This is a genomic window from Streptomyces toyocaensis (assembly GCF_000725125.1).
Lineage (GTDB): Bacteria > Actinomycetota > Actinomycetes > Streptomycetales > Streptomycetaceae > Streptomyces > Streptomyces toyocaensis.
The window spans coordinates 1-57,523 of the sequence record NZ_JFCB01000016.1; the positions used below are offsets into that span (position 1 = coordinate 1).

General features: G+C 74.1%; 45 protein-coding genes, 3 tRNA genes and 1 pseudogene. 31 read left to right on the forward strand and 18 right to left on the reverse strand.

The features are described from left to right. Positions 1-116 precede the first annotated feature (116 nt). Genes BU52_RS18130 through BU52_RS18155 form a run of 6 tightly spaced genes read left to right on the forward strand, consistent with a single transcriptional unit; the run spans position 117 to position 4,690 of the window. Entirely contained in the window at positions 117-1,370 is a 1,254-nt protein-coding gene (locus BU52_RS18130) for a condensation protein (protein WP_037935551.1), read from the forward strand. Beyond that, a complete protein-coding gene (locus BU52_RS18135) occupies positions 1,371-2,108 on the forward strand; it encodes a class I SAM-dependent methyltransferase (protein ID WP_037935553.1) in 738 nt (245 codons plus the stop codon). A gap of 27 nt (positions 2,109-2,135) precedes the next feature. Further along, on the forward strand, positions 2,136-3,050 hold the full coding sequence (locus tag BU52_RS18140; RefSeq protein WP_037935556.1) for a DMT family transporter: 915 nt from the start codon (positions 2,136-2,138) through the stop codon (positions 3,048-3,050). After that, positions 3,047-3,286: a Trm112 family protein gene (locus BU52_RS18145; RefSeq protein ID WP_037935559.1), complete on the forward strand. Its 240-nt coding sequence runs from the start codon at positions 3,047-3,049 to the stop codon at positions 3,284-3,286. Before BU52_RS18140 ends, BU52_RS18145 begins: the two co-directional genes overlap by 4 nt. Beyond that, complete coding sequence (locus BU52_RS18150; RefSeq protein ID WP_037935562.1) at positions 3,283-4,113, forward strand: FkbM family methyltransferase; 831 nt, start codon at positions 3,283-3,285, stop codon at positions 4,111-4,113. Before BU52_RS18145 ends, BU52_RS18150 begins: the two co-directional genes overlap by 4 nt. Next, the gene (locus tag BU52_RS18155) at positions 4,079-4,690 is read left to right on the forward strand and encodes a hypothetical protein (RefSeq protein WP_037935565.1); all 612 of its coding nucleotides are present in this window, start codon (positions 4,079-4,081) and stop codon (positions 4,688-4,690) included. The genes BU52_RS18150 and BU52_RS18155 overlap by 35 nt, the downstream gene beginning before the upstream one ends. Here BU52_RS18155 and BU52_RS18160 read toward each other — a convergent pair. After that, positions 4,671-5,543: an ATP-grasp domain-containing protein gene (locus BU52_RS18160; protein WP_037935567.1), complete on the reverse strand. Its 873-nt coding sequence runs from the start codon at positions 5,541-5,543 to the stop codon at positions 4,671-4,673. The genes BU52_RS18155 and BU52_RS18160 overlap by 20 nt on opposite strands. A gap of 275 nt (positions 5,544-5,818) precedes the next feature. Between BU52_RS18160 and BU52_RS18165 the strand changes: the two genes are divergently transcribed. The 7 genes from BU52_RS18165 to BU52_RS18195 all read left to right on the forward strand — a co-directional run bounded on the left by BU52_RS18165 (position 5,819) and on the right by BU52_RS18195 (position 17,925). Beyond that, positions 5,819-7,282 (forward strand): acyl-CoA synthetase, encoded by a 1,464-nt coding sequence (locus tag BU52_RS18165; RefSeq protein WP_037935570.1) that lies wholly within the window; start codon positions 5,819-5,821, stop codon positions 7,280-7,282. Continuing rightward, positions 7,275-8,663 (forward strand): carboxyl transferase domain-containing protein, encoded by a 1,389-nt coding sequence (locus BU52_RS18170; RefSeq protein ID WP_037935572.1) that lies wholly within the window; start codon positions 7,275-7,277, stop codon positions 8,661-8,663. Before BU52_RS18165 ends, BU52_RS18170 begins: the two co-directional genes overlap by 8 nt. A 45-nt stretch (positions 8,664-8,708) precedes the next feature. Next, positions 8,709-9,062, forward strand: a complete 354-nt coding sequence (locus BU52_RS18175) for a CU044_2847 family protein (RefSeq protein WP_037935574.1) — start codon at positions 8,709-8,711, stop codon at positions 9,060-9,062. After that, positions 9,059-10,753: a VMAP-C domain-containing protein gene (locus tag BU52_RS18180; protein ID WP_037935576.1), complete on the forward strand. Its 1,695-nt coding sequence runs from the start codon at positions 9,059-9,061 to the stop codon at positions 10,751-10,753. Before BU52_RS18175 ends, BU52_RS18180 begins: the two co-directional genes overlap by 4 nt. 32 nt (positions 10,754-10,785) lie before the next feature. Then, positions 10,786-11,856 carry an AAA family ATPase gene (locus tag BU52_RS18185; RefSeq protein WP_037935578.1) on the forward strand — a complete coding sequence of 357 codons (1,071 nt, stop codon included), beginning with the start codon at positions 10,786-10,788 and terminating at the stop codon, positions 11,854-11,856. Next, positions 11,846-16,744, forward strand: a complete 4,899-nt coding sequence (locus BU52_RS35320; protein ID WP_051858348.1) for an SAV_2336 N-terminal domain-related protein — start codon at positions 11,846-11,848, stop codon at positions 16,742-16,744. The genes BU52_RS18185 and BU52_RS35320 overlap by 11 nt, the downstream gene beginning before the upstream one ends. A 143-nt stretch (positions 16,745-16,887) precedes the next feature. After that, positions 16,888-17,925 carry a rod shape-determining protein gene (locus BU52_RS18195; RefSeq protein ID WP_037935581.1) on the forward strand — a complete coding sequence of 346 codons (1,038 nt, stop codon included), beginning with the start codon at positions 16,888-16,890 and terminating at the stop codon, positions 17,923-17,925. Between the two features lie 16 nt (positions 17,926-17,941). On the opposite strand, the gene BU52_RS18200 is transcribed toward BU52_RS18195, so the two are convergent. Beyond that, complete coding sequence (locus tag BU52_RS18200; protein WP_037935582.1) at positions 17,942-18,895, reverse strand: anti-sigma factor RsbA family regulatory protein; 954 nt, start codon at positions 18,893-18,895, stop codon at positions 17,942-17,944. Further along, a complete protein-coding gene (locus tag BU52_RS18205; RefSeq protein WP_407702047.1) occupies positions 18,892-19,245 on the reverse strand; it encodes an STAS domain-containing protein in 354 nt (117 codons plus the stop codon). Before BU52_RS18205 ends, BU52_RS18200 begins: the two co-directional genes overlap by 4 nt. 245 nt (positions 19,246-19,490) lie before the next feature. Here BU52_RS18205 and BU52_RS18210 point away from each other — a divergent pair, with 245 nt between their 5' ends. Continuing rightward, a complete protein-coding gene (locus tag BU52_RS18210) occupies positions 19,491-20,126 on the forward strand; it encodes an ANTAR domain-containing response regulator (protein WP_037935587.1) in 636 nt (211 codons plus the stop codon). A gap of 57 nt (positions 20,127-20,183) precedes the next feature. After that, positions 20,184-20,339: a hypothetical protein gene (locus tag BU52_RS35690; protein ID WP_167343525.1), complete on the forward strand. Its 156-nt coding sequence runs from the start codon at positions 20,184-20,186 to the stop codon at positions 20,337-20,339. 351 nt (positions 20,340-20,690) lie between these two features. On the opposite strand, the gene BU52_RS18215 is transcribed toward BU52_RS35690, so the two are convergent. Both BU52_RS18215 and BU52_RS18220 read right to left on the reverse strand, forming a co-directional pair. Beyond that, positions 20,691-21,722: a hypothetical protein gene (locus BU52_RS18215; RefSeq protein WP_037935590.1), complete on the reverse strand. Its 1,032-nt coding sequence runs from the start codon at positions 21,720-21,722 to the stop codon at positions 20,691-20,693. A 33-nt stretch (positions 21,723-21,755) separates the two neighbouring features. Further along, entirely contained in the window at positions 21,756-21,956 is a 201-nt protein-coding gene (locus tag BU52_RS18220) for a hypothetical protein (RefSeq protein ID WP_037935592.1), read from the reverse strand. A gap of 205 nt (positions 21,957-22,161) precedes the next feature. Here BU52_RS18220 and BU52_RS18225 point away from each other — a divergent pair, with 205 nt between their 5' ends. Continuing rightward, positions 22,162-24,840: a tetratricopeptide repeat protein gene (locus tag BU52_RS18225; RefSeq protein WP_051858351.1), complete on the forward strand. Its 2,679-nt coding sequence runs from the start codon at positions 22,162-22,164 to the stop codon at positions 24,838-24,840. Between the two features lie 44 nt (positions 24,841-24,884). Here BU52_RS18225 and BU52_RS18230 read toward each other — a convergent pair. From BU52_RS18230 to BU52_RS18240, 3 genes are all read right to left on the reverse strand, one after another. After that, a tRNA-Ile gene (locus BU52_RS18230) sits at positions 24,885-24,961 on the reverse strand. Between the two features lie 177 nt (positions 24,962-25,138). Continuing rightward, positions 25,139-25,211 (reverse strand) — tRNA-Asn (locus BU52_RS18235). Positions 25,212-25,216: 5 nt separating this feature from the next. Continuing rightward, positions 25,217-25,289: transfer RNA gene (locus BU52_RS18240), tRNA-Asn, on the reverse strand. A gap of 169 nt (positions 25,290-25,458) precedes the next feature. Between BU52_RS18240 and BU52_RS18245 the strand changes: the two genes are divergently transcribed. The 4 genes from BU52_RS18245 (at position 25,459) to BU52_RS18260 (ending at position 31,047) form a co-directional block, all read left to right on the forward strand. Then, a complete protein-coding gene (locus BU52_RS18245; RefSeq protein ID WP_037935594.1) occupies positions 25,459-25,764 on the forward strand; it encodes a YtxH domain-containing protein in 306 nt (101 codons plus the stop codon). A 63-nt stretch (positions 25,765-25,827) separates the two neighbouring features. Then, positions 25,828-27,282 (forward strand): FGGY family carbohydrate kinase, encoded by a 1,455-nt coding sequence (locus tag BU52_RS18250; RefSeq protein ID WP_037935597.1) that lies wholly within the window; start codon positions 25,828-25,830, stop codon positions 27,280-27,282. Between the two features lie 103 nt (positions 27,283-27,385). Next, the gene (locus BU52_RS18255) at positions 27,386-29,119 is read left to right on the forward strand and encodes an ABC transporter ATP-binding protein (protein ID WP_037935603.1); all 1,734 of its coding nucleotides are present in this window, start codon (positions 27,386-27,388) and stop codon (positions 29,117-29,119) included. Next, positions 29,119-31,047: an ABC transporter ATP-binding protein gene (locus BU52_RS18260; RefSeq protein ID WP_037935606.1), complete on the forward strand. Its 1,929-nt coding sequence runs from the start codon at positions 29,119-29,121 to the stop codon at positions 31,045-31,047. Before BU52_RS18255 ends, BU52_RS18260 begins: the two co-directional genes overlap by 1 nt. 66 nt (positions 31,048-31,113) lie before the next feature. Here the strand turns inward: BU52_RS18260 and BU52_RS18265 are convergent, their stop codons facing one another. From BU52_RS18265 to BU52_RS18285, 5 genes are all read right to left on the reverse strand, one after another. Further along, entirely contained in the window at positions 31,114-32,397 is a 1,284-nt protein-coding gene (locus tag BU52_RS18265; RefSeq protein WP_037935609.1) for an RNA polymerase sigma factor, read from the reverse strand. Between the two features lie 116 nt (positions 32,398-32,513). Next, on the reverse strand, positions 32,514-34,442 hold the full coding sequence (dnaG, locus tag BU52_RS18270; RefSeq protein ID WP_037935612.1) for a DNA primase: 1,929 nt from the start codon (positions 34,440-34,442) through the stop codon (positions 32,514-32,516). Positions 34,443-34,508: 66 nt separating this feature from the next. After that, a complete protein-coding gene (locus BU52_RS18275) occupies positions 34,509-35,774 on the reverse strand; it encodes an NAD(P)/FAD-dependent oxidoreductase (RefSeq protein WP_037935614.1) in 1,266 nt (421 codons plus the stop codon). A gap of 92 nt (positions 35,775-35,866) precedes the next feature. Next, positions 35,867-37,177, reverse strand: a complete 1,311-nt coding sequence (locus BU52_RS18280) for a deoxyguanosinetriphosphate triphosphohydrolase (protein WP_037935615.1) — start codon at positions 37,175-37,177, stop codon at positions 35,867-35,869. A gap of 49 nt (positions 37,178-37,226) precedes the next feature. After that, positions 37,227-37,997, reverse strand: coding sequence for a sirohydrochlorin chelatase (locus BU52_RS18285; RefSeq protein ID WP_037935617.1), 771 nt, complete (start codon positions 37,995-37,997; stop codon positions 37,227-37,229). Positions 37,998-38,210: 213 nt separating this feature from the next. Between BU52_RS18285 and BU52_RS18290 the strand changes: the two genes are divergently transcribed. The 4 genes and pseudogenes from BU52_RS18290 to BU52_RS18305 all read left to right on the forward strand — a co-directional run bounded on the left by BU52_RS18290 (position 38,211) and on the right by BU52_RS18305 (position 41,788). Beyond that, the gene (locus BU52_RS18290; RefSeq protein ID WP_037935619.1) at positions 38,211-38,915 is read left to right on the forward strand and encodes a SanA/YdcF family protein; all 705 of its coding nucleotides are present in this window, start codon (positions 38,211-38,213) and stop codon (positions 38,913-38,915) included. A gap of 31 nt (positions 38,916-38,946) precedes the next feature. Then, entirely contained in the window at positions 38,947-39,195 is a 249-nt protein-coding gene (locus BU52_RS18295; RefSeq protein ID WP_037935622.1) for a type II toxin-antitoxin system CcdA family antitoxin, read from the forward strand. Further along, positions 39,167-39,434, forward strand: a pseudogene (locus BU52_RS32830) (hypothetical protein). Before BU52_RS18295 ends, BU52_RS32830 begins: the two are co-directional and overlap by 29 nt. A gap of 107 nt (positions 39,435-39,541) precedes the next feature. Then, positions 39,542-41,788 carry a molybdopterin oxidoreductase family protein gene (locus BU52_RS18305; RefSeq protein WP_037935625.1) on the forward strand — a complete coding sequence of 749 codons (2,247 nt, stop codon included), beginning with the start codon at positions 39,542-39,544 and terminating at the stop codon, positions 41,786-41,788. 19 nt (positions 41,789-41,807) lie between these two features. Here BU52_RS18305 and BU52_RS18310 read toward each other — a convergent pair whose 3' ends face one another. Beyond that, the gene (locus BU52_RS18310; RefSeq protein ID WP_037935628.1) at positions 41,808-43,454 is read right to left on the reverse strand and encodes a M4 family metallopeptidase; all 1,647 of its coding nucleotides are present in this window, start codon (positions 43,452-43,454) and stop codon (positions 41,808-41,810) included. A 199-nt stretch (positions 43,455-43,653) separates the two neighbouring features. Between BU52_RS18310 and BU52_RS18315 the strand changes: the two genes are divergently transcribed. The 3 genes from BU52_RS18315 to BU52_RS18325 all read left to right on the forward strand — a co-directional run bounded on the left by BU52_RS18315 (position 43,654) and on the right by BU52_RS18325 (position 45,741). After that, the gene (locus tag BU52_RS18315; protein ID WP_037935631.1) at positions 43,654-44,070 is read left to right on the forward strand and encodes a gamma-glutamylcyclotransferase family protein; all 417 of its coding nucleotides are present in this window, start codon (positions 43,654-43,656) and stop codon (positions 44,068-44,070) included. Positions 44,071-44,406: 336 nt separating this feature from the next. After that, entirely contained in the window at positions 44,407-44,973 is a 567-nt protein-coding gene (locus BU52_RS18320; RefSeq protein ID WP_037935633.1) for a hypothetical protein, read from the forward strand. 201 nt (positions 44,974-45,174) lie between these two features. After that, positions 45,175-45,741 carry a class F sortase gene (locus BU52_RS18325; RefSeq protein ID WP_235216376.1) on the forward strand — a complete coding sequence of 189 codons (567 nt, stop codon included), beginning with the start codon at positions 45,175-45,177 and terminating at the stop codon, positions 45,739-45,741. A 37-nt stretch (positions 45,742-45,778) separates the two neighbouring features. Here BU52_RS18325 and BU52_RS18330 read toward each other — a convergent pair whose 3' ends face one another. Next, a complete protein-coding gene (locus tag BU52_RS18330) occupies positions 45,779-47,335 on the reverse strand; it encodes an outer membrane protein assembly factor BamB family protein (protein WP_235216373.1) in 1,557 nt (518 codons plus the stop codon). 114 nt (positions 47,336-47,449) lie between these two features. Beyond that, positions 47,450-48,232 (reverse strand): sulfite exporter TauE/SafE family protein, encoded by a 783-nt coding sequence (locus BU52_RS18335; protein ID WP_037935637.1) that lies wholly within the window; start codon positions 48,230-48,232, stop codon positions 47,450-47,452. 206 nt (positions 48,233-48,438) lie between these two features. Here BU52_RS18335 and BU52_RS18340 point away from each other — a divergent pair, with 206 nt between their 5' ends. From BU52_RS18340 to nirD, 3 genes are read left to right on the forward strand one after another with little or no spacing between them, the layout of a single operon-like run. Next, positions 48,439-49,656 carry an NAD(P)/FAD-dependent oxidoreductase gene (locus BU52_RS18340; protein WP_037935639.1) on the forward strand — a complete coding sequence of 406 codons (1,218 nt, stop codon included), beginning with the start codon at positions 48,439-48,441 and terminating at the stop codon, positions 49,654-49,656. Further along, entirely contained in the window at positions 49,656-52,253 is a 2,598-nt protein-coding gene (gene nirB / locus BU52_RS18345) for a nitrite reductase large subunit NirB (protein ID WP_167343526.1), read from the forward strand. The genes BU52_RS18340 and nirB overlap by 1 nt, the downstream gene beginning before the upstream one ends. Continuing rightward, positions 52,250-52,600, forward strand: coding sequence for a nitrite reductase small subunit NirD (gene nirD, locus BU52_RS18350; RefSeq protein WP_037935642.1), 351 nt, complete (start codon positions 52,250-52,252; stop codon positions 52,598-52,600). The genes nirB and nirD overlap by 4 nt, the downstream gene beginning before the upstream one ends. A gap of 133 nt (positions 52,601-52,733) precedes the next feature. Here the strand turns inward: nirD and BU52_RS18355 are convergent, their stop codons facing one another. Continuing rightward, the gene (locus BU52_RS18355) at positions 52,734-53,687 is read right to left on the reverse strand and encodes an oxidoreductase (protein ID WP_037935644.1); all 954 of its coding nucleotides are present in this window, start codon (positions 53,685-53,687) and stop codon (positions 52,734-52,736) included. A gap of 169 nt (positions 53,688-53,856) precedes the next feature. On the opposite strand from BU52_RS18355, the gene BU52_RS18360 reads away from it, so the two are divergent. Then, positions 53,857-54,282, forward strand: coding sequence for an excalibur calcium-binding domain-containing protein (locus BU52_RS18360; RefSeq protein WP_037935647.1), 426 nt, complete (start codon positions 53,857-53,859; stop codon positions 54,280-54,282). Between the two features lie 129 nt (positions 54,283-54,411). Here BU52_RS18360 and ppdK read toward each other — a convergent pair whose 3' ends face one another. Then, complete coding sequence (gene ppdK, locus BU52_RS18365; RefSeq protein ID WP_037935650.1) at positions 54,412-57,159, reverse strand: pyruvate, phosphate dikinase; 2,748 nt, start codon at positions 57,157-57,159, stop codon at positions 54,412-54,414. Positions 57,160-57,523: the final 364 nt, after the last annotated feature.

Here is a 57,523-nt window from a genome sequence, read left to right on the forward strand (position 1 = left end):
AACGCCGGGTCGCGCCGGCCGCAGCCGCCCCGCGGCCCGGTGCCGCCGCCGGGCGCGGGACCGCACGCGCCGCACGTGCCACGGCCGCGGCGCGGCCCGGAAGGGGGCGGGGCCGTATGAGCGCACCCCCGCGGATCCCCTTCCCCGTCGTCGACGAGGTGTCCCGGCACTGCCTCCAGGAGGAGGAGCCGGAGACGGTGCACATCGAGGTGCACCTCCCCGGGGTCCTGGACGCCGCCCGCATGCGCAAGGCGTTCACCGAGGCGCTGCGGCGGCACCCGCGGATCCTCGTGCGGGAGGCACCCGGGCCCTGGTACCGGCGCCGCTACGAGTGGGAGCCGACCGACGGTCCGGACGTGGAGGTGGTGAGGTTCCCCGCCCCGGGGAAGGACGCCCTGCGGGACGCCCGCGCCCGCGCGCTGGCCGGGGCGCCCCCGCTCACGGCGTCACCGCCGGTCCGGCTCGAGGTGGTGGGCGGGGAGGGGACCGTGCTCCTCCTCACCGTCAACCACACCGCCCTGGACGGTCCCGCCTGCCTGCGCGTGCTGGCCACCGCCGCCGAGCTGTACGGCGGCCGGGACAACGCCCCGGCCGCCTCGCCCGTACGGCCGCCCGAGGCGCCGCAGGACCCGCCGGACGCCCCGTCCACCTGGTCGCCGCCGGCGAGAGTGGCCCGGGGCACGCCCGAGTCCTCGCCCGGCAACGGCATGCTCGTCACCGAACTGCCGCTGCCGCACCGGCCCAAGGGCGCCCCCTACACCGTCAACGACCAGCTCATGGTCGCCACCGCCCTGACCGTCGTCGACTGGAACCGGGAGCACGGCGCCGCGCGCCGCCCCCTGCGCATCACCATGCCGGTCGACGACCGTCCCCGGGACACCACGATGCCGATCGGCAACGGCACCCGGCTGGTCGAGGTGCCGTTCGCCCCGGAGGAGCTGGACTCCCCCGACCTGCCGGAACTGCTGCGCCGCACCGCCCTGCGCACCCGTGCCCTGAAGTCCCTGCCCCGCCCCCAGCTCGGCCACGGCGCCGCCCTGCTCACCGCCCCCTGGGCCCCGGTCGCCTGCCGCGCCGCGCTGACCAGGGCGCTGCGCAGGGCCGCGGCGCCCTGGACGTCGACCACGCTGCTCAGCAACATCGGCCGGGTCCCGTACCCGCTGGACTTCGGTCAGGAGGCGGGCCGGGCGCACGCCGTCTGGTTCTCGGCGCCGGCCCGGATGCCCCGGGGGCTCACCGTCACCACCGCCTCCACCGCGGGCCGGCTGCATCTCGCGCTGCGCTGGTCGCGCACGCTGCTCGGCCCCGGTGACGGCGCCCGCCTGCGCGATCTCTTCGCGCACCACCTGCACACCACGGAGGCGACCTGAGTGACGACCACCGCACCCCCGCCCCGCGAGCTGCGGGACTTCTACGAGAATCCCGCCGTGCCCGTCGCTTCGGGCCCTTCGCGCAGCCGCCGCCAGGCCCGCATGCTGGCCCGCGCGCTCGGTCCGGCCGGCACCGGCGGCCCGCGGACCGTTCTCGACATCGGCTGCGGTGACGGCGCCGCGGCCGCCACCGCCGCCCCCTTCCTGCGCGGTCACCGCCTGATCGGCGTCGACTGGTCCCAGGACGCCCTCGCCCGCGCCCGCACCCGGCTGCTGTACGCGGTGCGCGGCGAACTCACCGGCGGCGGGCTGCCGTTCGCCGCCGGTTCGGCCGACGCGGTGCTCTTCAGCGAGGTGCTCGAGCACCTCGTCGACCCGGACGCCGCGCTCGACGAGATCCGCCGGGTGCTGCGCCCCGGGGGCCATCTGATGCTGTCCACGCCGAACCTGGCCGCCTGGTACAACCGCGGTCTGCTGCTCGCCGGGGTGCAGCCGGTGTTCTCCGAGGTCAGCCTGCGCGGCATCCACGGGCGGCCGGGCTCGGAGGTGGTCGGACACCTGCGGCTGTACACGGCCCGCGCGCTGCGGGAGTTCGTGGCCGCGTCCGGTTTCACCGTCGTACGCCTCGAAGGTGCCCCCTTCCACGGCGTACCGCGTGTGCTGCGCCCGCTGGACCGGCTGGCGTGCGCCCGGCCGCCGCTCTCGTCGATTTTGCTGCTGCACGCCCGGCGGACGTGAGGGGGGCGGGGGGACATGTGGTGGGGAGTGGCCGCGGCCCTGTTGGCGAACGTCCTGTACAGCGGCGGGTTCGTCCTGGAGAAGCGGGCGCTCGCAGGCCTGCCCGAGGTGACGGTCCGCCGGCCGGCCCGGCTGCTGCGGCTGGTGCTCGGCAGCCCGCTGTGGATCGGGGGCTCGCTGGCCCTGGCGGCCGGTTTCGCCGCCCAGCTCGCGGTGTACCGCACGCTGCCGATCGCCGCCGCGCAGGGCATCTTCGTCTCCGGCCTCGTGCTGCTCGTCCTGCTGTCGTCCCGGCTGCTGGGCGAGGAGACCAGCGGCCGGGAACGGTACGCCCTCGGCGCGATCCTGCTCGCCCTGCTGATGGTGGTGCTGTCGCTGCGGGAGAGCGGCGCGGGCGCCGACACGGTGGGGCAGCAGGCGCCGTATCCGGTGATCCTGCTGGTGTGCGTACCGGCGCTGGCAGCCGGGGTGTGGCTGTACAGCTCAGCCGAGCGCAACGCACGCCACCGGCACCGGCTGCCCACGACGGGCGTCGAGTACGGCGTCGCCGTGGGCCTGCTCTACGGGGTCAGCTCGCTGGCCATCAAGGGGGTGTCGAGCCACCTGACGACCGGCGGAGTGGGCGGCGCGGTGCTCGGACTGCTGGGCTCCCCGTATCCCTATCTGCTGCTGTTCACCGGTGTGTTCGGGCTGGTGATGTCGCAGGCCGCGCTCCAGCGCTGCCGGGCCTCACTGATCGTGCCGGTGTGCACGACCGTGACCTGCCTGTTCACGGCGGTGCTCGGCACGCTGTCGTTCGGTGAGCAACTGCCGGACGAGCCGCTGCGGCTGGCCCTGCGCGTCGCGGGCACGGTGCTCGCGGTCGCCGTACTGCTGGCCATGCCCAAGCACGACACCGCGCCACCGTCCCCCGTCCCGGCCAAGGAGTTGACCCGACCGTGAAGCCCGACGACCCGCTGCTGAGGATCCTCGCCTGTCCGCTCGACAAGGGGCCGCTGCATCTGCTCGCCCCGGACGACGAGGGGGACGAGGCGCTGTACAACCCGCGTCTGCGCCGCCGCTACCCGATCGTCGACGGCATCCCGCAGCTGCTGCCGTCGTCCGGGGAGCAGGTGTCGCAGGAGGAGCACGAGCGGGAGCTGACGCGGATGGCCGGGGCCCCGGGGGCGACGCCGTGACGAGGACCGGACGCACGTTCGCGGCCCGCGCGGCGGCGTTCCTGCCCACGCGTCTGGTGGCCGCGACGGCCCGGGCGGTCTACCCCCGCTTCGAGCCCGAGCTGGCCCGCCTCGCCGACCTGTGCCCGCCGGACTGCGACACGGCGGTGGACGTCGGCGGCTGGTACGGCCCGTGGACCCGCCGGCTGGCCGGGCGCGCGCGCCGGGTGGTCACCCTGGAGCCGGTGCCCCACCTGGCCCGGCTGCTCACCGCGTCGGCCCCGCCGAACGTGCGGGTGATCCGCGCCGCGGCCTCGGACAAGCCCGGCGTCGCCCGCCTGTGGCTCCCCCCGGACGACGGCGGCGACCGGGGCGTGTCGTCGCTGGTCCGCCGGGACATCCACGGCACCTCCCTGGACGTCACCAGCGTCACGCTGGACGAACTCGGCCTGTGCGGCGTCGGTTTCATCAAGATCGACGTGGACGGCAACGAGTCGGCGGTGCTGCGCGGGGCGACCGGGATCCTGGCCCGCGACCGCCCGGCCCTGTTCGTGGAGCTGGAGTCCCGCATCCAGCCGATCGCGCCGGTGGTGACGTACCTGGCGATGCTGGGCTACGACGGCTGGGTGCTGCCCGCGGGCTCCTGGGTCCCGCTGTCCCGCTTCCCGCTGGAGGCCCACCAGGCGCGCACCTCGTACGTCGTCACGCACGGTCTGCTGCGCCGGGTCCTGCCGTTCCGGGGCCCGCGCTACGTCAACTCGGTGCTGTTCCTCCCGGACGGCCGCCGCCCGGGAGCGCCGCCGGTGGGCGACGATGGGTCCCGTGCCCACCGGACGACGCCCCACTAGCCCGTTCACCCCGTTCGACTTCCAGCTCGTCCTGCTGCGCCGCATGGCCGACCACAACCCCGGCCCGGTGGAGGACGCCCGGCGCGCACTGGGCGCCTCCCTCACCGACATGCGCGAGGCCAACAAGCGCTGGCAGGCGATGGTCCGCTCGCCGCGCTCCCGCCCGGCCCTGTCCCGGTACCGTTCCGTGCTCGGCGAGCCGGAGTCCCGGACCGCGCGCCGGATCGGGGACCTGGACTGCGAGGCGTGGCAGTGGCCGCTCCCGCTCTGGCCGGACCTGCGCTTCGAGGTGCTGACGGCGGCGTCCGGCGGCGCGGTGTGGAACGAGTGGCTGGTCCGCGCGCCGGGCGCCCCCGCGCCCGGCCTGCGCACGGTGGAGGACCTCACCCCCTGGTCCTGCACGGTGGACGAGGCCGCCCGCGCCTTCGCGCCCGCCCGCCCCCTTCAAGGCACGGCGCCGACCCGGTGGGGGCTCGCCTTCACGGCCCCGGACGCGTCGGGCGCACGGCGCGAGGTGGTCGCGGAGTTCACCTGGGGGCTGCTGCAGCGTACGGCGGTCAGCGGGCCGCGGCCTTGAGGGTCTCCTCCACCACACGCGGCACCGACTCCGGGTGCAGCCACAGGAACAGGTTCGGCTCGACGAGCTCCAGCTCCATCACCCGGGGCCGGCCGTCCTCGCCGTCCACGAGGTCCACGCGCGCGTACAGCAGGTCCGGCGCTCCGGGCACGGCGGCCAGCGCCCGCTCGGCGACGGCGAGTTCGGCGGGGGTGGGCGTCCAGTCCGTCAGTCCGGGGTGGGCGACCTTGCGCCGGTCGTAGGGCGTGCCGGGCGTGAGGACGGGACCCTTGCGGCTGGCATGGAGCAGGCTCCCGCCGAAGAACTGCAGCGCCCGCTCCCCGGCGGTGTCGACGCTGCGCACATAGGGCTGCACCATCGCGGTGAACCCCTCCGCGTGCAGGCGTCCGACGTGCCGTACGGCGGTGGCGTGCTCGTCGGGCGCGTAGCGGGCGGCGAACCGGGCGCCGGCGCCGGAGGCCGGCTTGACGACGTACTCGTGCGCGTCCGGGAGGCCGAGGGCGTCCCCGGGCGCCAGGTACCGGGTGTCCACCACGGGCACCCCGGCAGCGGCGAGGTCCCCGAGGTACCGCTTGTCGGTGTTCCACCGCACCACGTCCGCCGGATTGGCCAGCCGGGTCGCCGCGGCGCACCGCTCGGCCCACGCGGTGAACTCCGCCGCCCGCCAGCTGTAGTCCCAGGTGGACCGGATCACGGCGAGATCGAAGCCGGACCAGTCCACCTCCCCGTCGTCCCACACCTCGGCGGACGCCACGGCCCCGGCCGCCTCCAGCGCCCGCACCAGCCCCGGCAGGTCGCGGTCCTCGGCGACGTCGGGGCCGGGCGCGCAGGTCACGAGCGCGATGCGGGGCATGGTGGCTCACTCCTCGTTCGAACAGCTGATCGCCGAGCAGGCTAACAACCGCCCGCGGGAACCACGAGGGGCGGCTTGACCTTCACCTTCGGTGAAGCCCCAGCATCGGTGGCGGAACCCCCGCAAGCGCCGGGCCGCGCAACCTGCCCCCGGCCCACACCGACGCACCGGCGGTGGTCGTCCCCGGCCGCGGGTAGGACACCCTGGACCCTGCCCCCGGGCACCCCGTACCGCCCGCCCCGACAGCCAGCCAGCCAGCCAAGGAGATACGCCCCGTGTCCTCTCTCTTCCCGGCCCTGACCGACGGCCACCGGGCCGACCGGCCCGCCCTGCGCTTCGGCGAGCGCGAACTGACGTACGGGCGACTCGCCGCGGCGGCCGGCGCCGTGGCCGGGGACCTGAAGGGGGTGCGCCGCGTCGCCGTATGGGCCACGCCGACGCTGGAGACCGCCGTCGCCGTCACCGCCGCGCTGCTCGCCGGCCCGGCCGTCGTGCCGCTCAACCCGAAGTCGGGCGAGAAGGAACTCGGCCACATCCTCTCCGACAGCACCCCCGACCTGGTGCTCACCGCCCCCGGCACCGAACTCCCCGCCCCCCTGGCAGGCCTGCCCCGGCTCGATGTGGACCCGGCCCCCGAAGCGGCGGCCCCGGGCGGCCTCCCCGACGACCGTGACCGGGACCCCGAGGATCCCGCCCTGATCGTCTACACCTCCGGCACCACCGGCCCGCCCAAGGGCGCGGTCATCCCCCGTCGCGCGATCGCCGCGACCCTGGACGCGCTCGCCGAGGCCTGGCAGTGGACCGCCGACGACGTGCTGGTGCACGGGCTCCCGCTGTTCCACGTGCACGGCCTCGTCCTCGGCACGCTCGGCCCGCTGCGCCGCGGCGGCTCGGTGCGCCACCTGGGCGGGTTCACCACCGGGGGCGTGGCGCGCGAGCTGAACGCCGGTGCCACCATGCTGTTCGGCGTGCCGACGATGTACCACCGCCTCGCCGAGGCGCTGCCCGCCGAGCCGGACCTGGTGACGGCGCTGGCCGGCGCGCGGCTGCTGGTGTCGGGTTCCGCCGCGCTGCCCGTGCACGACCACGAGCGGATCGGCGCGGCCACGGGACGCCGGGTCGTCGAGCGCTACGGCATGACCGAGACGCTGATGAACACCAGCGTCCGCGCGGACGGCGAGGCCCGCCCCGGCACGGTCGGCGTGCCGTTGCCGGGGGTGGAGCTGCGGCTGGTGGAGGAGGACGGCTCGCCGGTGACGTCGTACGACGGTGAGACGGTCGGTGAGATCCAGGTGCGCGGGCCGAACCTGTTCACCGGGTACCTGGGCCGGCCGGACGCCACGGCCGCCGCGTTCACCGCCGACGGCTGGTTCCGCACCGGGGACATGGCGGTGCGCGACCCCGACGGCTACGTCCGCATCGTGGGCCGCAAGGCCACCGACCTGATCAAGAGCGGCGGCTACAAGATCGGCGCGGGTGAGATCGAGAACGCGCTGCTGGAGCACCCCGGGGTGCGGGAGGCCGCGGTCACCGGGGAGCCGGACGCCGATCTGGGCGAGCGGATCGTGGCCTGGGTGGTGCCGGCGGATCCGCAGTCCCCGCCCGGCCTTGAGGAGCTGGCCGGGCATGTCGCCGGGCGGCTCGCCCCCCACAAGCGCCCGCGCGTCCTCCACCACCTCGACGTCCTCCCCCGCAACGACATGGGCAAGGTCATGAAGCGGGCGCTGTCTCATGGCTGACCGTCTCTCCGCCCGCGGGGCCCTCGCCCTCGTCACCGACGACTTCACCGAGCTGCCCTTCCCGGAGCGCCCCGGGCACCCGGACGGTCCGCTCGGCTGGCCCGGCTACGACACCGCCCGCGCCCGCGCCGCCGAGCGCACCGGCGAGCGGGAGTCCGTGGTCTGCGGCACCGGGGACGTCGACGGCACCCGGGCCGTCCTCGTCGCGTTCGAGTTCGGCTTCCTCGGCGGCTCCCTCGGTACACGCACCGGCGACCGCCTGGAGGCGGCGTACGCGCATGCCCGCGCGCACCACCTGCCGGTGGTGCCGCTGGTCGCCACCGGCGGCAGCCGGATGCAGGAGGGCATGCTCGCCCTCACCCAGCTCCAGCGGGTGGCCAGGGCGTCCGCGCTCACCCGGCAGTCCGGGCTGCCGCAGATCGCCGTGGTGCGGGACCCGACGACCGGCGGCGGCTGGGCCACCCTGGGCGCGGGCGCCGACGTCGTGCTGGCGCTGCCCGGCGCGCAGGTCGGCTTCGCCGGCTCGCGGGTCCGCCCGGCGGACGCGGACCCCGCGGCGTACACGGCCGAGGCGCAGGTGGCGGCGGGCGCGGCGGACGCGCTGGTCCGGCCGGAGGCGCTGCGGGACACCCTGGGTCACTGGCTGCGGCTGCTGACCCGCCCCTCCACCGCGCCGGCCCCGCCGCCCCCGGCGCTGGGCGCGGCCGGCCTCCCGGCCACCGGCTGGGAGGCGGTCCGCCGCGCCCGCTCCCCCCGGCGCCCCCGTGCCACCGCCTACCTGGACGCCTACTTCACCTCCCGTGTCGCCATCGGCGGCGACCGCTGCGGGGGCACGGACCCCGACGGCATGCTCTGCGGCTTCGGCGAGCACCGGGGCCGCACGGTCGCCTACGCCGCGCAGACCGGCACGGCGACCCGTCCCGCCGGGTACCGCACGGCCGCCCGGCTGGTCCGGCTCGCGGACCGGCTCGGCATCCCGGTGCTGACGCTGGTGGACACCCCGGGCGCGGCCAATGACGCGGAGGCGGAACGGCAGGGCGCGGGGGCCGCCATCGCCGATCTGTTCGGCGCCGTGGCCTCCGCCCGTACGCCGGTCACCACGCTGGTCGTCGGCGAGGGCGGCTCCGGCGGCGCGCTGGCCCTGGCGGCGCCCGGCAACACCTGGGCCACCCCGGACAGCTACTTCTCGGTGATCGCCCCGGAACTCGCGGCGGCCATCCTCAAGCGCCCCCCGGAGCAGGCACGGACGACGGCCGGCCAACTCCGTATCCGTCCGCAGGACCTGGTGGAGCTGGGCGTGGTGAGGGGGGTCGTGGGAACCGGGGCGGACGGGCGGGCGAAGTCGGCCGGTTGCCCGTCGCCCGGCGAACACCAGCCGTAACATGAGGAGTTCACGCAGTCGTACACAACGGGGGCGCGCCGCGCGATGGACGGATTGATGCAGTTCACCACCGAGAGCGGCGGTGCGGTCGTGGTGGAGGGCGTGGAGGACGAGTCCGGGGCCCGGCTCGTCTCGCGCGGCGGCGCCCCGGCCCGGGCGACGCGTACCTTCGAGGGGTCCCTGGAGGGGGTGCGGGCGGCCGCCGAGTCCGCGCTGCGGGTGTTCCGCGACGTCTCGCTCGCACCGGACGCGGTGGAGCTGGAGTTCGGGGTGAAACTCACCGCGGAGGCCGGTGCCGTCATCGCCAAGGGAGCGGCGGAGGGACATCTGGTCGTCAAGCTCAGCTGGGCGCCCGGGACGACGCCCGGCACGGATGCCGAGGCCGCCGACCGCCGATGAGCGGCGCGGCGGCCTGGCACACCCGCATCCGGTGCGGGAACGACGTGGGCGCGGGCTTCCTCGTCTCGGCGCGCCGGGTGGTCACCTGCGCCCATGTCGTAGCGGCGAGCGGCACCTCGGCGGTGTCGGTGAGCTTCCCGAACTGCTCCGGACTGGGTGAGCTCTCCGCCACGGTGGCCGTCCACGGCGGCTGGCGGGGCGGCACCACCGACCCGGGCGACCTGGCCGTACTCGAACTGGAGCGGGAGGTACCGCTCGCGCCGGCCGTCTTCGCACCGCCCGGCGCGGAGCGCGACGTCCCCTCCCCCGGTCTGACCGCGTACGGCTTTCCCCGCGGTTACGACGAGGGCGCCCTCGCGCACTACCGCGCGGTGCCCGGTCCGCTGATCGCGGGCGAGTGGGTGCAGTTGGAAGCCGTCTCCGGACACGGACAGCCGCTGGCCGACGGTTTCAGCGGGGCGGCGGTGACGCTGGCCGACGGGTCGGTGGTCGGCATGGTCACGGCGGTCGCGGGCGGCCGGGAGGTGCGCGCGGGGCGCATGCTGCCCACCGAGGTCATGGCCCGCTACTGGAGCGGGCTGGGCGAGCTGGTGCCCACTCCGGGCCACACCCGGGACCAGCTCAGAGAGCTGTACGACCTGGTGCGGTGGGCCGAGCGACAGGGGCGGACGTGCGATCACGACCGGCTGTACGTCGACGCCGTCGGCCCGTTCGGTCCCGGCCTGCCCGCGGGCGGGTTCGGCTCCCTGGCGTCCGCGGCGGCGTATGTGCAGTGGGAGGTGCCGGAGGCGGTGCCCCGGTTCGCGCTTCGGCTGCGGGAGCTGCTGGACCACGTCGACGGCGGGTACGGGACAGCCGGTACGGCCCCGGGCGGACGGTCCCGGGGGGTCCCCGCCTGGTCGCCCATCGTCGTGGAGATCGACCACAGCGGTGCCGGCCCCGACCAGGTCACCGTGGAGGTGTCCGCGTACCGCGACGGGCGGCGCCGCCCGGTGGGGGCCCGCCGGCTGCCGCGGTCCGCCGTACGGGCCTACGTCCAGGAGCACATCGACGAGGCGGTCACCCAGCTCGCCCCGGGAGCCGACGAGTTGCTCGCCTTCGTCCTGCCGCGTGGCTGGCTGAACGAGCCGGTGGCGCGCTGGGAGTGCGGCGCCGACGACCCCACTCCGCTCGGCTGCGCCTATCCGCTCGTGGTGGCCGACCGCACCCGCCGTCGCAGCGGGCGGATGCGCCACCAACTCCGCAAGAAGTGGCAGAAGCTGGACGGAGGTCCGGCGGCGGCCGTGCAGCGCATCGAGTGCGGCACGCCGGAGCGGCCGTCCGGTCTGCGCAAGCGGCTGTGGGACGACGCCACGGCCCTGGTCGGCTTCGCCTCTTCCCCCGACGCCGCGCGGGAGCACTTCGAGGTCGGCCTGACCGTCCCCGTTCCGGTGCTGCTGTGGCCCCGTGCGGGCTGTCCGGGCCCCGGTCACGAGGGCCCCTGCGACGGTGACGCCTTCCTCGACGCGCTCACCGCGTCCGTCGCCGGTGTTCCGCCCGCCGACCTCCCGCATCACCTCCTGTCCCTCCGGCTGACCGCGGACGCCCACGACGAGACGGACCGGCACTGGGCGAGGGACGTGCAGTTGCTGTGGGACGACCCGCGCTGCTTCCCCGAGACCGCCGCGCCCCTGCACTCCCCTGTCGCCTGACCGCCCGCCGAGACCCCACGGAGAAGAACCCCATGCCCCTGTGGCCCGTCTACACCGGCACCGAGGAGCCGCACGACGGCATCGACCGCCTGCCGCCGCCCCCGCCCTGGCGCGCCTTCGACGGCGGTCCCGCGCTCGACCCGCCCGACGAGGAGGCCGACACCGCCGCGGTCTCTCCCGACCGCACCCATCGCGCCGCGACCTACCGGGCGACACCGCAGACGGTCCAGCTCGTCAACGCCGCCCTGTACCTGCGCCGTCCGCTGCTGGTCACCGGTCCGCCCGGCACCGGGAAGTCCTCGCTCGTCTACGCGGTCGCCCGCGAGCTGCGTCTCGGCCCGGTGCTGCGCTGGAACATCACCAGCCGCAGCACGCTGAACGACGGCCTCTACCAGTACGATCCGCTCTCCCGTCTGTACGCGGCACGGCGCACGGCCGGGCAGCCCGCCGAGCGGTACGACCGGGCACCGGGCGGGGCCCGCACCGCCGGTGACCCGCCCGGCGACGGGTCGGGCGTGGAGGACCATCTGCGGCTCGGCCCCCTGGGCACCTCGCTCCTCCCCTACGCCCGCCCCCGCGCCCTGCTCATCGACGAGATCGACAAGAGCGACCTCGACCTGCCCAACGACCTGCTGAACGTGCTGGAGGAGGGCCAGTACGAGATTCCCGAACTGGCCCGTACCGCCCGGCACCACCCCGGCGGTAAGGCCGAGGTGATGATCGACGGCACCGGGGAACGGGTGCCGGTCGAGCACGGCCGGGTCCGCTGCCGGGCCTTCCCCTTCGTCGTCCTCACCAGCAACGGGGAGCGCGAGTTCCCTCCCGCCTTCCTTCGCCGCTGCGTCACGCTGCGCCTGCGCCGGCCGGACGACCGCCAGCTCGCCGGCATCGTCCGCGCGCACCTCGGAGAGCCCGACGCCTACGCGCAGGGCCTGATCGAGCGCTTCCTGGCCCGGTCGGGCGCCGGCGACCTCGCCACCGACCAGCTTCTCAACGCGATCTACCTGGCCCACGCCACCGGGCTCGGCGCGGAGTCCCTCGACGACCTGGCCGAGCAGTTGATGCCGTACCTGGGACAGACCCCGCAGGCCGATGCCTTCTGACGGGCCCGCGGAGGACTCCGGCTTCCCGGACCCGCTGGCCCGCCTGGCCGACGTACTGGGCCGGGCGGCCGGCGGCCCGCGCCCGACCCCGCTGGAACTGGCCGAACTGCTGTGGCTGGCGCGGACCATGGACCACCAGCCGGGCACCGGTCCGCGCCCGCCCCGACCGCCCGCCGAACCCGCCGCCCCCCGGCCCGCCGCGCCCGTTCCGCCCTCCGGGCCCCCGCCGCCCGCGCCGCAGCCGCCACCGCCCGCCCCTCCCGCCGAACCCCCGCGCGCGCCGCTCCATCTGCCATCCCCGGACCCGTCCTCCGGACCGCCGGACGAACCCCACACCACCCTCCTGGCCCCGGCGCCCCCGATGCTGCACCGGCCCCTGGCGCTGCAGCGGTCCCTGCGTCCGCTCAAGCGCCGGGTCGACGCGCCGCTGGGCAGTGAACTGGACGAGAGGGCGACCGCCGACCGCATCGCCCGCCTCGGCGCCGCCCCCGACTGGTGGCTGCCGGTCATGCGCCCCGCCCCGGAACGCTGGCTGCGGCTGAACCTCGTGCACGACACCGGTCCCACGATGCCCGTGTGGCGCCCGCTGATCCGCGAACTGCACACGGCACTCGCCCAGTCCGGCGTCTTCCGCACGGTGTCCCTGCTCTCCGTCGGCGCCGACGGCACGGTGCGCGGTCCCGGCGCGCACGCCCCGGCCGACGGCCGCGGCGTCACCCTGGTGATCAGCGACTGCATGGGCCCGCAGTGGCGCGACGGCCGCGCGGGCGACCTGTGGTACGGCACCCTCCGCCGCTGGGCCCACCGCATGTCCCTGGCCGTCGTCCAGCCGCTCCCCGAGTACCTGTGGCGGGACACCGCCCTGCCCACCACGCCGGGCCTGCTCTCCGCCCCGCGCCCCGCCGCACCCGCCGCGACGCTCCGTTTCCGTCCCTACGACACCTCCGGCCCCGCGAACCGGCTCCCCACGGGCGGGATGCTGCCGCTGCCGGTGCTGGAACCGGCCCCCGAATGGCTGTCCAACTGGGCCCGGCTGGTCGCCGCGCCGGGCGGCACGGCGTTCCCGGCGGCCGTGGCCGACCTGCGTCCGTCCCTCCCGGCGGACGTCGACCACCGCGCGGACCTCGGCCGCCTGCCCCCCGAGGACCTGGTCCTGCGCTTCCGTGGGAGCGCCTCCCCCGAGGCCTTCCGGCTGGCCGCTCACCTGGCCCTGGGCCGCCCCGATCTGCCCGTGATGCGCTTGGTACAGGCCGCCGTCGACCCGGCCCCGCGGCCCCGGCATCTCGCCGAGGTGATCCTCAGCGGGCTGCTCACCACCGTCCCGGGCCCACCCGGCTCCTACGCCTTCCGGCCCGGCGTACGGAATCTGCTGCTGCGCGGCCTGCCCCGCTCGGCCCGGTACGACACCGCCGCCCTGCTGCTCCGCCTCGGTGCCCTGATCGACGACCGGGCGGGCCGGGTGCCGGGGGACTTTTGGGCGTCCGTCCCGGCCCCGTCCGGCACGGCGGCCGGTGTGGACGGCGAGGCGTTCGCGTCGGTCAGCACGGACAGCGCACGACGGCTGACGGGTGGGGACGTGACGTCGTCGTCGCCCGGCCCCGGTGAGCCGCCGCGTGTGGTGGGGGGCCGGTACCGGCTGGTGCGGCGGCTCCACTCGACCAGGACCACATGGCTGGCCGAGGACACGGATACGAACACGACGGTGGCGCTGCGGCTGCACGGGAGGATCACCGACCCGACGTGGCGTGAGGCGTTTCTGCGTGACGCGCGACTGCTGGGCCGGTTCACCCACCCGAACGTGGTGCGGGTCCACGCGGCCGACTTCGACGGCGACGTTCCGTATCTCGTCATGGAGCAGTTGGACGGCGTGGGACTGAACCACCTCGCCGCGCCGAACGATCACCGTCTGCCCGCCCCCCTGCTGGTATCGGTCGGCGCGCAGCTCGCGCGGGCCCTCACCGCGTTGCACGCCGCGGGCCTGACCCACGGCGTGCTCGGTCCGTCCCAGGTGGTGCTGCTGCCCGACGGAACGGTGAAGCTCACCCTTGTCGAACCCGCCAGGGCCATGGGCAGGGCGGGGCAGTCGGAGGATCTGCGGGCGCTGCGCGACCTGCTGCTGCAACTGGCCTCGGGCACCTCGCGGCTGACGGTACCCGTCGGCCCGCATCAGCTCGGTCACCTCCCGCACGACCTGCGAGAGACGTACGCGGACGCCTTCAACCTGCTGATGTCGCGGTCCCTGGGGCAACAGAACCAGGGCAGGGACCTGCTCCTCGACCCCGCCCTGCCGCGCCGGGCCGAAGCGGCGTACCAACGGCGCTTCTACCGCGCCCTCGGCCCCTTCGGCGTCGAACATGGCCGCGGATCCCCCGACCTGCGTCCGGACGAGCGCGCCGTGCTGGCCATGCTGCTGCTCAAACGCGGACGCACCGTGACATTCGACGAGCTCGAAGGAGGGCTGTGGGGCACGCGCGCCGAGCCGGACGCCGCGGCGGTGCTGGGCTCCACCGCCACGCGGCTGCGCGATGCCCTCGGGCCGGGCGTGCTGGGGACACCGCCCCAGGGCTTGGTCCTGCACACCAGTGCCGACCACGTGGACCTGGCTCTCTGTGACGAGCTGGTCCGCCGGGCCGACGAGGCACGCCGTCGGGATGCCCTCGCCGAGGCGCGCGTACTGCTCACCGAGGCGCTGGAGCTCTGGGGCGACGGTGATCCCCTCGCCGGCGTGCCGGGCCCGGCCGCCCGGAGCGCGCGGACCCGCCTGGTTCGGCTCCGGCTGAGCCTCCACCGTCAACGCGCGGAAGTCGACCTGGACCTCGGAGAACCGGAGCGCGCGTCGGCCGACCTGGAGGTCCTGGTACGCGCCCACCCCTTCCGCGAGGACTTCCGCCGCCTCTACCTCCTCGCCCTGCGGCGTCAGGGTCGGACCGAGGAGGCCCTGGCGGCGTACGAGGAGTACGAGCTGGCCGGCGGACACGACCCCGAACTGCTCGCCCTCGGGCACGAACTGCGGGAGGAGGCCGCCGACGGCGCACCGGAGATGCCGCCTCTCGCCTCCGACGAGCCGGCCTACGACCCGCTCGCCGCGCCGGACGAGCTGCCCGACGGCACCTACCCCGCCTGGGACCCTCCCGGTGACGGCCCCTCGTCCCCCGCTTCCCCGCCCGAGCCCGTCGGCCCCGGCCCGGCGGACCACGCCGACGCCCGCACCTGCTTCTTCTTCGACTGGGCGGACGGTCCCGAGCGGTCCGACACGCTCACCGCTCTGGGGCGGGCGGTCACCCGGGTGCTGACGGCCTCCGGGCTGCCCGCCGACGATCATCAGTTCCTCCGGCGGGACGGGGGTTACACGGTCCTCACGTCGCCGGGCGGCCCGACGGCGCGGTTGCTGCGTGCCGCCCTGCGGGGGTTCCCGGACATGCTCAGGGAGGTGGGTGGCCCCCGGCTCGTCGTGATCGTCCGGCGCACGCGGGACGAGAGACGGGCCGAGCTGCCCGCCGGGACGGCGCTCCGTGCGGCACTGGACTCGTCCGAGGCGCACGGCGTGTTCGCCCTCGCCCCTTCCCTGCGGGACGAACTGGCGGCCGACCCCGACGTCACCGGGCTGCTCCGGCCCCTCGGCGGCGACCCGACACAGGGCTGGCACGGTCTCTTCACCCGCGCGACCGGCACCGCGCACCCCGTGCTGGGCCCCTTTCCACTGCCCGCCATGCACCTCCCGCCGTCGCAGGGACTGACGAGAACGGTCGTCTACGCCTCGCCCGACGGCCGGCGGCTGAGCACCAGCCGCGTCCCGGGCACCGACCACTACTACGAAGTCGACCTGACCGAGCGCCGTACGGAGCTGGCCGAGCGGGGCCCGGAACTGCCGGACGAGTCCGTCGCCGTGGTCGAGGGCGAGGCGACATGGCAGGTGTCCGACCCGATCGCCCTGGTCGCGGAGGGCCCGCACGACGTGGAGGACCGCATCCGCCGGCACGTCGTCGGACGGCTGCGCGCGGCCGCCGACCGCCTTCCCTTCGCCGCCGCGGGCCGGCTGCGGCAGGCACTCCTGGACCGGCTCGGACCGCACGACGTACCCGGGTGCACCGTGCGCTGGGACGTCCTGGTCGGCGCCGCCTCCGCCGCCTCCCCGCCGCTCGGCGCCCGGCACCCGGCACCCGGCCTCACCGAGACGCTCCTGGCCGCCGACGCCGTGATCCTCGGCTTCGACACCACGCTCACCAGGCTGTTCGACGACGACAGGGCGGCCGAGGTGGTACGGGACCTCGCCCGGCTCGCCGTCGAGACGCGCGATCCGAGGGATGCCCTGTCCGGCAGGCACCCGCTGACGCCGGAGGGCCGGCCGGTGACGCTCACGGGGGACGGCATCCTCCCCGTCGAACTGCTGCGCGCGCTGGCCGCCCATCCCTCGGCGGAGGAACTGCGCGGAGAGCTCGACCGCCGCGAGACACGGGCCGCCCGCACCGCACGGCCGGCGGGCCTGGCCGTCGAACTGGTCCGCGCGCTGTCCCTCCGGTACCCGCGCCTGGCCGTGGTCACCGATCACACGGCCGACGCGGCCGAGCTGTTCCTGGCCCGGCAGGCCCTCGCCCCGCACGTGACGGGCGGCGTGCACGGCCGTTCCGCCGACCTGGCCCGGCTGATGCCGCACCCGGACGTCGTGCACCGCGCCCTCAAGCGGCTCGGCGTCGCACCGGCCCGCTGCGTGATGATCGGGTCGACCGTCGTGGAGAGCAACACCGCTGGGGTCGCGGGCGTGCCGTTCGTCGGCTGCCGACCCACCGATGGCTTCTTCCGCGGGGCCGGTCGGGCGAGTCTCACGGTCGCCGGACTGCGTCCGCTGCTCGACGCGGTCCTCTCCTTGCCACCCCGCGGTGACTCCTGACCCGGAGGGAAGATCCGCACCGCCCGTTCGGCGGCCCCCCACCCGGCCCCCCAGGAAAGGCGCCCGCCCCCGTCCCGCGCGCACGATGCCTGAGAGGTCCGCCGCCCGGCGGCCCCGTGGGCGCGCACTCGGGAGGAACCGCCGTGACAGCAAGTCTGGAGCAGCTGCGCCGCTGCCACTTCGCCGTCGACCTGGGGGCGGCCCGCACCCGGGTGTACGTCAAGGGCGCCGGACTCGTCGTCGACCAGCCGTCCGTCGCCGCCGTGAACACCCGTACCGGCGCGCTGATCGCGGTCGGTGAGTTCGCGGAGAAGATGACGGGCCGTACGCCGGCGTACATCCGCGTCGTGCGGCCGGTGAACGGGGGCACGGTCGTCGACATCGAGATGGCGCAGCGCATGCTGCGGCAGCTGATCGGCGACCGGACCCGCCGCTCGCTGCGCCGCAGGCCCCGGCTGCGGGCCGCGGCGTGCACCCCGCACGACGCCGACCCGCTCGCCCAGCGCGCCGCGATCGAGACGCTGGTCGGTCTCGGCGCCCGCCGGGTCGAGCTGGTCGACACGCTGATCGCCGCCGCCGTCGGCTGCGGTCTGCCGGTGGAGCGGCCCGAGGCGACCATGATCATGGTGTGCGGCGCCGCGGCCACTCAGGTGGCCGTGCTCTCCCTCGGGGCGATCGTGCAGGCGCAGCGCATCCCGGTCGGCGGTGAGGCCGTGGACAACGCGATCGTGCAGCACCTGCGCCACCAGCACGAACTGATGCTGCCGAGCCAGTCGGTACGGCCCCTGCAGCTCGCCCTCTCCGGCAACGGGCTCACCCCCGAGGGCCCGGAGTCGACGGAGATCCACGGCCGGGACGTGGCCACGGGTCTGGCCCGCTCCGTGAAGGTGGACACGGCCGCGGTGCGGCGGGCCATCCAGACGCCGCTGACGGCCGTCCTCGACGGCATCGGCAAGGTGCTGCGGGAGTGCCCGCCCGATCTGGTCGCCGACCTCGCCGACCGCGGGATCATGATGGTCGGCGGCAGCGCCCTGCTGCCGGGTTTCGACCAGATGCTGCGTCAGGCCACGGGCATGCCCGTGCACATCGCGGAGCGGCCCGAGCTGTGCGCCGTGGAGGGACTGGGCGCGATGCTGGAGGGCAGGATCGCGCCGATGGTGCTGGACCCGCTGGGCGCCTGACGGCCGGGGGAGGCCGTCATCGGGGGAACCAGCAGCGGATCGTGGTGCCCCGGTCGCCGGTGTGCACCCGTACCAGGTCGGCGATCAGGTTGACCATCAGCAGGCCGCGGCCGCCGCGCTGGTCGCGGCCGGCGGGGCGGCGCCCCGCGAGGGGGTCGGTCATGCGTCCCCCGTCCCGCACCTCGCACAGCACATGGCCGTCCTCGGCCCAGACCCGCAGCACTCCGCCCCCGCCGCCGTGCAGCACGCTGTTGGTGGTGAGCTCGGCCGTGGCGAGGGCCAGGTCCTGCAGGGTGACGCCGGTGAGGCCGAGCCGCCGTCCCTCGTCGGAGGCGGCGTGCCGGGCATCGGGCAGCGAGTCGGCCGCGAACGGGAAGGTCATGGCGTCCGTCACGAGCGGCAGCGGCTCGTTGTAGCGGGCGACGGCCGCGTCGGGGGCGTACGCCTCGCTGTCCCGCGCGGGGCGGGAGCCGGCCGGGATGACGGTGGGGTGGGTGGCGTGGGCGTCCTCGAGGACGTGCCCCGGCAGGCGTACGGCGTCGTAGGGGCAGAGGATGGTCACCGTACGGCCCCGGAAGGCGGCGTTGATCAGCGCCTCGTGCTGGACGCAGGCCGGGTACTCGGTGGAGGAGCGGCCGGCCCAGACCGGCTCGCCGATGATGCGCACCCGGCGTCCGGCGGGCTGGGCGTCGGCGAAGGCGCGCAGCACGCCGGGGATGATCCGGCCGGGGTTGCGGCCGGCCTCCCGCATGTCCAGGAGCCGGACGCTCTCCGCGTCGGCGCCGAGCGCGTCCCGGAGCATCCGCAGCCGGTCGCCGGGCACGGCGACCGCCACGGGCTCACCGGCCGCGAGTCCCTCGCGCACGAAGGGGACGGTGCCGTCCAGGTACTCCCGCTCGTCACGGTAGAAGAGAGCGGGGTGGAGGAAGGGGTCGGTGGTGGCCCCCACCGTTCCGGCCGCGGTACTCATGACACCGACACCTCGATCGTCGACAGGTCGGGCCAGAACGTCTCCAGTACCCGGCGCAGGGTCGGCGGAGGCCGGCGCACCACCAGCCGGCGGCCGTCGCCGAGCCGGCCGGCGGCGGCAGCGAGCGCTCCGGCGCCCGCGACGTCGACGAACGTCACCTCGGACAACTCCAGGTAGTACACGGCCTCACCTTCGCGCACCGCCTGCTCCAGTGCGCGCTCCCAGATCATGTGCGTGGCCAGCCCGATCTCCCCGGCCGCACGCACCCCCCGGCATCCCTCCAGCGGACGCACCGTCAGGTACGGCACCGCAGGTCCGGGTCCGTACGCCGTCCGATGCCGCTCGTCCAACGCCCGTCTCCCCACGCTCCCGGGACCGCGCCTACCCCGGGCGGTTCCCGGCCATTCCCCGGCGCGGTGTGTAGTGGGCCGCAAGGCGGGCAGGCGCACCCACAGCGCAGCCGGGACCGTGTGCAGCCTACCCCTACGGTGCCGGCGGCGGCCGAACCCACCCGAACGGCCCGGGTTCGCGAGCACCGACGAGGTGGTGCCACGAGCTCAGCGGCACCACTGCCCCTCCGGGAAGGCGGAACACCTTGGTCATCGGCGGTCGTACGGACGCGGACCGGGCGCTCCTCACCCCTCGCGGTGATCTGGTCCGCGGGTCTGCCGAGGCGCTGGCCGAGAAGCTGGCCCAGCTGCCCGCCGGCACGGCCCGGATCGATCTGGACATGAGCGACGTGCACTTCATGGACACGGCGGGACTGGAGTTCCTGGAGGTGCTGCGCGACCACGGCCGGCGTCACTCGCTGCCGGTCACCGCCACCCGCTGGAACGCTCAGCCGCGCCGCATCCTGGAACTCGCCGGCCTCGACACCACGGACCCGTTGCGCTCCCCGGCCCCGGAGAGTGTTCCGTCGCCGCTCTCCGCGACGGTGGCGCGGGAACGGGAGGAGCGGCTGAACCTGCTCCAGGAGGAGGTCGAGCAGCTCCGGCGGGCGATCGCCTCCCGTCCGGTCATCGACCAGGCCCGCGGCGTCCTGATGGCGACGTACGGCTGCACCCCGGACGAGGCGTGGCACATCCTCCGGGAGGCGTCCCAGCTGTCCAACACCAAGCTCCGCGCGGTCGCCGAGTCGCTCACGGCATCCACGGAGGCGGAGGGCGCTCCCCCGCCCGAGGAGGTCCGCGCCGCGCTGTCGCAGGCGCTGGCCCGCCGCTCGTCGCGGTAAGCCCTCCCCCGCGCGGGGTACCCGGCGGGCACGGTCCCGCGATCAGGAGGCAGCACGATGAGCGAGCACACTCCTTCCCAGGCCGAGGGCGACAGGGACGACGCCGAATGGACCACCCCGGACGTCCCGCACACCACCCCGTCGCAGGCGGAGGGCGAACGCGACCCCGCGGACGCCCCCGACGCGTCGGACGACAACGCGGAGGGCGGGTGAGCCGGGGAGTCGTCGCGCCCCGCCGTCGCCACGGTCCTGACCTGTTCCGCGGCGTCCGGCTGCCGCGAGCACGTCAGGGACGGGCGGGCACCCGCCCGGACCGGGACCCCCGCGCGGGCCGAGCGGCAGACCTGACCGAGCGGCCTGCGCCGCCACTTCGGCGGCGCGTCCGGCCGCGGCCTCCTCCCGGCCGTGGAGGAGCAGCCCGGTGCGGGCTCCGCTCCGTCCGGCCGGTCGCACGGCCGCCGGCCTCCTCGACCCGGCCGGCGGCAATCAGGAGAGGAGCGATCCGGCTCCCCTCCCGCCCGCCGGGCGCGCTCGGCAGCCGCTTACGCGGCTGCGGCCGCCCGCTCAGGGCCGCAGCGGCAGGTCCGGCGCGGTGCCGTCGGCCCACGGGGCGAGATCGGCGGGCAGCGCGGCGACGAGGGCGGTGAGCTGTTCGATCGCGTGGACGACCTCGAGGTCGTGGTCGGCCGGCTGCTCCCGGAGCACGGTGAAGACGTCCCGCCCCTGGATCGACCATTCCGTCAGCTCCGCGGCGAGCATCGCCTCGATGGTCTCCTCGGTGACCAGTGCCTCGGCGAAGTCCGGCCGCAGGGTCTCGACCTCGACGGTGTGGCGGGAGTGCGGAACGTCCCTGTCGGGCAGCGCGACCCGGACGAACGGCAAACCGATGGTCAGATGCACGGCGCAGACGGTGACATGGTGCTGCTGCCACGCCCGGAAGGGCGCGAAGGGTTCGGACACGAAGCCGTCCGCGACCGTGAAACTCACGCCTTCGTGGGTGCCGGACATCACGGCGAAGGGGTCGCGGAGCACGGCCCGGGACGGAACGTTCATGAGCGCCGCCTCGTCCATGGCCACCGGTTGCAGGGGGTCGAGCGTCCAGCGCCTGGCGAGAGACGGCAGACGTTCCCGGAAGGCCCAGCCATGAGCACGCGCGTACCGGCCGCGCTCGCCGACGGCGGCCGCCCTGGCCGGGCGCCGCGCGAGTCCGGGCACGCCGTGGTAGAGCACGGTCAGCGCGCCGTACCCGGCCGCGGCGACCGACCAGTGCACCCACTGGAGCGTCCAGCCGGCGCCGAAGAGACCGGCCACCGCCAGGAAGTGCGGCGAGAAACACTGCAGCGGTGTGCCGCCCGTCCGGTGCCGGGGGGTCCACACGGTGGCACCGCGGCCGGGCAGCCGCCCCGGCGTCCGTGCCCGGTTGAGGGAGAGGGCCGCCATCAGATTGACCAGGCCGAACGCCAGGGTGATCGCGACGGCGGCGAGACAGGCGGTCGCCCAGTCGCCGTCCCGCGCGTCGGTGATCGCGAACCAGATGCCCATCAGGGCGCCCAGCAGCACGATGGGCAGACACCCCAGACCCGTGTACGCAACCATCCTCTTCCTCCCCCTCAGGTCCGGATGTGCCGGTCACCGGCGCGGTGACCGACCGGAGCCGCCCTGCGTGCGCCGCGCCGCCATCAGACCGATCGCTCCGGCGATCGCGAGTGGTGCCGCGATCAGAGTGACGAGTGGTGTCCCGCCGATGAGGCCGACGGCGTTGCCGAGCACTCCGACGAGGAGCAGCAGCCTCCATACCGCGAGATTGCCGCCCGTCTGTTCCCGCACCATGTCGCCGCCTCCGCCTCGCCGGGGATCACTGGAGCGGCACCGTACGGCGCCGCCGGGCCTCCCGGTTTCCGCGCCGGGCGTCCCCGGGCGGCATCGGGACAGGTCGGGCCGGGTGGGAGAACGGAACGAGGAGTCCCCGGACCGGGCCGGACCGGAGTGCGGAACCGGATCCCGTAATCCGGGCGTTCCGCCTAGAGTTGCGGAAATGGACGAGCCGAAGCTCCCGGAGTCGGAGGAGTCGCCGAGAGCGGCTTTCGCCACTGCGCTGACGCGGCTCCGGCGCCGGCTGCCGGATCTGTCCGACGAGGCGCTGGCCCGGCGAGCGAGCCGGACGGTGCTGCCGTCCGGGCGCCGCGTCAGTGTCAACGCCCGCCGTCTCGGTGAGTGGTTGAGCGGGCGGTCGGTGCCCCGCGACTTCCACGCCGTGGTCTCCCTCGTGCGCGCCGTCGAGTCGTTGGCGGGCCCCACCGATCCACGGTCCTCGATCGCCGCCTGGGAGCGGCTGTGGCGCGCGGCGTACGAGGACCGCGCCCCTGCGGTGCCCGTGCCGCGTACCGCCACCGGCCCGGCCGGCGGCACCGCCGAGGAGGTGGTCGTCGGCAGGCCGCCGAGCGACGCGGCCTCGTTGCGGAAGCGGGCGGCCCTTTCGGACGCGATCGATGTGGCGTTGCGGGACGACGCGGTCCGGGAGGTCGTCCTCACGGGGCCGGGCGGGGTGGGGAAGTCACAGCTCGCCGCGGCAGCCTTTCACCGGTCCCGGCAGCCCGGCGGGGTCCGGATATGGGTGCCCGCCTCGTCCCGCCAGTCCGTTCTCACGGTGTACGCGCGGGCATGGCGGGTGATCTCGGGCGGGGAGGGCGGAAGCGGGTGGGACGACGAGACCCAGGCCGACCTCTTCCTCTCCTGGCTGCGTACGACGACGCGGCCGTGGCTCGTCGTACTGGACGACGTCGACGAACCGGGGGACCTGCGGGGCCTCAGGCCGGTCGGGGAACACGGCAGGAGCCTGGTGACGACCCGCCGGCGGGAGGCGGCGGTGATCCGTTCTGCCTCCCGCATCGTGCCGGTCGGGGCCTTCGCGCCCCAGGAGGCCGTCGACTACCTCCGCTCACGGCTTCCGGCCGACGGGGACGACGGCGACGACGGGGAGCTGCGCGCGCTGGCGGACGCGCTCGGCCACTTCCCGCTCGCCCTGTCCCAGGCGGCGGCGTTCCTGATCGACACCGGCATGGCCCTCAGGACGTACCGTCAGCTGCTTGAGGACCCCGGACAGAGGCTCTCCGATCTGCTGCCGACGACCTCGCCGGCCGACGAGCACGGTGACACCGTGACCACCGCCTGGCAGCTCGCCCTGGACCGGGCGGAGGCTCTCGCACCCCCCGGAAGTGCCAGGGCCGCACTCCAACTGCTGTCGATGCTCGCACCGGACGGCGTGGCGGAGGCCGTACTGCACACGGCGGCGGCCCGCCGGTGGATCGTGCGGGGAGCGGGCGACGACAGCGGCGCGGGCAGCGTCCCGGCAGGGCCCGGTGAACGGACCGTGCTCCTCTCGCTGCGCGCTCTGCACCGCCTCAGCCTCGTGACGCACACCCCCTCCCGCACGCCTGCCTCGGTCGAGGTGCACGCCCTCGTGCAGCGCGCGACACGCGAGAGCGTGCCGGAGGAGGTGCGGCCGCGGCTCGCCGCGGCCGCCGCCGACGCGGTCGAGGAGCTCTGGTCGTGCGCGGTGGAGCGCGCCTGCGAGCCGGAGACGGAGGCGGCCCTGTACCGCAGCGTCGACGTCCTGCGCCGGACGGCGGACCGTTCGCTGTGGGACGGGCGCATGCACCCCGTCCTGCGCCGGATCGGCCCCTATCTGGCCGGACTCGGCCGCGACACGGCGGCGCGGAACATCTGCCAGGAACTGCTGGAGTCGGCGCGGAGCCACCTCGGGGACGCGCACCGCGACGTCCTGTACCTGCGCAGCCGGATCGCCCTGGCCACCGGCGAGTTGGGGGACGCGGCGTCGGCGCACACCTCGCTGGAACAGATCCGGCGAGAAGCGGAGCGGGCCCTGGGCCCCACGGACCCGGACACCTTGACCATACGGCTGCACGAGGCCCGCTTCCGGATGGAGGAGGGCGCGGCGGCCGCCGCCCTGAACGACTTCACCGAACTCGCCGACGAGGCGGCCGGCATCCTCGGTGCGGACCATGCCGTGGTGATCAGCGCACGGCGCGAGGCCGCTCTCTGCCGCGGCCTGACCGGCGACGCGGGCGGCGCGCGGGACGACAGCGCCGCTCTTGTCGGGATGCTGGAACGGCGGCACGGCCCCGGGCATCCGCTCACGCTGAGCGTCCTCACCGATCTGGGCAGGTGGGCCGGCGAGGCGGGCGACACGCAGGCGGCGGTCGACCTCTACCTGCGAGCGGTACCGCTGCTGGAGTCCGCCGTCGGCCGCCTCCACATCGACACCCTGATCGCCCGGCACAACCTCGCGTACTGGCGGGGACTGGCGGGCGAACGCGAACGCGCGGTCGAGGAGTTCACCGCCGCGGCCGAGGACGCCGAGCGCGCGCTCGGCGCCGACCACCCGACCACCCTCACCTACCGCGTCAACCTGAGCTTCTGGCGCGGCCTCGCGGGTGAACCGGCGCAGGCACTGGCGGAGTTGGCCGCACTCCAGCCCGCCGTCGACAGCGTGCTCGGTGCCGACCACCCGCGTGCGCTGCGGACCCGCCAGCAACGCGCCGAGCTCCTGGAACGCTCGGGCGACAGGGGCGGGGCAGCCACCCTGCTCACCTCGCTGCTGGCCGACATGATCCGCATCCAGGGCAGTGACCACCCGCGTACGCACGAGGTGGCGGAGGCGCTCTCCCGCTGCGCCGGGCGGGAGGGCCGCTGAGACGCGGCTCCGAGGAGACGCTGCCGAGGGCCAGGGCGCGTTACTGGTGGGGCGGGTGGGACTCGAACCCACGGCCGACGGATTATGAGTCCGCTGCTCTAACCGGCTGAGCTACCGCCCCATAGCGGCGTGTCGCGTACATGTGTGCGCGCCGTCTGCCGCAGCATAGCCGCTCATACGATCTCCTGCTTCGGATGGTCGGCTGCGCACGGCCCCGGTGACCATGGAGACCTTCCCGAGCCCCGTGCGGTTCCCCCGGACATGAAAAAGGACCCCTACGGGGTCCTCGTTCAGCATGCTCCCCCGACTGGACTCGAACCAGTAACCTGCCGGTTAACAGCCGGCTGCTCTGCCAATTGAGCTACGGAGGACCGAGCTCCCCCGACTGGACTCGAACCAGTAACCTGCCGGTTAACAGCCGGCTGCTCTGCCAATTGAGCTACGGAGGAATGCCTCGTTGCATCGAACGCACCCACCTGGGTATCCGCCAGGGGGCGCGCGCTCGCTGCGACACATACATTAGCGCAAGCAGGGGGGTGCTCCGCCAATCGGTACTCCCCGGCGTCGTCGCCGCACCGGATACCTACGCAGACTGGAACAACGGGAAGGGTGGCCGCCATGAGTTACCGGCTCACATTTGTCGCCGGAGCCGTCCTGGGTTACGTGCTGGGCACGAAAGCCGGACGGGAGCGCTACGAGCAGCTGAAGAGGTCGGCGCAGCAGTTCGCACAGAACCCCGCCGTGCGCAACACCGCGGAGAGCGCGGCGCAGCAGGGCCGCGAGTTCGCCGACAAGGCGTACCACGCGGTGAGCGACAAGGTCGGCGACCGCATGCCCGACTCGGTCGCCCAGCGGGTCCACGCCCTCCGTGAGCGCACCGCCCACGGCCCGGCGGAGGACGACTGGGGCACGAGCAACACCTGACGGTTCCTTCACCCGGCGGCGCCCACGCCCCACCCATCCCTCCCCATGCGGCAAAATCGCTGTATGGGGATAGTCGCCGGGCTGGACAGTGCGCCCGATTTCACTCGCATCGTCGTCTGCGACACGGACACCGGGGCCGTGCTCAGGCAGGGGTATGCCCGGCATCCGGTGCAGGGCGCCGACGGCGGCGGCCGTCCCTCCGACGTCGACCCGCAGGCCTGGCTGCTGTCCCTGGGCGAGGCGGCGGGCGGCGGACTGCTGGAGGGCGTGCAGGCCATCGGCGTGTCGGCGCAGTCGAACGCGCTGGTGCCGCTGGACTCACAGGGCAACACCGTGCGGCCCGCGATGACCGGCGGTGACAAGCGGGCGCAGGTCGCGGCGGCCGATCTGGTCGACGCGCTCGGCGGGCGCGAGGCGTGGGCGCAGGCCGTGGGGTGTGTGCCGGGGGCCGCGCAGCCGGTGACCAAGCTGCGCTGGATGGCCCGTACCGAGCCGGAGAACGCGGCGCGCACCGCCGTACTGCTCCAGGCGCACGACTGGCTGGTGTGGCAGTTGCTCGGCCGGCCGGTGCGCCGGACCACCGACCGGGGCGGCGCGTCCGGCACCGGTTACTGGGCGGCGGCCACGGGGGCTTACCGGTCGGATCTGGTCGAGCTGGCGCTCGGCCACCAGGCGATGCTGCCCGAGGTGATCGGCCCGGCGGACGCGGCCGGTACGACGCCCGAGGGGCTGCTGATCTCCGCCGGCACGGGCGAGACGATGGCGGCGGCGTTCGGGCTCGGGATCGGTCTCGGCGACGCGGTGGTGTCGCTGGGCGCGTCCGGGTCCGTGATGGCCGTGCACCCCGAGGCGCTCGTCGACCGGCACGGGATGATCACCTCCCTGGCGGACGCGACCGGCATGCACCTGCCCGTCGTCACCACCCTCAACGCCGTACGGGCGCTGCGCGGAACCGCGGAGCTGCTCGGGCTGCCCGATCTGGAGAGCCTGTCCGAGCTGGCGATGAAGTCGACGCCGGGGGCGCACGGTCTGGTACTGCTCCCCTATCTGGAGGGTGAGCGCACCCCCAACCTGCCGCACACCGCCGGAACGCTGGCGGGGCTGCGGCGCGAGTCGATGAGGGCGGAGCACCTGGCGCGGGCCGCGTTCGAGGGGATGCTGTGCGGGCTCGCGGACGCGCTGGACGTGCTGCGCGGCCGGGGCGTGGACGTGCGGCGGGTCTTCCTGCTGGGCCAGGCCGCGGAACTGCCCGCGGTGCAGGCGGCCGCGCCCTCGCTGTTCGGGGCGCAGGTGGTGGTGGTGCAGCCGGCGGACTACGCGGCGATCGGCGCGGCCCGGCAGGCGGCGTGGGCGCTCGGCGTGTCGCAGGGAACCCTCGATCCGCGGACCCCGCCCGTCTGGCAGGGCGCGGTGGCCCAGGTGCTGGATCCCGGCGAGGAGCTGGCGGTGGGCCAGGCGGTGCGCCAGCAGTTCGTCTCGGTGCGCGAGCAGACCCATCCGGGGGCGTTCCGCGCGTAGGGGGCCGGGCGGATTAATTCGGTTGAGGTAACGCGGGTGGGGTGTCCGACGATGGGGGCCACGGGCAACCACCCGCCCGCGTCGACCCTCCGAGAGATTCAGCGTGCTCATACGACTCCTGCGGACCTTCCTCCGGCCCTACAAGAGATCCATCTCCCTCCTGGTGCTGCTGCAGTTCCTGCAGACCTGCGCCACCCTCTACCTGCCCACGCTCAACGCCGACATCATCGACAACGGCGTCGTCCGGGGTGACGCCGGTTACATCCTGGGCCACGGCGCCCTGATGATCGGCATCTCGCTGGCCCAGGTCGTGTGCAACGTCGGTGCCGTGTTCCACGGCGCCCGGACGGCGGCGGCCCTGGGACGCGACGTGCGGGCCGCCGTGTTCGACCGCGTCCAGTCGTTCTCCGCGCGTGAGGTGGGGCACTTCGGCGCGCCCTCGCTGATCACCCGGACGACGAACGACGTCCAGCAGGTGCAGATGCTCGCCCTGATGACGTTCACCCTGATGGTGTCGGCGCCGATCATGTGTGTGGGCGGCATCGTGATGGCGCTCGGTCTCGACGTCCCGCTGTCCGGGGTGCTGGTCGGGGTGGTGCCGGTGCTGGGGATCTGCGTGACGCTGATCGTGCGCCGGCTGCGTCCGCTGTTCCGGGCCATGCAGGTACGGCTCGACACGGTGAACCGGGTGCTGCGCGAGCAGATCACCGGCAACCGGGTGATCCGCGCCTTCGTGCGGGACACGTACGAGCAGGAGCGGTTCCGGAGGTCGAACACGGATCTGACCGACGTGTCACTGCGCGCGGGCAATCTGCTCGCGCTGATGTTCCCGGTGGTCATGACGGTGGTGAACCTGTCGTCGATCGCCGTGGTGTGGTTCGGCGCGCACCGCATCGACAGCGGCGGGATGCAGATCGGTGATCTGACGGCGTTCCTCGCCTATCTGATGCAGATCGTCATGTCCGTGATGATGGCCACCTTCATGTTCATGCAGGTGCCGCGCGCCGAGGTGTGCGCCGAGCGCGTCCACGAGGTGCTGGACACCTCCTCGAGCGTGGTGCCGCCCGCCGCGCCCGTCACCGCACTGCGCCGGCACGGGCATCTGGAGATGCGGGGCGCGGGCTTCCGCTACCCGGGCGCCGAGGAGCCGGTGCTGAAGGGGGTCGACCTGGTGGCCCGGCCCGGTGAGGTCACCGCCGTGATCGGCTCGACCGGCAGCGGCAAGTCCACGCTGCTCGGGCTGGTCCCGCGGCTGTTCGACGTCACCGAGGGCGACGTGCTGGTCGACGGGGTGCCGGTGGCGGACATCGAACCGCGGCTGCTCGCGAGGACGGTCGGCCTGGTGCCGCAGAAGCCGTACCTGTTCGCGGGCACGGTGGCCACCAACCTGCGCTACGGCAATCCGGACGCCACCGACGAGGAGTTGTGGCACGCGCTGGAGGTGGCGCAGGGCAAGGACTTCGTGGAGCGGCTGGAGGGCGGCCTCGACGCGCCCGTCGCGCAGGGCGGGACGAACGTCTCCGGCGGTCAGCGCCAGCGTCTCGCCATCGCCCGGACGCTGGTGCAGCGGCCGGAGATCTACCTCTTCGACGACTCCTTCTCCGCGCTCGACTACGCCACCGACGCGGCCCTGCGGGCGGCTCTCGCGCGGGAGACGGCCGCGGCGACCGTGGTGATCGTCGCCCAGCGAGTGGCGACCATCCGGGACGCCGACCGGATCGTGGTCCTGGACGGGGGCCGGGTCGTCGGCACCGGCCGGCACCACGAGCTGATGGCGGACAACGAGACCTACCGGGAGATCGTTCTCTCCCAGCTGACGGAAGCGGAGGCTGCCTGATGGCGGGGCCCGGAGGACGGATGATGGCCGGGGGCGGCCCCGACCAGCGGTCGATCGACTTCAGGGGGTCGAGCAGACGGCTGATCGGCCACTTCCGGCCGGAACGCCTGACGATCCTCGGGCTGCTGGCCTGTCTCGTGCTGAGCGTGGGCCTCAGCGTGATCGGGCCGAAGATCCTCGGCCATGCGACCGACCTGGTCTTCGCCGGGATCGTCGGACGGGGGATGCCGGAGGGAGCCACCAAGGAGCAGGCGCTCGACGCGATGCGGGAGCGCGGCGAGGGCGACGTCGCCGACATGCTCCGCAGCACCGACTTCACCCCCGGGGAGGGCATCGACTTCACCGCGGTGGGGAACGTCCTGCTGTTCGCGCTGGCGGTGTTCGTGGGTGCCGGTCTGCTGATGGCGGTGGCGACGCGGCTGGTGAACCGGGCCGTGAACCGCACCGTGTTCCGGATGCGCGAGGACGTGCAGACGAAGCTGTCGCGGCTGCCGCTGTCGTACTTCGACAAGCGGCAGCGCGGTGAGGTGCTGAGCCGCGCCACCAACGACATCGACAACATCGGGCAGACGCTCCAGCAGTCGATGGGCCAGCTGATCAACTCGCTGCTCACCGTCATCGGTGTGCTCGCGATGATGTTCTACGTCTCCTGGGTCCTGGCCCTGGTCGCGCTGGTGACGGTGCCGCTGTCGTTCGTCGTCGCCACCCGCGTGGGCAAGCGGTCGCAGCCGCACTTCGTGGCGCAGTGGCGGACGACGGGCAGACTCAACGCCCACATCGAGGAGATGTACACCGGGCACACCCTGGTGAAGGTGTTCGGGCGGCAGGAGGAGTCGGCGAAGCGGTTCGCCGAGGAGAACGAGGCGCTGTACGAGGCCGGGTTCAGGGCGCAGTTCAACAGCGGCGTCATGCAGCCGCTGATGTTCTTCGTGTCGAACATCAACTACGTGCTGGTGGCGGTCGTCGGCGGTCTGCGGGTCGCCTCGGGCTCGCTGTCCATCGGCGACGTGCAGGCGTTCATCCAGTACTCGCGGCAGTTCTCCATGCCGCTGACGCAGCTCGCCTCGATGGCGAACCTGGTGCAGTCGGGCGTCGCCTCGGCCGAGCGGGTCTTCGAACTGCTGGACGCCGACGAGCAACAGGCCGACGCGTCGCCGGCCGAGAAGCCGGCCGAGCCGCGCGGGCGGGTGGCGCTGGAGCACGTGTCGTTCCGGTACGACCCCGACAAGCCGCTGATCGAGGACCTGTCGCTGACGGTGGAGCCGGGCCACACGGTGGCGATCGTCGGGCCGACGGGTGCCGGCAAGACGACGCTCGTGAACCTGCTGATGCGGTTCTACGAGGTCTCCGGCGGGCGCATCACCCTCGACGGGGTCGACATCGCGCGGATGTCCCGGGACGACCTGCGCGCCGGGATCGGCATGGTGCTGCAGGACACCTGGCTGTTCGGCGGGACGATCGCGGAGAACATCGCCTACGGCGCGGCGCGCGAGGTCACCCGGGAGGAGATCGAGGAGGCGGCGCGGGCCGCGCACGCGGACCGGTTCGTCCGGACACTGCCCGACGGGTACGACACGGTGATCGACGACGAGGGGTCGGGAGTCAGCGCGGGTGAGAAGCAGCTGATCACGATCGCGCGGGCGTTCCTGTCCGATCCGGTGATCCTGGTGCTGGACGAGGCGACGAGTTCCGTGGACACGCGGACGGAGGTGCTGATCCAGAAGGCGATGGCCCAATTGGCGCACGGGCGGACGTCGTTCGTGATCGCGCACCGGCTGTCGACGATCCGGGACGCGGACACCATCCTGGTGATGGAGAACGGCTCGATCGTCGAGCAGGGCGCGCACGAGGAGCTGCTGGCGGCGGACGGCGCGTACGCCCGCCTGTACCAGGCACAGTTCGCCCAGGCGGTGGCGGAGGTGGACTAGTTCTTCGTTCTCGGGCGCCGGAAGGGCTGGGACTCGGCCCTTCCGGCGCCCGAGGAGCCGCGCGGGTCAGTCCAGGTAGCCGCGGAGCTGGTCGGCGAAGGCGTGGTCGCGGAGCTTGTGGAGGGTCTTGGACTCGATCTGGCGGATGCGTTCCCGCGTCACGCCGAAGATGCGGCCTATCTCCTCCAACGTGCGCGGACGGCCGTCCACCAGCCCGTAGCGGAGCTGCACGACCTTCCGCTCCCGCTCCCCCAGCGTCGACAGCACGGCCTCCAGGTGCTCCCGCAGCAGCAGGAACGCCGCCGACTCGACCGGGCTGGCGGCGTCACCGTCCTCGATGAGGTCACCGAGCGCCACGTCGTCCTCCTCGCCGACGGGCGCGTGCAGCGAGACCGGCTCCTGCGCGAGCCGCAGCACCTCGCCGATCCGCTCGGGCGGCAGATCGAGCTGAACGGCCACCTCCTGCGCGGTCGGCTCGTAGCCGCGCTCCTGGAGCATGCGCCGCTGGACGCGGACGACCCGGTTGATGAGCTCGACGACGTGCACGGGCACGCGGATGGTGCGGGCCTGGTCGGCCAGCGCCCGGGACATGGCCTGGCGGATCCACCACGTGGCGTACGTGGAGAACTTGTACCCCCGGGCGTAGTCGAACTTCTCCACCGCCCGGATCAGGCCGAGGTTGCCCTCCTGGACCAGGTCGAGCATGGTCAGGCCCCGGCCCACGTACCGCTTGGCGACGGACACGACGAGCCGCAGGTTCGCCTCGATCAGCCGCCTTTTGGCCATGCGGCCCATGACGACGAGCCGGTCGAGGTCCAGCGCGAGACTGCTGTCCAGGTCGGGGGTGCGGCGCAGCTTCTCCTCGGCGAACAGGCCCGCCTCGACGCGGCGGGCGAGTTCGACCTCCTCGGCGGCGGTCAGCAGCGGGACGCGGCCGATCTCGCGGAGGTACTGGCGGAACAGGTCCGAGGACGGGCCGCCGGTCTCGGTTCGGACGGGCGCGGGCGGCTCGGCGGGGTCCGCGTGCTCGACGGGTCCGGCCGGATCGGCGGGTTCGGCGGGCTCCCGGGCCCCGGCCGGGGGGCCGGCGGGCTCCGGTGCCGTCTCGGGGTGGCGCGCGGCGCGGCCCTGCGCGGGCATGGCGACGAGGACGTCCGCGCCGGGCTGGATGAGGGTCCGGGTCTGCACGGGGGCGACCTCCAGGATGATCGCTGCCAGGGGGGACGGCAGCGGTACTTCGGGGGCGGAGTCGGCGGCCTCGCCGCTGTCCGTCCCGTACGCGACGAGCGGAACCGCGGATGTCCGGGACCCGTCGGTGACGGATCGGCCGCGCTCCGAGGACTCAGGCACCGCACCCCAGTGTGGGGTACGACACATCGTCCCCACGAGGGGCGTGCGGTGACTTTTTGCGTCCGGTGCGTGACCGCGCGCTCACCCGGGCCGGCGCGTACCCGTGCGGACCGGCGTCACAGCGCCGCCGCGCCGTGCTCGCGCAGGGCCTGGTCGTACTGCTGGAGGACCCACAGTTCGTTCTGCACGGCGGCCAGTTCGGCCGGGTCGCCGTGGGCGCCGAGGCGGGTGAGGCGGCTGGTGATGTCGCGGATGCGGCGCTCCACGGCGCGGCGGCGGACGGTGACCAGCTGGGCGCCCGCGTAGGTCTCGTCGACCTCCTTGACGCCCCGGTGCAGCATGATCGCCTCGACGGCCAGCTCGGTGACCATGGCGCGGACGGTGTCGTCGGGGGCTGCGTCGCGCACCCGGATCAGGTACGCCTGCGGGTCCTGGATGCCGTACTCCGCGCCGCCCGCGTCCTGGATCGCCTGGCGTACGGCCGCGTAGGGCGGGGCGGTGAACTCGTCGATGCCGTACGCGTCGAAGGCCGGGGAGACCAGTTCCGGGCGCTGGAGGGCGAGTTTGAGCAATTCGCGTTCGGTGGCGAAGACCGGGTTGCGGAGGTTGAGGGCGGGGCCGCGCGGGGACTGCCGGGCGGGGGCCCCGGCGTACTGCTGGGAGGCGCCGCGGTGCTCCCGGCGGTCGGGGGCCGGGCCCTTGCCGCCGCGGTCGCGGGCCCAGCGGGCGAGCTGGGCGACCCGCTTGACGACGAACTGGGTGTCGAGGATGCCGAGCATGCCCGCGAGCTGGACGGCGACCTCGTGCTGGGCACCGCTGTTCTTGATGCGGGCGACGATCGGGGCCGCTTCGTCGAGGGCGCCGGCGCGGCCGGCCGGGGTGTCCAGGTCGTAGCGGCGGACGACCTCGCGCAGGGCGAACTCGAAGAGCGGGGTGCGGGGTTCGACGAGGTCGGCGACGGCCTCGTCGCCCTTGGCGAGGCGCAGGTCGCAGGGGTCCATGCCGTCGGGGGCGATGGCGATGTACGTCTCGGCGGCGAACTTCTGGTCGTCCTCGAAGGCGCGCAGGGCCGCCTTCTGGCCGGCCGCGTCCCCGTCGAAGGTGAAGATCACGCGTGCGCTGCCGTTGTCCATCAGCAGCCGGCGGAGGATCTTGATGTGGTCGCCGCCGAAGGCGGTGCCGCAGGTGGCGATGGCGGTCGTGACGCCCGCGAGGTGGCAGGCCATGACGTCGGTGTAGCCCTCGACGACGACCGCGCGGGAGGACTTCGCGATGTCCTTCTTCGCCAGGTCGATGCCGTAGAGCACCTGGGACTTCTTGTAGATCGCGGTCTCGGGGGTGTTCAGGTACTTCGGGCCGTTGTCCGCCTCGTAGAGCTTGCGGGCGCCGAAGCCGACGACGTCCCCGCCGATGTCACGGATCGGCCACATCAGCCGGCCGCGGAAGCGGTCGATGGGGCCACGGCGGCCCTCCTGGGAGAGACCGGAGAGGATCAGCTCCTTGTCGCTGAAGCCCTTGCCGCGCAGGAAGCGGGTGAGGTGGTCCCAGCCCTGGGGGCTGTAGCCGACGCCGAAGTGGAGGGCGGCGGCCTGGTCGAACCCGCGGTCGGCGAGGAAGACCCGGCCGGTCTCGGCCTCGGGGGACGTCGCGAGCTGTTCCGCGTACCACTCGGCGGCGGTCCTGTGGGCCTCGACCAGGCGGATGCGCTCGCCGCGCTGGTGGGTGGGGTTGTACCCGCCCTCCTCGTAGCGCAGGGTGATGCCGGCCTGTCCGGCGAGGCGCTCGACCGCCTCCGAGAAGGAGAGGTGGTCGATCTTCATCACGAACGTGATGGTGTCGCCGCCCTCCTGGCAGCCGAAGCAGTGGAAGAGTCCCTTGCTCGGGCTGACCTGGAAGGACGGCGACTTCTCGTCGTGGAAGGGGCACAGGCCCTTGAGGTTCCCGCCGCCCGCGTTGCGCAGCTGGAGGTACTCGGACACCACGGCGTCGATCGGGACCGCGTCCCGAACCGCCTTCACGTCCTCGTCATTGATCCGCCCAGCCACGCGTGAATTCTACGGGGGCGCTGTGACATCTCCGGCGGGTGCGCGCCCCGCGAGGGGCGTCATGACCTAGGCTCCGAGGCTCTCCAGCGGCACGTGCGGGTCCGCCAGGGCCTCGGTGTCCACCGGGGCCCCGCTCCGGATCAGTGCCTGGATCGGATCCGTGACATCCCACACATTCACGTTCATCCCCGCGAGCACGCGCCCTTCCTTCACCCAGAACGCGATGAACTCGCGCTTGCCGGCGTCGCCCCGGACGACCACCTGGTCGTAGGAACCGGGCGGCGCCCACCCCGAGTACTCCATCCCCAGGTCGTACTGGTCGGTGAAGAAGTAGGGGATGCGGTCGTAGGTCTCGTCCCGGCCCAGCATGGAGCGGGCCGCCGCCGGGCCGCCGTTGAGGGCGTTGGCCCAGTGCTCCACGCGCAGCCGCGTGTCGAACAGGGCGTGCGGGAAGGACGCGACGTCGCCGGCGGCGTAGATGTCCGGGTCGGACGTGCGCAGCCGCGTGTCGACGAGGACGCCGCCGCCGGCCTCGCGGTCCGCGAGTTCCAGGCCCGCCGCCTCGGCCAGCCAGACGCGCGGGGCGGCGCCGATCGCCGCGAGGACGGCGTGCGCCGGGTGCTCCTCGCCGTCGTCGGTGCGGGCCGCGAGGACCATGCCGTCCTGGCCGGTGATCTCGGTGAGCGTGGCGCCGAAGTGGAAGCGGACGCCGTGCTCGCGGTGCAGCTCGGCGAAGAGCTGCCCGAGCTCGGGACCGAGGACCGAGTGCAGCGGGGTCTGTCCCCGGTGGACGACGGTGACCTCCGCGCCGTACTGGCGGGCCGCGGCCGCGATCTCCAGGCCGATCCAGCCGGCGCCCGCGATCACCAGGTGGCCGTTGTCCCGGCCGAGGGAGGCGAGGACGCCCTTGAGGCGCTCGGAGTGGGCGAGACGGCGCAGGTGGTGGACGCCCGCGAGGTCCGTGCCCGGGACGTCCAGGCGGCGCGGTTCGGCGCCGGTGGCGAGCAGCAGCTTGTCGTAGCGGACGGTGGTGCCGTCGTCGCCGAAGCGGACCGTCTTCGCGGCGCGGTCCACGGCGTCGACGGTCTGGCCGAGGTGCAGCTCGATGTCGTGGCGCGCGTACCAGGCGGGCTCGTGCACGAAGACGCTGTCGCGGGCGTCCTTGCCGAGGAGGTAGCCCTTGGACAGGGGCGGACGCTCGTACGGGTGGTCGCGTTCGTCGCAGATCAGTATCACGCGGCCGGTGAAGCCCTCCGCTCTCAGCGTCTCGGCCGCCTTGGCGCCGGCCAGTCCGCCTCCGACGATGACGAAAGTCTGATCCGCGTCGACCACGTGATGCCTCCTCGTAACGGTGTAGCCACCTGCGAGCGTCCCGCACGCCGGATGATCCCGGAAGGGGGAGTGACCCGATCAGGCCAAGCGGCTCACGACTGCCCCGTGAGCCGGGCGTGCAGCGAGCGGGCCGAGGCGTCCGTGAGGGACGCGATCTGGTCGACGACGACCCTCTTGCGGGCGCGGTCGTCCGGGGCCCGGTCGAACAGGGTGCGGAACTGGGGGTCGAGGCCGTCGGGTGCGCGGGCGGTGAGCGCCTCGGCGAGTTCGGCGACGACGACCCGCTGGTCGGCGCGGAGCCGTTCCTGCTCGGCGCGCTGCATGACGTACCGGTCGGCGACCGCCTTCAGGACCGCGCACTCCATGCGGGTGCTGCGCGGGACGACCAGTTCGGCCCCGTACCGGGTGAGGCGGCCGCCTCCGAAGGCCTGCCGGGTGGCGCCCTCCGCGGCGAGGCAGAAGCGGCCGATGAGCTGGCTGGTGGCGTCCTTGAGGCGGGCCTGGGCGACGGCGGTGCCGTCGTAGCCGTGCGGCCACCACTCCTGGGCGAGGAGACGGTCGAGGGCCTCGGCCAGTTCGGCGGGGTCGGTGCCCGCGGGGACGTACCGCCCCACGGCGACGGCGAAGACCGCCTGGCGTTCGGGTTCGGCGTGCAGGCAGTTGGGGTCGATGTGGCCCGCGTGCAGGCCGTCCTCCACGTCGTGCACCGAGTAGGCGACGTCGTCGGACCAGTCCATGACCTGGGCCTCGAAGCACGTGCGGGCGCCGGGGGCGCCCTTGCGGACCCAGTCGAAGACGGGACGGTCGTCCTCGTAGACCCCGAACTTCGGTGAGGCCTGGTCGGTGGGGTGGGCGCCGCGCGGCCAGGGGTACTTGGTGGCCGCGTCGAGGGCGGCGCGGGTGAGGTTGAGGCCGACGGAGCCCTCGGGGGTGAACCGCTTGGGTTCGATGCGCGTGAGGAGGCGGAGCGACTGGGCGTTGCCCTCGAAGCCGCCGCAGTCCTCCGCGAACTCGTTCAGCGCCTGCTCGCCGTTGTGCCCGAAGGGCGGGTGGCCCAGGTCGTGGGAGAGGCAGGCGGCCTCGACGAGGTCGGGGTCGCAGCCGAGGGCGGCGCCGAGCTCGCGGCCGACCTGGGCGCATTCGAGGGAGTGAGTGAGGCGGGTGCGGGGGCTGGCGTCCCACATCTGGCTGTGCTCCCCCGGCGTGACGACCTGCGTCTTCCCGGCGAGGCGGCGCAGGGACGCGGAGTGCAGCACGCGCGCGCGGTCGCGCTGGAAGGCGGTGCGGCCGGGCCGTTTGTCGGGTTCGGCGGCCCAGCGCTCGACGTCCGACGGGTCGTATCCGGCGGGCGGGACGTGGTTCTCGTACGGCGTCGCGGGTGTGTCGGATGTGATGCCTTCCATGCACCGACAGTAGCCCCGGCCGCTGACATCCCGGGCGGCGGTGGTCGCGTCACGCCGTCAGGAGGGCGGCCGGTGCGGTGACCGGGGGCCCGGAGCGGAGGGCCTGGTCGTAGCGGTGCAGGACGAGGCGTGCCATGGCGGGGTGGGTGCCGAGGGGGGCGGCGGCGATGCCGGGGGCCGCCGCGGCGGACTCCGTGGCGAAGCGGCCGGGTGCGGTGAAGCAGGAGGCGACGGCCAGGCGGGAGCGGCCCCGCGCGGCCAGGGCGCGCAGGGCGTCGGGCACGGTGGGGGCGGCGGCGGAGGCGTAGGCGGGGACGACGGGGACGCCGAGCCGTTCAGCGAGCAGCCGCGCGGTGCGGCGGGTGTCGGCCCTCGCCTCCGGGTCGCGGGATCCGGCGGCGGCGAGCACGACGCCGCTCGCGCGCCGGGCGGCCGCGTCCGCGGGCGCGCGCCAGCCGGCCTCGGTGAGGCGGGCGTGCAGGGCGTCCACGAGCAGGGGGTGCGGGCCGAGGGGTGCGGCCACGCGCGTGTGCGGGCGCGCCCCGGCGGCCATCTCGGGGATGTCCCGCTTGACGTGGTGGCCCCGGCTGAGCAGCAGCGGCACGAGGACGGCCGCCCCGGTGCCGTGCGCGTCCAGCCCGGCGAGGGTGTCGGGCAGCAGGGGCGCGTTGAGCTCGATGTGGCCCAGGTGCACGGCCAGCGCGGGGCGCAGTGCGCGGACCCCGTCCAGGAGCTGCCGTACGGTGGCGAGCGCGCGCGGGTCGCGGCTGCCGTGGGCCACGACGACGAGAGCGGGCGGGGTGGTGGTGTACGCCGTCATGCACCGATCGTGGCGGCGGCACGTTGCCTCCCCGTTGCGCGTGCGTGTCGGGTGTTTTCCGGCGGTTCACCACGGGGACGGCGGCGGGTGTGAGGCCGTTCCGCCGGTGGCGTCGTCCGGCGGCGTGAAGCCGGTCACAGGGCGGGCGGTGAACCGCGGGGCGCGGTGGGGCGTCTCTCCGGGTCGAGGACCGACCGGGAGGGGCCCGTGGCGATGCGCCGTTTCGCAGTGCGCCGTCCGCGTCTGCCGCGTACCCGTGCGGGGCGGCGGCGGCTGGTGCGGGCGGTGGTGGCGGTGTGCGTGCTCGCCCTGCTCCCGGCGACCTGGCTGCGGCTGACGACGGGCGACCGGCTGCGCTCCGCCGCCGACGTGCCGCGCACCGGGGTGGCCGTGGTCTTCGGGGCGGGCCTGTGGGAGGGGGAGCCCTCGCCGTACCTCGCGCACCGGCTGGACGCGGCGGCGGAGCTGTACCGCGCGGGGCGGATCGAGGTGGTGCTGGTCACGGGCGACAACAGCCGCGAGGACTACGACGAGCCCGACGCGATGCGCGCGTACCTCACCCGGCACGGCGTCCCCGACGCGCGGATCGTCAGCGACTACGCGGGCTTCGACACCTGGGACTCCTGCGTCCGCGCCAAGAGGATCTTCGGCGTGGACCGGGCCGTGCTGATCAGCCAGGCCTTCCACATCCGCCGCGCGGTGGCGCTGTGCGAGGCGGCCGGCGTCTCCGCGCACGGCGTCGGCGTCGCCGAACCGCACGACGCCACCTGGTACTTCGGGGGCGTCCGGGAGGTCGTCGCGGCCGGGAAGGCGGCGCTGGACGCGGCGGTCCGCCCGGATCCGCGGTTCCTGGGCCCCCGGGAGACGGGGGTCGAGCGGGCCCTGGCACAGGCCCGCGCGGACCGGACACGACGCTGACCGGCCGCGCACATCACGGTGTGCTCACTCCATGGCGGACACGACGCGCATCACGGTGACGCTCCCCACGGAGCAGGTCGCCGAACTGAAGAAGCTCACCGACAACGTCTCCGGCTACGTCGCCGAAGCGGTGGCGCGTCAGCTGCGCCACGAGCTCCTCGGCGCCGACCTGCTGCGCCATCAGGAGGAGTACGGAGCCTTCACCGACGAGGAGCTGGCCGAGGCCCGCTCCCGGATCTTCGGGGGCCCGGATGCCCATGGCTCCCAGAGCGTGGCGTGAACGTGCACGCAGATTTCTCGCGATGTTCCAGGTCTTCCACGGTATGGGTGCGGACGTCGTCGTCGGGGCCGACACCATCGTGGCTCAAGGCCGCGGGCCTGCACGGGCACAAGTACGCGATCGACGCGACGGTGGCCGAGACGGCACTGCGCCAGCCGGGCCCGGTGGCCGTACTGACGTCCGACGTCGACGACATGTCCCGGCTGTGTGGTGACCGTGTCCGGCTGATCGGCATCTGAGCGGGCCGCCGCCTCACCGCGGGCCGAGGGCGGCGGGGAGGTCGCCGTACCGGGCGTGTAACAGGGGTCGGCGTGCCGCGTAACACCGGCCGCGCAGGGTGAACCGCATGCAGAACACCGTGACGCCCACGCACTGCCCCTACTGCGCGCTGCAGTGCGGGATGAATCTCACGCCGGCCCCGGACGGGACGGGCGTCGAGGTGAGTGAGCGCGCGGACTTCCCGGTGAACCGGGGGGCGCTGTGCGGGAAGGGGCGTACGGCACCGGCCGTCCTGTCGTCGGCCGTACGGCTGACCTCGCCGCTGGTGCGGTCCGAGGGGGGCGCGCTGGTGCCGGCCTCCTGGGAGGAGGCGCTGGACCGGGTCGCCGAGGGGCTGGGGCGCATCCGGGCGCGGTACGGGGCGGACGCGGTCGGGGTGTTCGGCGGGGGCGGGCTGACCAACGAGAAGGCGTACAGCCTCGGGAAGTTCGCCCGGGTGGTGCTGGGCACCTCCCAGATCGACTACAACGGCCGGTTCTGCATGTCCTCGGCGGCGGCGGCGGGGGCCAGGGCCTTCGGTCTCGACCGTGGGCTGCCGTTCCCGCTGGAGGACATCCCGAGGACCGGCTGCGTGATCCTCGTCGGGTCGAACCCGGTGGAGACCATGCCCCCGTTCCTGCGGTACGTCACCGAACTGAAGCAGAACGGCGGCACGCTGATCGTGGTCGATCCGCGCCGTACGCGGACCGCCGAGCAGGCCGATCTGCACCTGGCGCCGCGCCCCGGCACGGACCTGGCACTGGCGCTGGGGATGCTGCACCTGGTGGTCGCCGAGGGCCGCACCGACGAGGCCTACGTCCGGGAGCGCACCATCGGCTGGGAGGAGACCCGGGCCGCCGCGATGGCGCACTGGCCGGAGCACGTGGAGCGGATCACCGGTGTGTCCGTGCCCGCACTGCGGGAGGCGGTCCGCATGTTCTGCGAGCCCGAGGCCGCGATGGTGCTGACCGCGCGCGGACCGGAGCAGCAGGCCAAGGGCACGGACACGGTGGGCGCGTGGATCAACCTGTGCCTGGCGACGGGGCGGGCGGGACGGCCGCTGTCCGGCTACGGGTGCCTCACCGGGCAGGGCAACGGGCAGGGCGGGCGCGAACACGGCCAGAAGGCCGACCAGTTGCCCGGTTACCGCAAGCTGACCGACCCGGCGGCGCGGGCCCACGTCGCCGGGGTGTGGGGCGTGGACCCCGACACCCTGCCCGGGCCGGGGCGCAGCGCGTACGAACTGCTCGACGCGCTCGGGGCTGACGTCCGCGCGCTGCTGCTGATGGGCTCCAACCCGGTGGTGTCGGCGCCGCGCGCCGCCCACGTCGAGGAGCGGATCCGCTCGCTGGACTTCCTGGCGGTGTGCGACGTGGTCCTGTCCGAGACGGCCGCGCTCGCCGACGTCGTCCTGCCGGTGACGCAGTGGGCGGAGGAGACGGGCACGACGACGAACCTGGAGGGCCGCGTGCTGCTGCGCCGCCGGGCCCTCGACCCGCCGGAAGGGGTCCGCAGCGACCTGGAGGTCCTGCACGGACTCGCCGCGCGGCTGGGCGGCGGACGGAACCCGGGGAAGGGCTTCCCGACCGACCCCGAGGAGGTCTTCGAGGAGCTGCGCCGGGCGTCCGCGGGCGGTCCCGCGGACTACTCCGGGATCACCTACAGGCGGCTGGCCGAGGAGAACGGCGTCTTCTGGCCGTGCCCGGCGGACGGCCCGCCCGCCGCCGGCTCCGGGCCCCGCCCGGCGTACGCCGCCGACGCCGAGGACGCCGCCGACCCCGCCGACGCCGAGGACGCCGAGGACGCCGCGCTCGACGCCCTGCCCGACGACCCGGCGCGGGCCGACGACCACGACGCCGGCGCCGGCGTCCACCCCGGCACCCCACGCCTGTTCCTCGACCGGTTCGCCACCGGGGACGGGCGGGCGCGGTTCGTGTCCGTGTCGTACCGGGCGGCCGCCGAGGAGCCCGATGACGAGTACCCCGTGCTGCTGACCACCGGGCGGGTCGTGGCGCAGTACCAGTCCGGCGCGCAGACCCGGCGGGTCGACGAGCTGAACGCCGCCGCCCCCGGTCCGTTCGTGGAGCTGCACCCCCGGCTCGCGGAGCGGCTGGGCGCGGCCGAGGGCGACCCGGTGGCCGTGGTGTCCCGGCGGGGGCGGGCCGTGGCGCCGGCGCGGATCACCACCGCGATCCGCCCCGACACGGTCTTCATGCCGTTCCACTGGCCCGGTGAGGGCCGCGCCAACACCCTCACCAACCCGGCCCTCGACCCGGTCTCCCGGATGCCGGAGTTCAAGGCGTGCGCGGTGCGGCTGGAGGCGGTGCGTCCCTGAGCCGCACCGGTACGGGCGGTCAGGCCACGCCCACCGCGCTCCACGCCGCCGCGACCGCCGCGTACTCCGCGCCGCCCTCGCCGTAGAGGTCCGCGGCCGCCTTCAGGGTGGCGGTGCGGGCGCCCGCGTAGTCGGTCGACGAGGTCATGTGCACCGTCAGGGCGCGGTACCAGATCGCGCCGAGCCTGTCGCGGCCGATGCCGGTGACCGTCGAGCCGTCGCAGGTGGGCGAGGCGTGCGCGACGCCGCCCAGGGTCTTCGCGCCGCTGCCCTCGGCGAGCAGGTAGGCGAAGTGGTTGGCGACGCCTGAGGAGTGGTGGACGTCGAGGTCCTTGACCGAGGTGTCCCAGCAGTCCGCCGACTTGCCGTCCTTCGACGGTTCGTCCATGTACCGCAGGGCGTCCCCGCCGAAGCCGTCCCGGACGATCTCCTCGCCGATCAGCCAGTCGCCGGGGTCCTCGGCGTTGGCGGCGTGGAACTCCACCAGGGTGCCGAAGATGTCCGAGGTCGCCTCGTTCAGGCCGCCGGACTCCCCCGAGTAGGTGAGTCCGGCGGTCTTCGACGTCACGCCGTGGGTCATCTCGTGCCCGGCCACGTCCAGCGACACCAGCGGGCCCATCAGCGTGCCGTCACCGTCGCCGTACGTCATGCAGAAGCAACCGTCGTCCCAGAACGCGTTGTTGTAGTCGTTGCCGTAGTGCACGCGGTTGTACGAGCCCTTGCCGTCGCCGGCGATGCCCCGGCGGCCGTGGACGTCCTCGTAGTAGTCCCAGGTGACGTCGGTGCCGTACTGCGCGTCCACCGCGACCGTGGCCCGGTCGGACACGGTGCCCGTGCCCCAGTGGTTGTCGGCGTCGGTGAGGACGGGGGCCGGGGCCCGGTTCAGGCAGACGACGAGGACGCACAGGTCGGTCCTGTTGCCCGCGTCGCCGGTGTAGGTGCCGCCCCGGGTGGGGTCCTTCAGCTCGTATCCCGACGCGGAGGGCGTCGTCTCCAGCGGCACCGTGCCGCCGTAGAGGGACTCGCCGTCGCCGGAGGCGCTCTCGAGACTGTCCCAGGCCTCGATGCGGGCGCCGGTGCGGGCGTCGGTCAGCACGGTCCGGGCGACCGGGTTGCCGCGGGAGTCCTTCGCGACCGCGTCGGTGCGCCAGGCGAGCCTGGGGGCGCCGTGCAGGGCGTCGACGACCAGCTCGGGCTCGGCGGTGAGGTGCTCGAGGGTCTCGCCGGGGTGCGCGGCGCGCAGGGCGTCCGCCGCGAGGCCGGCGGCCTCGGGGGCGGCGAGCCCCGGGGTGACGGCCGGCAGGTCGAGGGCCGCGCGGGTGGCGCGGGTGACGCCGCGGTAGCCGCCGTCGGGGGCCAGGTGGAGCACGAAGTCCCCGCCCAGGACCGGGAGTCGGCGGTAGGTACGGTCGTAGCGGATGTGCCGGCTGCCGTCCTCGTCGATGACGACGTCCCGGACCGTCGTCCCCTGGGCTGGGGTGAGTCCGAGGGTGCCGGCGCGGTCCGCGAGGACGGACGCGGCCTCGGCGACGGCGGCGGCGCGGGTGGGGGGTTCGGCCGCGCCGGCGGTGGTGGGGGAGAGTGCGGCGGCCAGCAGGGCGGCGCTGGTGACGGTCACTCCGGCGGTGACGGGACGGGAACCTCGGACATGCCGTAGGGGGCTCAAGCGGTCTCCTGGAACGGGCGCCCCGACGCGGGTGGGGGGTGGGGCGGCGCTGATGTCGACCGCGATTCAAGTGGGCGCGGACATGTCATGTCCATAGCGTGAATGTGCCGGTGTGTGAGGGGTGAGAATCGTTCCTGCAAGGCTCCGGTGGCGCTTCGGTGCAGAGGGGCTCCGCCGACCGTCCGCGCAGGTGAACCGAGTGATCCTCCCTTTCTTCGTCTACGGCACCCTCCGCCCCGGCGAGCGCAATCACGACCTCTTCCTGCGCGGCCGCAGCCTGCGCGAGGAACCCGGCCGGCTCGGGGACGTGACGCTGTACGAGGGACCCGGATACCCGTACGCCGTCGAGGAGCCGGGCGGTGTGGTGAGCGGGGAGCTGGTGACCGCGCTGCCGGAGGCGTACGCGGGGCTGCTCGCCGACCTGGACCGGCTGGAGGAGTACGTACCGGGCGGCCCGCGCAATCTGTACGAGCGGGTGGCGAGGGAGGTCCTGCGGGACGCGGACGGCACGTCGGTGCGCGCGTGGGTGTACGTCGCCGCACCGGCCGTCGCCGCGCGGCTGCGGGCACGGGGGAAGCCGGTCGCGGGCGGCGAGTGGCGCGGGGTGCGGTCCTGACGCCCCCTCGGCTCGCGGGGTCACGCTCCCACGGGTGCGGCGTCACGGCGGCGTGCCCCTCGCGGACGCGCCGGTCACCCGTTCACCCCCGCGCCGCGCACCCATCGGGCGCGTTGTCGCGTTCCGTTCGGAACGGCGCCGGTGACCTGCTGAAACGCGGCGCCGGGCGGCGACCGTACGAGTGCGTCCGACACCCGTTCGGCCCGCCTCCTGACGCCTCCTCAGGGAGCGGTGACGGCCCGGTGGCACTTACCTCAAAGGAGCGGGACGCGTCCGACGGCGGCACATGGGGGTGCCGCGGGCCGGGTCCCTTTCCGTGAGCTCGAGGGAGCATCGATGCGACGTACCGCCCGGCTGCTGACCGGCCTGCCCGGCATGACCGGTCTGACCGGCGCCGCCCTCGCCGTGGCCACCGCGGGGCTGCTGGCCGCGCCGCCCGCGTACGCCGGGGAGTCGCACGGCACCTCGGCCGGGAACCTGGAGGTGTACCCGTCGTCGGCCGCGCCGGGCGCGCAGGTGACGGTGAACACCGCGGCGTGCGGCGACGAGGGCACGGCCGCGGGCGACGCCTCCGCCGTGGGCGCCGGCCGGTTCACGCTGACGCCCAGCACGCACGAGCGGGACGCGATCGGGCAGTTCCAGGTGCCGCCGAGCGCGCAGCCGGGGACGTACGAGATCGTCGCGGCGTGCGCCGGGAGCGGCCGGCGGGTGGCCGGCGACCTGGTGGTCACGCTGACACCGGAGTCGCAGCAGGTGCATCCGCGAGGAAGTGTGAAGACGGGGGTCGGTGGCGCGCTGGGCCCCGACCCCGTGCAGACCGCGGCCGGTGTGACGGCTCTCGCCGTCGCCGCCGCGGGCGGTACCTGGCTCCTGCATCGCCGGGCGAGAGGCGACGGGATCTGACGGGCACCCTCCGCTGCCCGTCCCCGCCGGTACCGCATGTCCCCTCCCCCTCCGGGTCCGACGCCCCTCGCGGCCCGGAGGGGGCACGGGGGACCGACCCGAGATGAGGTCCAGTCCGTGACGCGCCGCAGATTCCGCAGGACCAGGGGTCCGAGCAACGCAGCGATAACCGCCGTGACCGTGCTCGCCCTGTGCTCCGGGATGCTGCTGCTGCGCGACGGGCGCGGCGAGACCCCGCCGCAGCCGTCGGCCGCCCAGGCGCGCACCGGGGCCGACGACCGCAGCGCCCTCCGTTCCGCGGCGCCCGCGCTGCCGCCCTCCCCGCCGGACCGCGTCCGCATCCCCGCGATCGACGTGGACGCGCCGCTGACCGGCCTCGGCCTGACGCGGACCGGCAGCCTCGAGGTCCCGCCCGCCGACCGGAAGAACCTCGCCGGCTGGTACGAGGCCGGCACCACCCCCGGCGAGCGGGGCACCGCGATCGTCGCGGGCCACGTCGACAACGCCGACGGCCCCGCCGTCTTCTACTCCCTCGGCGCCCTGCGCAAGGGCAGCACCATCGAGGTGGACCGGCGCGACGGCCGGGTCGCCGTGTTCACGGTGGACGCGGTCGAGGTGTACGACGCGGAGGACTTCCCCGACACGAAGGTGTACGGCGCGGCACCCCGCCCCGAGCTCCGCGTCATCACCTGCGGCGGCGGCTACTCGCGCACCACCGGCTACCGCGGCAACGTCGTCGTCTACGCCCACCTGACGGACACGCGCTGAGCGATGTCGGGCCACCCGGGGACGCCCTGTGCCCCCGCTACGGGCGGACCGCGAGCGCGGGGGCGTAGGTGTCGCCGTCGGCGTTGACGATCACCCAGCCGTCGCCCGCCCGGACCAGCTGCGGGCCGTCGTCGATCTTGAAGGCGATGTCGCGCACCGTCGTGCCGTCCTCCTCGCCCACCCGGGTCCCCTCGCCGGTGGTGAGCGTCCACAGGCGCTGGGACTCACCGAGCACGGCCACCCGGCCGGGGCCGGCCGGGGCGAGCGCGACGACCGGGGTGCCCAGGTCCGCGTGCCAGCGGCGGCGGCCGTCGTCGAGCGAGTAGGCCGCGACCCGCTCGGCGTCGTCCGACCCCGGTCTCGCGGCGGCCACGATCAGGTTCCCGTCGGCGACCTGCGCGCGGAACACCGGCCGGGCGGTGAACACGGGGTGGAGCCCGGTGAGGGCCAGGTCCTCCTCGTCGGCGGTGAGGGGGATCGTCACCGGCCTCCGCTCCGGGTCGTCCGGCTCGGCGTAGGCCAGCACGGCGGCGAGGCCACGCTCGTCCTTCTCCTGCACCAGCAGGGTGAACGGCTCGGCGGAGAGCACCGCGGCCGCGTTCACCCAGCTCTCCACCGGGAGTTCGCGCCGGCTCGGCTCCTTGCCCGTGGCGTCGTCGAGGGTGAGGAGCCATGCCGAGTGGAAGTCGGTGTAGCGGCCGCACGTGACGACGACCCGGGTGGTGCCGCCGGCCGAGGAGGCCGTCACCGGCTCGCACTCGGCGTCGTCCCCGCCCTCGGCCCGGGCCGCGGTGGGCTTCGCGGTCCAGCGCACCGCGCCGTCGGTGAGCCCGTATCCGTGGACCGAGCGTTCGCCCAGCGCCACGGCCACTCCCCCGTCGGCGCTGAGCACCCCTCCACCGCCGTACAGCAGTGTCCTGCCGGCGAAGTCCCGCTCCCACACCGTGCGTCCGCTGCTCACCTCGACGCCCCACACGGTGTCGCACGGCTCCTCGTCCCGTGCGAAGGCGACCAGGCCGATGCCGTCGACGGGCCGCTCGCTCATCGCGCACACCGACTCGCGCGCGGGCGCCCGCAGCACCCAGCCGCGGTCCCCGGTGGCGGAGTCGTAGGCGATCAGCGCGTCGGTCCGGGCCCGTACCACCGTCCCGGCGCCGTCGCCCAGCGCCCAGACGCCGACGCCGCGCACGCTCGCGGGCCGGTCCGGGCTCGCCTGCCAGGCCGGGTCGAGCACCGGCCCGCGCAGCCAGAGGTGGGCCTGCCAGCCGGGCCACAGGGCGATCAGCACGCCCGCCGCGGCGAGTGCGCCGGGCAGGGCCTTCCCGGGCCGGATCCGCCTGAACGCGGCGAGGGCGACGGTGAGCCCGGTGAACCCCGCGAAGGTGAACACGAACGCCAGGATGAGGGTCGGCGTGGTGCCCTCCGGGCAGGGCCGGTACCTTCCGCCGCAGCTGTTGCCGGGAATGGACGACCACCCCAGCGCGTGGAACTCCACCGCGAGCCCGATCAGCGCGCCCGCTCCGACCACCAGCGCGGCCGTCCCCAGCGTCCGCGTCCTGGACGGTCTGCCGTCCTCCACCATCGTCTCCCCCACCCCTGTGCTGTTGTGTGCGGTGCTCCCCGCACCGGCCGCCCGCCCCACGGAGCGGCGCTGGAGCCTAACCCGCGCGAGTGGATCACGTCAGCCGGGTTGACCACCGGGTCCGGTTCAGGCCGCCCACTGCTCGTACGCCAGGTTCGCCACCAGGGCGAAGACGACCGTCAGCAGGACGACGCGGACGAAGCCGCTGCCCTTCTTCAGGGCCGTGCGGGCGCCGAGCATGCCGCCCGCCAGGTTGAACACCGCCATCAGCGCCGCCAGTTGCCACAGCACCGCGCCCTGCCAGGCGAACGTCGCCAGTGCGCCGGCGTTGGTGCAGCAGTTGACGATCTTGGCGGTGGCGGAGGCGGTGACCAGGTCGAGGTGGAGCAGGGCGGTGAGCGCCAGCACGAGGAACGTGCCCGTGCCGGGGCCGACGAGACCGTCGTAGAAGCCGATGCCCAGGCCGCCCAGGCCGATCGCGGCGAGGATCTGCCGGCGGGTGGCCGGGCCGGTGGCGGGGGCCGCGCCGAAGGCGGGGCGCAGGATCACGAAGGCGCCGACGGCGAGCAGCACCACCATGATCACCGGTTTGAGGACCTCGGTGCTCATCCCGGCCGCGAAGAACGCCCCGGCCGACGAACCGGCGAGGGCGGCCAGGCCGATACGCACGGCCGTCCGCACGTCGACCGGCGCCCTGCGGGCGTAGGTGACCGCCGCACCCGTGGTGCCGACGATCGCGACCGCCTTGTTGGTGCCCAGGGCGTGCGCGGCCGGGGTTCCGGAGGGGAGCCCCAGCAGCAGGGCGGGCAGGAGCAGCAGCCCGCCGCCGCCGACCACGGCGTCGATCCAGCCTGCGGCGAGGGCGGCCAGACAGAGCAGGACGACCGTGGTGAGCGAGATGTCGGGCATGGCCGCGAGCCTAGGGACGGGATAGATGGTACGTCCATCAAGATGAGCGTTTATTGAGGTTGGCCCGCCGTCGGCCTCCTCACACCGTGCGCCCCGGCCGGGCCGGGAAGCCTCACACCCGTCCCCCGCTCCCGTTGAGGGCAGCGTTCCGCGCGGGAAACAGAGGTGATGCCGCCGGGTAACACCCGCACCGCACGCTCGGGGACATGACCTCGAACGAGCGTGTGGTGGTGATCGGCTCCGGCCTCGCGGGCGTACGCCTCGCCCGGCGGCTCGGCGAGCTGGGCACGCCCGTGACGCTGATCGGCGAGGAGCAGCACCGCCCGTACAACAGGGTGCTGCTCGCCGAGGTGCTGGCCGGGCGTTACCGCCCCGAGGTGATCGCCCTGCCGGCGCCCGCGGGCCTGGTCCGGGCCCGGGTCACCGGGATCGACCGCGCCGCGCGGACCGTCGCCTGCGCCGACGGCTCGGTGACCGGTTACGGCCGGCTGGTCCTGGCCACCGGCTCGAACCCCGTGCTGCCGCCGCTGCGGGGCCTGTTCACCGCGGACCACGAGCTGCCCGGGGGCGTGCACGCGTTCCGCACCCTGGACGACTGCCTGGGCCTGGCCGAGGCGCTGCGGCCGGGAGCGCGGGCGGTGGTGATCGGCGGCGGGCTGCTCGGCGTCTCCGCGGCCCGCGCCCTCGCCGTGCGCGGCGCGCAGGTCGTCCTCGCCCAGCAGGCCGGGCGGCTCATGGAACGCCGGCTCGACCCGGCCGCCTCCGCGCTCATCGAGCGGTACCTGACCGGCCTCGGCGTGGAGGTGCACACCGAGTGCCGGGTGCGGGACGTGCGCTGCGTCGCCGGCGCCGTCCGCTCGGTGGAACTGGCCGACGGGTACGCCCTCGACGCCGACCTCGTGGTCCTGGCCTGCGGGGTCCGGCCGAGGACCGGGCTCGCCCGCGCCGCCGGGCTGGAGGTCGGCCGGGGCATCGTCGTCGACGACGAGCTGCGCACCTCCGACCCGTACGTCCACGCCGTCGGCGACTGCGTCCAGCACGCCGGCACGGTGTACGGGCTCGCCGCCCCGGCCCTCGACCAGGCCGACGCGCTCGCCGCGCTGCTCGCCGGGGACCCCTCCGCCCGCTACACCGGCACCCGCTCCCTGACCCGGCTCACCCTCACCGGTCCCGACAGCCCCTTCGACCTGGCCGCGTTCGGCGAGACCGAGGCGTTGCCGGGCGACGACGTCGTCCAGCTCACCGACGCCACCCGCGGTACCTACCGCAAGGTCGTCGTCCGCGACGACCGCCTGGTCGGCGGGGTCCTGGTCGGCGAACTCGGCACCGTCGGCGCCCTCGCGCGCGCCTGGGAGGGAGCAGAGCCGCTCCCGTCCGGCGGCGGGCCCCTGCTCCACCTGCTCACCAACGACGGAGGCTCCTGATGTCCACGGACACACCGACCATCGTGCTCGTCGGCCACGGCATGGTCGGCCAGCGTTTCCTCGAGGCGCTCGCCGAGCGCGGCCTGACCGCCACGCACCGCGTGGTCGTGCTGTGCGAGGAGCCGCGTCCGGCGTACGACCGCGTCCAGCTCACCTCGTACTTCTCGGGGAAGACCCCCGAGGACCTGTCCCTGACGGACCCGGCGTTCCTCACGGCGCACGGCATCGAGCTGCACGTCGGCGACCCGGCGGAGACCGTCGACCGCGCGGCGCGCACCGTGACCGCCCGCTCGGGGCTGGTCGTCGGCTACGACGTCCTAGTCCTGGCCACCGGCTCCTACCCGTTCGTGCCGCCGGTGCCGAACAGGGACGCCGAGGGCTGCTTCGTCTACCGCACCGTCGAGGACTTGTTCGCCATCGAGGAGTACGCGCGCAGGTCGACGACCGGTGCGGTGGTCGGCGGCGGTCTGCTGGGCCTGGAGGCGGCGGGCGCGCTCAAGGGCCTCGGCCTGAACACCCACATCGTGGAGTTCGCCCCGCGCCTGATGCCGGTGCAGGTCGACGAGGGCGGGGGCGCGGCGCTGCTGCGCACCGTCGAGGGCATGGGCCTGAGCGTCCACACGGGCGTCGGCACGCAGGAGATCGTGACCGGCGACGCGGGCGCCGTCACGGGCATGAGACTGTCCGACGGCAGCGAACTCGCCACCGACCTGGTGGTGTTCTCCGCCGGTGTCCGTCCCCGCGACCAGCTGGCCCGCGCCTGCGGCCTCGCGGTCGGCGAGCGCGGCGGCATCACGGTCGACGAGCAGTGCCGCACGGTCACCGACCCGCACGTGTTCGCCATCGGCGAGTGCGCCCTGGCCGCCGACGGCCGGGTGTACGGCCTGGTGGCCCCCGGGTACGAGCAGGCGGCGACCGTCGCCGCGACGATCGCCGAGGAGGAGTCGGCCTTCACCGGCGCCGACCTGTCCACCAAGCTGAAGCTGCTCGGCGTGGACGTGGCGTCCTTCGGCGACGCGCACGGCACCGCCGGGGACTGCCTGGACGTCGTCTACTCCGACTCCCGCGCCGGCCTGTACAAGAAGCTGGTCATCGGCCGTGACGGGACGCTGCTCGGCGGCGTCCTGGTCGGCGACGCGGAGGCGTACGGCACGCTGCGCGCGTTCACCGGCTCGGTGCCGCCCGTCGCCCCGGAGGCGCTGGTGCTGCCGGCCGGCGCCGGGGCCCCGGCCCGGCTCGGCCCGTCCGCGCTGCCCGACGAGGCGGTGATCTGCTCCTGCCACAACGTCACCAAGGGGGCCATCCGCGGCGCGGTCACCGAACACCGGTGCACCACCGTGCCCGAGGTGAAGAAGTGCACCAAGGCAGGTACCGGCTGCGGAAGTTGCGTGAAAGTGCTGGGCCAGCTGGTCGACGCCGAGCTGGAGGCGAGCGGCGTCGAGGTCGACAAGGGGCTGTGCGCCTGCTTCGCGCAGACCCGCGAGGAGCTGTACGAGATCGTCCTCGCCCTGCGCGTCACCTCCTACCGGGAGCTGCTCGACCGGCACGGCCGCGAGACCGCCCGGGGCGGCGACGGCTGCGAGGTCTGCAAGCCGGCGGTCGGCTCGATCATCGCCTCCCTCGCCCCGGCGATCGGCGCCGGTACGCACGTCCTCGACGGCGAACAGGCCGCCCTGCAGGACACCAACGACCACTTCCTGGCGAACCTGCAGAAGAACGGCTCGTACTCGGTCGTGCCGCGCATCCCCGGCGGGGAGATCGCACCGGAGAAGCTGATCGTCATCGGTGAGATCGCCCGCGACTTCGGCCTCTACACGAAGATCACCGGCGGCCAGCGCATCGACATGTTCGGCGCGCGGGTCGAGCAGCTGCCGCTGATCTGGGCCCGCCTGGTCGACGCCGGTTTCGAGTCCGGCCACGCCTACGGCAAGTCGCTGCGCACGGTGAAGTCCTGCGTCGGACGGACCTGGTGCCGGTACGGCGTCCAGGACTCCGTACGCATGGCGATCGACCTGGAGCTGCGCTACCGGGGGCTGCGCTCCCCGCACAAGCTCAAGTCGGCGGTCTCCGGATGCCAGCGCGAGTGCGCGGAGGCCCAGTCGAAGGACTTCGGCGTCATCGCCACCGCGGGCGGCTGGAACCTCTACGTCGGCGGCAACGGCGGCGCCACCCCGCGCCACGCCGACCTGCTCGCCCAGGACCTCTCGGACGCCGAACTCGTCCGTCTCGTCGACCGGTTCCTGATGTTCTACATCCGCACCGCCGACCGTCTGGAGCGCACCAGCGTCTGGCTGGACCGGATCCCCGGCGGCCTGGACCACGTACGGGACGTGGTCGTCCACGACTCGCTCGGCATCTGCGACGAACTGGAGGCCCTGATGGCCGCCCACGTCTCCCACTACCGGGACGAGTGGGCCGAGACCATCAACGACCCGGAGAAGCTCGCCCGCTTCGTGTCCTTCGTGAACGCGCCCGACACCCCCGACCCGGTGGTCGCCTTCGTCCCCGAGCGCGACCAGATCAAGCCCGACCTGCCGCTGCTGACCGTCGGCCTGCGCCCCGCCGACGACATCCTGGAAGGAACCGCGACGCGATGACCCTGACCCTCGAGACCACCGGCCTGAAGGTCCGGCTCCGCCTCACGGACGACTGGTTCACGGTCTGCGACCTGAGCGCGCTGCTCCCGGGCCGCGGGGTGGCCGCCCTCCTCCCCGACGGCCGCCAGGCCGCCGTCTTCGCCGACCGCGCCGGCCGCCTCTACGCCATCGACAACCGCGACCCCTTCACCGGCGCCGCGGTCCTCTCCCGCGGCCTGACCGGCACCCACCGGGGCCGCCCCTTCGTCGCCTCCCCGCTCCTGAAGCAGCGCTTCGACCTGGAATCGGGACAGTGCCTGGACGACGAGACGGTCCGGGTGACGGCGTACGAGGTGAAGGCGGCCTGACCGGCCGGAGGCGGCCGGGGGCCGTCGGGTTCCCAGGTCGCACCGGCCCGGCGTCCGGGGCCGGCCGCTCGCTCACCGAGCCACGCTCCGAGGTCCCCGGCACCGCCGCCCGCTTCCGCGGCTCAGTCGACGCTCACGGCGGTGGCGGTCCCGCCGCGGCCGCCCCCCGCAGGCCGTCGTACACCACGCCCGTCAGCTCCTCCGAGGCGGCCCACAGCCGCTCCGCCACCCTGTCGTCGAGGGTCCAGGGCGCCCGCCACGAGCGCGCGGGCGCCCCGCGCCACATGGCGAAGGACGGTCCGACGAACGCGTCCGGGCGGACGTCGGGTGCGGTCGCCGCGTACAGCACGGGCAGCGCGCCCGCCTCGGCGGACTGGGCGACGACCCGGTTGCCGAGCCGCACCACCCGCTCGGCCAGTCGCCGCCCCGCGGCGCGCGGTCCCGCGGTCTGGAGGTTGGTGGCCGCGTACCCGGGATGGGCGGCGGCCGCCACCACGTCACCGCCGTGCGCCGCGAGCCTGCGGGCCAGCTCGTGCGTGAAGAGCAGGTTGGCCGACTTGGAACGGGCGTAGGCGACCCAGCGCCGGTACCCTCGCTCGCTGTTGAGGTCGCGCGGGTCGATGTTGGCCAGCACGTGCATGAAGCTGGACACGGTCACGATCCGCGCGCCCGGCGCCGCGAGCAGCGCCGGCATCAGCAGCCCGGTGAGGGCGAAGTGCCCGAGGTGGTTCACCCCGAACTGCGTCTCGAACCCGTCCGCGGTCGTCCCGTACGGCAGTGCCATGACGCCGGCGTTGTTGACCAGCAGGTCGACCCGCTCGTACGGCAGCGTGGCCGCGAACTCCCGCACCGACGCCAGGTCTCCCAGGTCCAGCCGCCGCACCTCCGCGTCGGCGCCCGGCACCTCGGCGAGCAGCCTCGCCAGGGCCCGGCTCCCCCGCGCCTCGCTGCGGCAGGCGAGCACCACCCCCGCGCCCCTGCGGGCCAGCTCCCGTGCGACGACGAAACCGAGTCCGCTGTTGGCCCCGGTGACCACGGCGCGGCGACCGCTCCGGTCGGGGATGTCGTGCGTGCTCCAGCCGGTCATGGGTTCAGCCTACGAGGGACGGACCGACGGTTCCATGGCGCAGAGCCACCCTCCGGTCACGTCACGTTCGCATCACAGGAACTCCATATCCCCGCCACACCATCCGCACCCCGCTAGCTTCAGCACCCTCGCACCGCACGCATTCGCCCGATCTGGGGGGCTCCTCACCATGAATCCGTTCCGTACCTCCGCCGCCGCGGTCCTCGCCGCCCTCGCCCTGGCCGCCGTACCGGCCACCGCCGTGGCGCACGACGGCACCCACCCGTTCAAGAACTGCACCGAGGCGTACGAGAACGGGTACAGCGACATCGCCAAGGGCGACGACCACTACGGCAAGCACCTCGACCGCGACGGCGACGGCGTCGGCTGCGACCAGCCGCCCGCGGACTTCGTCCCGCACGAGGAGGAGACGGACACCGGGTCCGGCAGCACCGGCACCGGCGGCGACACCGGCGGCAAGGAGCGGAGCGGCACCGACCTCGCCGAGACCGGCGGCGGCAACGCCACGCCGTACATCGCGGCCGGCGGCGCGGCCGTCGTCCTCCTGGGCGGCGGCGTGATGATCGCGGCCCGCAGGCGGCGCGGCGACCGCTGACCCGCACGCACGGGAGAGCGGCACCCCCGCACGGGTGCCGCTCTCTCTTCGTGATCCGGAGCCGTCGCCGATCGGTGAGGGTGGTCGGGTGACAGACGACGGCTCCGGGGTTCGAATGCCCCGGAGGGCTCAGCGGTGGTCGCTGCCCGCCGAGGTGACCGCCGCGCGGCCGGCCTCCAGACGGGCGACCGGGATGCGGAACGGGGAGCAGGAGACGTAGTCCAGGCCCACCTCGTGGAAGAAGTGGACGGACTCCGGGTCGCCGCCGTGCTCGCCGCAGACGCCGAGCTTCAGGTCGGGGCGGGTCTCGCGGCCGGCCTTGGCGGCGAGCTTCACCAGGGAGCCGACGCCGTCCTTGTCGATCGTCTCGAACGGCGACACCCCGAAGATGCCCTTCTCCAGGTAGGCGGTGAAGAAGCTGGCCTCCACGTCGTCCCGGGAGAAGCCCCACACCGTCTGGGTGAGGTCGTTGGTGCCGAAGGAGAAGAACTGCGCGGCCTCGGCGATCTGGCCGGCGGTCAGGGCGGCGCGCGGCAGCTCGATCATCGTGCCGATGGAGAGCTTGAGCGAGGTGCCGGTGGTCTCCTCGACCTCGGCGATGACCTTGTCGGCCTCCTCCCGGACGATCTCCAGCTCCTGGACCGTGCCGACCAGCGGGATCATGATCTCCGCGCGCGGGTCGCCCTTGGCGGCCCTGCGCTCGGCCGCCGCCTCCGCGATGGCCCGCACCTGCATGGTGAACAGGCCGGGGATGACCAGACCGAGGCGTACACCGCGCAGGCCCAGCATCGGGTTCTGCTCGTGCAGCCGGTGCACGGCCTGGAGGAGGCGCAGCTCGTTCTCGTGCGGCTCCTGCCGGGACTCGGCGAGGGCCACGCGGACCGACAGCTCGGTGATGTCGGGGAGGAACTCGTGCAGCGGCGGGTCGAGCAGGCGGATGGTGACCGGGAGGCCGTCCATCGCCTCGAACAACTCGACGAAGTCCTGCTTCTGCAGCGGGAGCAGGCCCTTCAGGGACTCCTCGCGCTCGGCCTCGGTGTCGGCCAGGATCAGGCGCTCCACCAGTTCGCGCCGGTCGCCGAGGAACATGTGCTCGGTGCGGCACAGGCCGATGCCCTGGGCGCCGAAGCGGCGGGCGCGCAGCGCGTCCTCGGCGTTGTCGGCGTTGGCGCGCACCCGCAGCCGGCGCTTGCGGTCGGCGAAGGCCATCATCCGGTGCACGGCCTCGACCAGCTCGTCGGCGTCGTCGGCGCCCGGGTGCATCCGGCCCTCGAAGTACTCGACGACCGGGGACGGCACGACCGGCACCTCGCCGAGGTAGACCTTGCCGGAGGAGCCGTCGATGGAGACGACGTCGCCCTCCTCCACCACGTGCCCGCCGGGCACGGTCATCCGGCGGCGCTTGGTGTCGACCTCGAGCTCCTCGGCGCCGCAGACACAGGTCTTGCCCATGCCGCGGGCGACGACGGCCGCGTGGGAGGTCTTGCCGCCGCGCGAGGTGAGGATGCCCTCGGCCGCGATCATGCCGTCCAGGTCGTCGGGGTTGGTCTCGCGGCGGATGAGGATGACCTTCTCACCGGAGCGCGACCACTTGACGGCGGTGTAGGAGTCGAAGACCGCCTTGCCGACCGCCGCGCCCGGGGAGGCGGCGATGCCGCGTCCGACCTGCTCGACCTTGGCGCTCTCGTCGAAGCGCGGGAACATCAGCTGCGCGAGCTGGGCGCCGTTGACGCGGGTCAGGGCCTCGGCCTCGTCGATCAGGCCCTGGTCGACGAGCTGGGTGGCGATGCGGAAGGCCGCGCCCGCGGTGCGCTTGCCGACGCGGGTCTGGAGCATCCACAGCTGACCGCGCTCGATGGTGAACTCGATGTCGCAGAGGTCCTTGTAGTGGTTCTCCAAGGTCTCCATGATCTGCATCAGCTGGTCGTACGACTTCTTGTCGATCCGCTCCAGCTCCGCGAGCGGCACGGTGTTGCGGATGCCCGCGACCACGTCCTCGCCCTGCGCGTTCTGCAGGTAGTCGCCGTAGACGCCCTGGTGTCCTGAGGCGGGGTCGCGGGTGAAGGCGACACCGGTGCCGGAGTCGGGGCCGAGGTTGCCGAAGACCATGGAGCACACGTTGACGGCGGTGCCCAGGTCGTGCGGGATGCGCTCCTGGCGGCGGTACAGCTTGGCGCGGTCGCCGTTCCAGGAGTCGAAGACCGCCTTGATGGCGAGGTCCATCTGCTCGCGCGGGTCCTGCGGGAAGTCCCGGCCGGCCTCGGTCTTGACGATCTTCTTGAACTTGGTGACGAGCTTCTTGAGGTCGGCGGCCTCCAGCTCGGTGTCGACGGTGACGTTCTTGGCCGCCTTCGCCGCCTCCAGCGCGTCCTCGAAGAGTTCGCCGTCGACGCCGAGGACGGTCTTGCCGAACATCTGGATGAGGCGCCGGTAGGAGTCCCAGGCGAACCGGTCGTCGCCGGCCTGCTTCGCCAGGCCCTGCACGGACTTGTCCGACAGGCCGATGTTGAGGACGGTGTCCATCATGCCCGGCATGGAGAACTTGGCACCGGAGCGGACCGACACGAGGAGGGGGTTGTCGGCCTGGCCGAGCTTCTTGCCCATCGTCGCCTCGAGGGCGTCGAGGTGCGCACTCACCTCGTCACGCAGTTCCGCGGGCTCCTCGCCACTGTCGAGGTAGGTCTTGCAGGCCTCGGTGGTGATGGTGAAGCCGGGCGGGACGGGAAGGCCCAGGTTGGTCATCTCGGCGAGGTTGGCACCCTTGCCGCCGAGCAGGTCCTTGAGGTCCTTGTTGCCCTCGGTGAAGTCGTAGACGAACTTCACGCCCTCAACGCTCGTGCCCGGCTGAGCTACGTGGGGATCTTTGTTTTCCGACACGGGTCTCGACTCCTCGAGGACGCGGTGGCTGCCCTGACGGCGAGGAATGTACCCAGATCAAAGGCGTCTGGGTACGTCCACTTGTGGGTCATGCGCCTGTAACCACTCGTGCGCCAGCGGATTGAAAGTCAAAGCTTGGCAAGCGGTCCCAGCCGAATGTTTTCACTTCTTGAACGCATCTTCCCACCCACAGGGCCCCAGGGCGCTCACATGAGCGGCAATCCACACGTCTGATTTCGCTCGATGAACGATCAAGAGGTGGCACTGAGTGCCACGCTTTGAGAAGTGCAGTCGCCCATGATCCGCTCATCTGAGCGCAACCCTTATCAAGGGTGGCGAGAATCACGCTGCCACAGCGTGCCGG

Excerpts from the sequence above, each read along its gene's own strand:
- BU52_RS18130 (WP_037935551.1), top strand. The coding sequence starts at position 117 with ATGAGCGCACCCCCGCGGATCCCCTTCCCCGTCGTCGACGAGGTGTCC.
- BU52_RS18155 (WP_037935565.1), top strand. The coding sequence starts at position 4,079 with ATGGGTCCCGTGCCCACCGGACGACGCCCCACTAGCCCGTTCACCCCG.
- BU52_RS18160 (WP_037935567.1), bottom strand. The coding sequence starts at position 5,543 with ATGCCCCGCATCGCGCTCGTGACCTGCGCGCCCGGCCCCGACGTCGCC.
- BU52_RS18170 (WP_037935572.1), top strand. The coding sequence starts at position 7,275 with ATGGCTGACCGTCTCTCCGCCCGCGGGGCCCTCGCCCTCGTCACCGAC.
- BU52_RS18175 (WP_037935574.1), top strand. The coding sequence starts at position 8,709 with ATGGACGGATTGATGCAGTTCACCACCGAGAGCGGCGGTGCGGTCGTG.
- BU52_RS18180 (WP_037935576.1), top strand. The coding sequence starts at position 9,059 with ATGAGCGGCGCGGCGGCCTGGCACACCCGCATCCGGTGCGGGAACGAC.
- BU52_RS18185 (WP_037935578.1), top strand. The coding sequence starts at position 10,786 with ATGCCCCTGTGGCCCGTCTACACCGGCACCGAGGAGCCGCACGACGGC.
- BU52_RS35320 (WP_051858348.1), top strand. The coding sequence starts at position 11,846 with ATGCCTTCTGACGGGCCCGCGGAGGACTCCGGCTTCCCGGACCCGCTG.
- BU52_RS18200 (WP_037935582.1), bottom strand. The coding sequence starts at position 18,895 with ATGAGTACCGCGGCCGGAACGGTGGGGGCCACCACCGACCCCTTCCTC.
- BU52_RS35690 (WP_167343525.1), top strand. The coding sequence starts at position 20,184 with ATGAGCGAGCACACTCCTTCCCAGGCCGAGGGCGACAGGGACGACGCC.
- BU52_RS18215 (WP_037935590.1), bottom strand. The coding sequence starts at position 21,722 with ATGGTTGCGTACACGGGTCTGGGGTGTCTGCCCATCGTGCTGCTGGGC.
- BU52_RS18220 (WP_037935592.1), bottom strand. The coding sequence starts at position 21,956 with ATGGTGCGGGAACAGACGGGCGGCAATCTCGCGGTATGGAGGCTGCTG.
- BU52_RS18225 (WP_051858351.1), top strand. The coding sequence starts at position 22,162 with ATGGACGAGCCGAAGCTCCCGGAGTCGGAGGAGTCGCCGAGAGCGGCT.
- BU52_RS18245 (WP_037935594.1), top strand. The coding sequence starts at position 25,459 with ATGAGTTACCGGCTCACATTTGTCGCCGGAGCCGTCCTGGGTTACGTG.
- BU52_RS18250 (WP_037935597.1), top strand. The coding sequence starts at position 25,828 with ATGGGGATAGTCGCCGGGCTGGACAGTGCGCCCGATTTCACTCGCATC.
- BU52_RS18260 (WP_037935606.1), top strand. The coding sequence starts at position 29,119 with ATGGCGGGGCCCGGAGGACGGATGATGGCCGGGGGCGGCCCCGACCAG.
- BU52_RS18280 (WP_037935615.1), bottom strand. The coding sequence starts at position 37,177 with ATGGAAGGCATCACATCCGACACACCCGCGACGCCGTACGAGAACCAC.
- BU52_RS18285 (WP_037935617.1), bottom strand. The coding sequence starts at position 37,997 with ATGACGGCGTACACCACCACCCCGCCCGCTCTCGTCGTCGTGGCCCAC.
- BU52_RS18290 (WP_037935619.1), top strand. The coding sequence starts at position 38,211 with ATGCGCCGTTTCGCAGTGCGCCGTCCGCGTCTGCCGCGTACCCGTGCG.
- BU52_RS18295 (WP_037935622.1), top strand. The coding sequence starts at position 38,947 with ATGGCGGACACGACGCGCATCACGGTGACGCTCCCCACGGAGCAGGTC.
- BU52_RS18305 (WP_037935625.1), top strand. The coding sequence starts at position 39,542 with ATGCAGAACACCGTGACGCCCACGCACTGCCCCTACTGCGCGCTGCAG.
- BU52_RS18320 (WP_037935633.1), top strand. The coding sequence starts at position 44,407 with ATGCGACGTACCGCCCGGCTGCTGACCGGCCTGCCCGGCATGACCGGT.
- BU52_RS18325 (WP_235216376.1), top strand. The coding sequence starts at position 45,175 with ATGCTGCTGCTGCGCGACGGGCGCGGCGAGACCCCGCCGCAGCCGTCG.
- BU52_RS18335 (WP_037935637.1), bottom strand. The coding sequence starts at position 48,232 with ATGCCCGACATCTCGCTCACCACGGTCGTCCTGCTCTGTCTGGCCGCC.
- BU52_RS18340 (WP_037935639.1), top strand. The coding sequence starts at position 48,439 with ATGACCTCGAACGAGCGTGTGGTGGTGATCGGCTCCGGCCTCGCGGGC.
- nirB (WP_167343526.1), top strand. The coding sequence starts at position 49,656 with ATGTCCACGGACACACCGACCATCGTGCTCGTCGGCCACGGCATGGTC.
- nirD (WP_037935642.1), top strand. The coding sequence starts at position 52,250 with ATGACCCTGACCCTCGAGACCACCGGCCTGAAGGTCCGGCTCCGCCTC.
- BU52_RS18355 (WP_037935644.1), bottom strand. The coding sequence starts at position 53,687 with ATGACCGGCTGGAGCACGCACGACATCCCCGACCGGAGCGGTCGCCGC.
- BU52_RS18360 (WP_037935647.1), top strand. The coding sequence starts at position 53,857 with ATGAATCCGTTCCGTACCTCCGCCGCCGCGGTCCTCGCCGCCCTCGCC.